At 61.7% G+C, this 56894-nt stretch carries 53 protein-coding genes and 1 pseudogene (1 of these 54 running past the window's edge); 25 read left to right on the top strand and 29 right to left on the bottom strand.

Features of this window, described 5'->3' with window-relative positions:
• A protein-coding gene (locus PYR71_RS12975; RefSeq protein ID WP_312862820.1) for an FxsA family protein crosses the window boundary here: on the bottom strand, window positions 1-136 show its beginning. It extends 371 nt beyond the left edge of the window; 136 of the gene's 507 nt are visible here — the first part of the coding sequence; the start codon lies at window positions 134-136; its stop codon lies off the left edge, out of view.
• A 131-nt stretch (window positions 137-267) separates the two neighbouring features.
• Between PYR71_RS12975 and PYR71_RS12970 the strand changes: the two genes are divergently transcribed.
• The 5 genes from PYR71_RS12970 to gyrB all read left to right on the top strand — a co-directional run bounded on the left by PYR71_RS12970 (window position 268) and on the right by gyrB (window position 5621).
• Window positions 268-972: a Tim44/TimA family putative adaptor protein gene (locus PYR71_RS12970; RefSeq protein WP_275619649.1), complete on the top strand. Its 705-nt coding sequence runs from the start codon at window positions 268-270 to the stop codon at window positions 970-972.
• Window positions 965-2107, top strand: coding sequence for a murein transglycosylase A (gene mltA / locus PYR71_RS12965; RefSeq protein WP_275619648.1), 1143 nt, complete (start codon window positions 965-967; stop codon window positions 2105-2107). The genes PYR71_RS12970 and mltA overlap by 8 nt, the downstream gene beginning before the upstream one ends.
• Complete coding sequence (locus PYR71_RS12960; RefSeq protein ID WP_275619647.1) at window positions 2107-2676, top strand: Smr/MutS family protein; 570 nt, start codon at window positions 2107-2109, stop codon at window positions 2674-2676. Before mltA ends, PYR71_RS12960 begins: the two co-directional genes overlap by 1 nt.
• Window positions 2673-3050: a helix-turn-helix domain-containing protein gene (locus tag PYR71_RS12955; RefSeq protein WP_275619646.1), complete on the top strand. Its 378-nt coding sequence runs from the start codon at window positions 2673-2675 to the stop codon at window positions 3048-3050. Before PYR71_RS12960 ends, PYR71_RS12955 begins: the two co-directional genes overlap by 4 nt.
• Window positions 3051-3185: 135 nt before the next feature.
• Window positions 3186-5621, top strand: coding sequence for a DNA topoisomerase (ATP-hydrolyzing) subunit B (gene gyrB / locus PYR71_RS12950; RefSeq protein WP_183919547.1), 2436 nt, complete (start codon window positions 3186-3188; stop codon window positions 5619-5621).
• A 68-nt stretch (window positions 5622-5689) separates the two neighbouring features.
• Here the strand turns inward: gyrB and PYR71_RS12945 are convergent, their stop codons facing one another.
• On the bottom strand, window positions 5690-6289 hold the full coding sequence (locus PYR71_RS12945) for a nitroreductase family protein (protein ID WP_275619645.1): 600 nt from the start codon (window positions 6287-6289) through the stop codon (window positions 5690-5692).
• 33 nt (window positions 6290-6322) lie between these two features.
• A complete protein-coding gene (locus tag PYR71_RS12940; RefSeq protein WP_275619644.1) occupies window positions 6323-6610 on the bottom strand; it encodes a DUF2218 domain-containing protein in 288 nt (95 codons plus the stop codon).
• A 125-nt stretch (window positions 6611-6735) separates the two neighbouring features.
• Between PYR71_RS12940 and PYR71_RS12935 the strand changes: the two are divergent.
• The 10 genes and pseudogenes from PYR71_RS12935 to PYR71_RS12890 all read left to right on the top strand — a co-directional run.
• Window positions 6736-6955 (top strand): annotated as a pseudogene (locus PYR71_RS12935) (glutathione S-transferase family protein); the annotation flags it as partial.
• 132 nt (window positions 6956-7087) lie between these two features.
• The gene (locus PYR71_RS12930) at window positions 7088-7930 is read left to right on the top strand and encodes a fumarylacetoacetate hydrolase family protein (protein WP_183919554.1); all 843 of its coding nucleotides are present in this window, start codon (window positions 7088-7090) and stop codon (window positions 7928-7930) included.
• A 203-nt stretch (window positions 7931-8133) separates the two neighbouring features.
• Window positions 8134-9414, top strand: a complete 1281-nt coding sequence (locus tag PYR71_RS12925) for a polyhydroxyalkanoate depolymerase (RefSeq protein ID WP_275619643.1) — start codon at window positions 8134-8136, stop codon at window positions 9412-9414.
• A gap of 143 nt (window positions 9415-9557) precedes the next feature.
• On the top strand, window positions 9558-9995 hold the full coding sequence (locus PYR71_RS12920) for a DUF2852 domain-containing protein (RefSeq protein WP_183919631.1): 438 nt from the start codon (window positions 9558-9560) through the stop codon (window positions 9993-9995).
• Window positions 9996-10104: 109 nt separating this feature from the next.
• Window positions 10105-10866 carry a M48 family metallopeptidase gene (locus PYR71_RS12915; RefSeq protein ID WP_275619642.1) on the top strand — a complete coding sequence of 254 codons (762 nt, stop codon included), beginning with the start codon at window positions 10105-10107 and terminating at the stop codon, window positions 10864-10866.
• Between the two features lie 75 nt (window positions 10867-10941).
• Entirely contained in the window at window positions 10942-11610 is a 669-nt protein-coding gene (locus tag PYR71_RS12910) for a phosphoribosylanthranilate isomerase (protein WP_275619641.1), read from the top strand.
• Window positions 11611-11612: 2 nt separating this feature from the next.
• Window positions 11613-12833, top strand: coding sequence for a tryptophan synthase subunit beta (trpB, locus tag PYR71_RS12905; RefSeq protein ID WP_275619640.1), 1221 nt, complete (start codon window positions 11613-11615; stop codon window positions 12831-12833).
• Between the two features lie 3 nt (window positions 12834-12836).
• The gene (trpA, locus tag PYR71_RS12900; protein WP_275619639.1) at window positions 12837-13676 is read left to right on the top strand and encodes a tryptophan synthase subunit alpha; all 840 of its coding nucleotides are present in this window, start codon (window positions 12837-12839) and stop codon (window positions 13674-13676) included.
• A gap of 39 nt (window positions 13677-13715) precedes the next feature.
• Window positions 13716-14621, top strand: coding sequence for an acetyl-CoA carboxylase, carboxyltransferase subunit beta (gene accD, locus PYR71_RS12895; RefSeq protein ID WP_183919566.1), 906 nt, complete (start codon window positions 13716-13718; stop codon window positions 14619-14621).
• A 26-nt stretch (window positions 14622-14647) separates the two neighbouring features.
• Window positions 14648-16000 (top strand): bifunctional folylpolyglutamate synthase/dihydrofolate synthase, encoded by a 1353-nt coding sequence (locus PYR71_RS12890; RefSeq protein WP_183919568.1) that lies wholly within the window; start codon window positions 14648-14650, stop codon window positions 15998-16000.
• 68 nt (window positions 16001-16068) lie between these two features.
• Here PYR71_RS12890 and trxA read toward each other — a convergent pair whose 3' ends face one another.
• The 12 genes from trxA to PYR71_RS12830 form a co-directional block, all read right to left on the bottom strand.
• The gene (gene trxA, locus PYR71_RS12885; RefSeq protein ID WP_008528748.1) at window positions 16069-16389 is read right to left on the bottom strand and encodes a thioredoxin; all 321 of its coding nucleotides are present in this window, start codon (window positions 16387-16389) and stop codon (window positions 16069-16071) included.
• 75 nt (window positions 16390-16464) lie between these two features.
• Window positions 16465-20016, bottom strand: a complete 3552-nt coding sequence (gene addA / locus PYR71_RS12880) for a double-strand break repair helicase AddA (RefSeq protein WP_275619638.1) — start codon at window positions 20014-20016, stop codon at window positions 16465-16467.
• Entirely contained in the window at window positions 20009-23203 is a 3195-nt protein-coding gene (gene addB / locus PYR71_RS12875) for a double-strand break repair protein AddB (RefSeq protein ID WP_275619637.1), read from the bottom strand. The genes addA and addB overlap by 8 nt, the downstream gene beginning before the upstream one ends.
• A gap of 3 nt (window positions 23204-23206) precedes the next feature.
• The gene (locus PYR71_RS12870; RefSeq protein WP_275619636.1) at window positions 23207-23938 is read right to left on the bottom strand and encodes a nucleotidyltransferase family protein; all 732 of its coding nucleotides are present in this window, start codon (window positions 23936-23938) and stop codon (window positions 23207-23209) included.
• Between the two features lie 13 nt (window positions 23939-23951).
• Window positions 23952-25463 carry a tRNA (adenosine(37)-N6)-threonylcarbamoyltransferase complex ATPase subunit type 1 TsaE gene (tsaE, locus tag PYR71_RS12865; RefSeq protein WP_275619635.1) on the bottom strand — a complete coding sequence of 504 codons (1512 nt, stop codon included), beginning with the start codon at window positions 25461-25463 and terminating at the stop codon, window positions 23952-23954.
• The gene (locus PYR71_RS12860) at window positions 25460-28036 is read right to left on the bottom strand and encodes a sensor histidine kinase (protein WP_275619634.1); all 2577 of its coding nucleotides are present in this window, start codon (window positions 28034-28036) and stop codon (window positions 25460-25462) included. Before PYR71_RS12860 ends, tsaE begins: the two co-directional genes overlap by 4 nt.
• A gap of 203 nt (window positions 28037-28239) precedes the next feature.
• Entirely contained in the window at window positions 28240-29640 is a 1401-nt protein-coding gene (ahcY, locus tag PYR71_RS12855) for an adenosylhomocysteinase (RefSeq protein WP_012482107.1), read from the bottom strand.
• Window positions 29641-29918: 278 nt separating this feature from the next.
• The gene (locus PYR71_RS12850; protein ID WP_003544133.1) at window positions 29919-30194 is read right to left on the bottom strand and encodes an HPr family phosphocarrier protein; all 276 of its coding nucleotides are present in this window, start codon (window positions 30192-30194) and stop codon (window positions 29919-29921) included.
• A gap of 9 nt (window positions 30195-30203) precedes the next feature.
• Complete coding sequence (locus tag PYR71_RS12845; protein WP_004672623.1) at window positions 30204-30605, bottom strand: PTS sugar transporter subunit IIA; 402 nt, start codon at window positions 30603-30605, stop codon at window positions 30204-30206.
• A gap of 150 nt (window positions 30606-30755) precedes the next feature.
• A complete protein-coding gene (locus tag PYR71_RS12840; protein ID WP_275619633.1) occupies window positions 30756-31205 on the bottom strand; it encodes an HPr kinase/phosphorylase in 450 nt (149 codons plus the stop codon).
• Complete coding sequence (locus tag PYR71_RS12835; protein ID WP_275619632.1) at window positions 31202-32992, bottom strand: sensor histidine kinase; 1791 nt, start codon at window positions 32990-32992, stop codon at window positions 31202-31204. The genes PYR71_RS12840 and PYR71_RS12835 overlap by 4 nt, the downstream gene beginning before the upstream one ends.
• 78 nt (window positions 32993-33070) lie before the next feature.
• Complete coding sequence (locus PYR71_RS12830) at window positions 33071-33808, bottom strand: response regulator transcription factor (RefSeq protein ID WP_190233656.1); 738 nt, start codon at window positions 33806-33808, stop codon at window positions 33071-33073.
• 338 nt (window positions 33809-34146) lie between these two features.
• On the opposite strand from PYR71_RS12830, the gene PYR71_RS12825 reads away from it, so the two are divergent.
• The 3 genes from PYR71_RS12825 to PYR71_RS12815 all read left to right on the top strand — a co-directional run bounded on the left by PYR71_RS12825 (window position 34147) and on the right by PYR71_RS12815 (window position 36917).
• Window positions 34147-35760 (top strand): phosphoenolpyruvate carboxykinase, encoded by a 1614-nt coding sequence (locus PYR71_RS12825; RefSeq protein WP_275619631.1) that lies wholly within the window; start codon window positions 34147-34149, stop codon window positions 35758-35760.
• 106 nt (window positions 35761-35866) lie between these two features.
• Window positions 35867-36304: an alternative ribosome rescue aminoacyl-tRNA hydrolase ArfB gene (gene arfB / locus PYR71_RS12820; protein WP_037142462.1), complete on the top strand. Its 438-nt coding sequence runs from the start codon at window positions 35867-35869 to the stop codon at window positions 36302-36304.
• Between the two features lies 1 nt (window position 36305).
• Window positions 36306-36917 carry an alpha-ketoglutarate-dependent dioxygenase AlkB gene (locus PYR71_RS12815; protein WP_275619630.1) on the top strand — a complete coding sequence of 204 codons (612 nt, stop codon included), beginning with the start codon at window positions 36306-36308 and terminating at the stop codon, window positions 36915-36917.
• A gap of 17 nt (window positions 36918-36934) precedes the next feature.
• Here PYR71_RS12815 and coaA read toward each other — a convergent pair whose 3' ends face one another.
• From coaA to hisB, 9 genes are read right to left on the bottom strand one after another with little or no spacing between them, the layout of a single operon-like run.
• Window positions 36935-37930 carry a type I pantothenate kinase gene (coaA, locus tag PYR71_RS12810; protein ID WP_097605764.1) on the bottom strand — a complete coding sequence of 332 codons (996 nt, stop codon included), beginning with the start codon at window positions 37928-37930 and terminating at the stop codon, window positions 36935-36937.
• Window positions 37927-38250: a phosphoribosyl-ATP diphosphatase gene (locus PYR71_RS12805; protein WP_064686306.1), complete on the bottom strand. Its 324-nt coding sequence runs from the start codon at window positions 38248-38250 to the stop codon at window positions 37927-37929. Before PYR71_RS12805 ends, coaA begins: the two co-directional genes overlap by 4 nt.
• A gap of 17 nt (window positions 38251-38267) precedes the next feature.
• Window positions 38268-39056, bottom strand: coding sequence for an imidazole glycerol phosphate synthase subunit HisF (gene hisF / locus PYR71_RS12800; RefSeq protein ID WP_183919596.1), 789 nt, complete (start codon window positions 39054-39056; stop codon window positions 38268-38270).
• On the bottom strand, window positions 39057-39803 hold the full coding sequence (gene hisA / locus PYR71_RS12795; RefSeq protein ID WP_275619629.1) for a 1-(5-phosphoribosyl)-5-[(5-phosphoribosylamino)methylideneamino]imidazole-4-carboxamide isomerase: 747 nt from the start codon (window positions 39801-39803) through the stop codon (window positions 39057-39059). It lies immediately after the preceding gene.
• Between the two features lie 6 nt (window positions 39804-39809).
• Window positions 39810-40367, bottom strand: a complete 558-nt coding sequence (locus PYR71_RS12790; protein ID WP_275619628.1) for a hypothetical protein — start codon at window positions 40365-40367, stop codon at window positions 39810-39812.
• A complete protein-coding gene (locus tag PYR71_RS12785) occupies window positions 40364-40546 on the bottom strand; it encodes a hypothetical protein (protein ID WP_275619627.1) in 183 nt (60 codons plus the stop codon). The genes PYR71_RS12790 and PYR71_RS12785 overlap by 4 nt, the downstream gene beginning before the upstream one ends.
• 52 nt (window positions 40547-40598) lie before the next feature.
• Window positions 40599-41249: an imidazole glycerol phosphate synthase subunit HisH gene (hisH, locus tag PYR71_RS12780; protein WP_275619626.1), complete on the bottom strand. Its 651-nt coding sequence runs from the start codon at window positions 41247-41249 to the stop codon at window positions 40599-40601.
• 2 nt (window positions 41250-41251) lie between these two features.
• Window positions 41252-41734 (bottom strand): DUF2628 domain-containing protein, encoded by a 483-nt coding sequence (locus tag PYR71_RS12775; RefSeq protein ID WP_275619625.1) that lies wholly within the window; start codon window positions 41732-41734, stop codon window positions 41252-41254.
• Between the two features lie 22 nt (window positions 41735-41756).
• Window positions 41757-42365, bottom strand: a complete 609-nt coding sequence (gene hisB / locus PYR71_RS12770; RefSeq protein WP_275619624.1) for an imidazoleglycerol-phosphate dehydratase HisB — start codon at window positions 42363-42365, stop codon at window positions 41757-41759.
• A 175-nt stretch (window positions 42366-42540) separates the two neighbouring features.
• Between hisB and hslV the strand changes: the two genes are divergently transcribed.
• The 6 genes from hslV to PYR71_RS12740 all read left to right on the top strand — a co-directional run bounded on the left by hslV (window position 42541) and on the right by PYR71_RS12740 (window position 49724).
• Entirely contained in the window at window positions 42541-43068 is a 528-nt protein-coding gene (gene hslV / locus PYR71_RS12765; RefSeq protein ID WP_097605760.1) for an ATP-dependent protease subunit HslV, read from the top strand.
• Window positions 43055-43567: a GNAT family N-acetyltransferase gene (locus tag PYR71_RS12760; protein WP_275619623.1), complete on the top strand. Its 513-nt coding sequence runs from the start codon at window positions 43055-43057 to the stop codon at window positions 43565-43567. Before hslV ends, PYR71_RS12760 begins: the two co-directional genes overlap by 14 nt.
• Window positions 43564-44871 carry an ATP-dependent protease ATPase subunit HslU gene (hslU, locus tag PYR71_RS12755; protein ID WP_183919610.1) on the top strand — a complete coding sequence of 436 codons (1308 nt, stop codon included), beginning with the start codon at window positions 43564-43566 and terminating at the stop codon, window positions 44869-44871. The genes PYR71_RS12760 and hslU overlap by 4 nt, the downstream gene beginning before the upstream one ends.
• Window positions 44872-45059: 188 nt before the next feature.
• A complete protein-coding gene (locus tag PYR71_RS12750; RefSeq protein WP_275619622.1) occupies window positions 45060-46007 on the top strand; it encodes a DUF1402 family protein in 948 nt (315 codons plus the stop codon).
• Between the two features lie 47 nt (window positions 46008-46054).
• Window positions 46055-47467 (top strand): cytochrome P450, encoded by a 1413-nt coding sequence (locus PYR71_RS12745; protein ID WP_183919613.1) that lies wholly within the window; start codon window positions 46055-46057, stop codon window positions 47465-47467.
• Between the two features lie 85 nt (window positions 47468-47552).
• Window positions 47553-49724: a malate synthase G gene (locus tag PYR71_RS12740; protein WP_275619621.1), complete on the top strand. Its 2172-nt coding sequence runs from the start codon at window positions 47553-47555 to the stop codon at window positions 49722-49724.
• A gap of 76 nt (window positions 49725-49800) precedes the next feature.
• Here PYR71_RS12740 and PYR71_RS12735 read toward each other — a convergent pair whose 3' ends face one another.
• Window positions 49801-50484, bottom strand: a complete 684-nt coding sequence (locus PYR71_RS12735) for a L,D-transpeptidase (RefSeq protein ID WP_275619620.1) — start codon at window positions 50482-50484, stop codon at window positions 49801-49803.
• Window positions 50485-50663: 179 nt separating this feature from the next.
• Here PYR71_RS12735 and PYR71_RS12730 point away from each other — a divergent pair, with 179 nt between their 5' ends.
• On the top strand, window positions 50664-51158 hold the full coding sequence (locus tag PYR71_RS12730) for an MmcB family DNA repair protein (RefSeq protein ID WP_010029986.1): 495 nt from the start codon (window positions 50664-50666) through the stop codon (window positions 51156-51158).
• 11 nt (window positions 51159-51169) lie between these two features.
• Here the strand turns inward: PYR71_RS12730 and PYR71_RS12725 are convergent, their stop codons facing one another.
• The 4 genes from PYR71_RS12725 to lhpI form a co-directional block, all read right to left on the bottom strand.
• Complete coding sequence (locus tag PYR71_RS12725; protein WP_097584093.1) at window positions 51170-51748, bottom strand: ActR/PrrA/RegA family redox response regulator transcription factor; 579 nt, start codon at window positions 51746-51748, stop codon at window positions 51170-51172.
• A 70-nt stretch (window positions 51749-51818) separates the two neighbouring features.
• On the bottom strand, window positions 51819-53129 hold the full coding sequence (locus PYR71_RS12720; protein ID WP_275619619.1) for an ActS/PrrB/RegB family redox-sensitive histidine kinase: 1311 nt from the start codon (window positions 53127-53129) through the stop codon (window positions 51819-51821).
• A gap of 24 nt (window positions 53130-53153) precedes the next feature.
• Entirely contained in the window at window positions 53154-55619 is a 2466-nt protein-coding gene (gene hrpB / locus PYR71_RS12715; protein WP_275619618.1) for an ATP-dependent helicase HrpB, read from the bottom strand.
• Window positions 55616-56563, bottom strand: a complete 948-nt coding sequence (gene lhpI / locus PYR71_RS12710; RefSeq protein ID WP_275619617.1) for a bifunctional Delta(1)-pyrroline-2-carboxylate/Delta(1)-piperideine-2-carboxylate reductase — start codon at window positions 56561-56563, stop codon at window positions 55616-55618. The genes hrpB and lhpI overlap by 4 nt, the downstream gene beginning before the upstream one ends.
• Window positions 56564-56894 lie beyond the last annotated feature (331 nt).

The following is a 56894-nucleotide window of genomic DNA, read 5'->3' as shown; positions in this document are numbered from 1 at the left end:
CCACGCCGAAAACAAAGCTCGCTACGACGAGCGCAAGTGTCAGCGCCAAGCCGAGCGCCCGGCCGACGACGACGAAACCGGCAATTTCGCCAAGCGGCAGCAACAGAATGAAAGCCGGCAGGATTGAAAAACGCATGGTCGTCATGTCCCGGACTGGCCGGTCTCCTCTTGGCGCCGGCGAAGATGCCAGCCATCATTTGAATCATCTGTATAGGCGGACTATATGGGAGTACAAATCAGAGATGTTAACGGCGGTAGCGATACGATATGAGTTCGAACGACTTCATCACATTATTCTTCCTGGTGGCGGCGGTGCTGATTTTCTTTCAGCTCCGCTCCGTACTCGGCCGCCGCACGGGAAACGAGAAGCCGCCGCGCGATCTCTATACGCCGCGGGACGCGGCGCCTGCTGAAGCTGCCGATGCCGGCAAGGTCGTGACGCTGCCGCGGCGTGATGCGACGGCCGAGGATGAGGATCGCTTCTCCGCCATCGACGCCGTTGCCGCACCTGGAACGCCGCTCAACGAATCGCTGCGCGCCTTGAACAAGGCCGATCCCTCCTTCAGTCCAAAGGAGTTTCTGAACGGCGCCCGCATGGCCTATGAGATGATCGTGATGGCCTATGCCGACGGCGACCGGAAAACGCTGAAGAACCTGCTGTCCCGCGAAGTCTATGACGGCTTCGATGCGGCGATTGGCGAGCGCGAAGCCCGCGGTGAGAAAGTGAAGTCCACCTTCGTTGGCATCGACAAGGCCGAAATCACCCATGCCGAGACGAAGGGCAGCGAAGCGCAGATCACCGTGCGCATCGTCAGCCAGCTGATATCGGCCACTTACGACAAGGCGGATGCGCTGATAGAAGGCGATGCCGAGAACGTCGCCGAGGTCAATGACTTCTGGACCTTCGCCCGCGATACCCGCTCGCGCGATCCGAACTGGAAACTTGTGGCGACCGAATCGGAACATGAGTGACCACGCATCGGACTTCGTCCTGCAGGCTATAAGCTTCGACACTTTGGAAGGCTGGAAGGATGATGATCCCTCCGGCCTTTTTGAAGTCATGCGATGCTGTCGGCGCCAGATCACCGATGTCAAACCTTACCGCGCCGGCTCGCTCGGCCTGAGCTCGGAGGATTTGCTTCCGCTTCTGATCGCCGCCGAAGATTTCACACCGTCCTCTCCTGCATCGGCACGCGGCTTTTTCGAAACACACTGCCGGCCATTCCTGATCCGCCGCAAGGACGGCAATCCTGGCTTCGTCACTGCCTTCTATGAGCCCGAGATCGAGGTGTCAGAAAGGCCGGATGACGTTTTTCGTTTTCCCTTCTATCGCCGTCCGGACGATCTCATCGATCTCGACGATGGCAATCGCCCGGCCGAACTGGACGACGCCTATGCCTTCGGCCGCCGCCATGATGACGGCCGCATCGGCGCCTATCCGGATCGCCGCGCGATCGACCAGGGTTTCCTCGAAGGCCGCGGCCTTGAAATCGCCTGGGCGAAGTCGAAGGTTGATGTCTTCTTCGTCCATGTGCAGGGCGCCGCCCGGCTGCGCTACAGAAATGGCCGGATCGGGCGCATCACCTACGCAGCAAAGGCCGGCCATCCCTTCTCGGCGATCGGCAAACTGCTGATCGAGTGCGGAGAAATCGACCGAGCCGAGATTTCGATGCAGTCGATCCGCGCCTGGCTGGCGCGCAATCCCGAGCGGGTGGATGAAGTGCTATGGCATAACCGCTCCTATATTTTCTTCCGGGAAGCGCCCTCGCGGGCTATCTGCTTGCGAACCGCCGATCCTGAGGTCGGTCCGATCGCCGCCGCCAAGGTGCCGCTCCTCGCCGGCCGCTCGCTGGCCGTCGACCGGCTGATCCATACCTTCGGCTTTCCCTTTTTCATCCGCGCCGAAAGCCTCACCCATCTCGATCAAGGCAGACCTTTCCGCCGGCTGATGTTGGCGCTCGATACCGGCTCGGCGATCGTCGGGCCGGTTCGCGGCGATATCTTCACCGGCTCGGGGTATATGGCGGGAGAAAGTGCGGGCACCGTCCGCAACGACGCCGATTTTGCCATCCTCATTCCCAATGCCGCCGCCGGACGATTCGACTGATGGTTAGGGATCGCAAGCTCAGCGCCGATGAAAGGATCCTCTGGGGCAAGGTTGCCCGCAGCACGCGGCCGATGCCCGGCAAGGCAGGTGAGCTGAGCGAACTCGATACCTTTCTTGCCGAGACGGAAGCGGCGGCCGAACGGGAGAAGGCCGAAAAGCAGCGGCCTGCCTCATTCACGCCGGAACAGCCGGCAACGCCGTCGGCGTCGAAACGGCCGGCTGGGGTGCATCATCCGCTGGAAAAGCCGGTCAAGCGCAAGATCGCCAAGGGCCGGCTGGCGCTGGAAGCGCGCATCGACCTGCACGGCTTGGTGCAAAGCGAGGCCCATGTAATCCTTCTCGATTTTCTGATCCGCGCCCATGAGCGCGGCGTGCGCCACGTGCTTGTCATCACCGGCAAGGGCAGTTCGATGGGCAGCGCCGGTGCGCTGAAGCGAGCCGTGCCGCTCTGGTTCTCGAAGCCGGAATTCCGTTACCTGATTTCTTCCTATGAGCCGGCCGCACAGCATCATGGCGGCGAGGGCGCGCTCTATATTCGCCTGGCGCGGCGGCATGGGGAACGGCCATGACTCCCTTCGGCGAGGCGGTTCGCCGGCTGAGGGCGCGCAAGGGCGTCTCGCAGAAGGAGATGGCGGAAGCGCTGAACGTCTCCCCCGCCTACCTCTCGGCGCTCGAGCATGGCAAGCGCGGTCTGCCGACATTCGATCTGCTGCAGCGCATCGCCGGCTATTTCAACATCATCTGGGACGAGGCCGAGGAACTGTTCCTGCTCGCCCGTTCTTCCGACCCGCGGGTCGTCATCGACACCTCGGGCCTGCCGCCGGAATATACCGAATTTGCCAACCGGCTGGCCCGGCGGATCCGCGAGCTTGACAGCGCCGAGATCACCCGGTTATCGGCTCTTCTCGAAAATGGCGGCAAAGGCGACGGAAAAGCGTCATAATCCCCTGTTTTATGGCTTGCTCAGGGGACTTGCCATTGGGAACCGGGCTCAAAAAACCTATATACGAGGGTGAAGAAAGCCGGTGATTCGCAAGGCGCGCCGCCGCTTTACGACAACAGGGAAAATCTCGACAGAATGAGCGATACATCCGCGACGGAAAACGGCGTAAGCACCGAATATGGCGCAGATTCCATCAAGGTCCTGAAGGGCCTCGATGCCGTGCGCAAACGCCCCGGCATGTATATCGGCGATACCGACGACGGATCCGGCCTGCATCACATGGTCTATGAAGTCGTTGACAACGCGATCGACGAAGCGCTGGCCGGCCATGCCGACATCGTCACCGTCAGCCTCAATCCGGATGGTTCGGTGACGGTGACCGATAACGGCCGCGGCATCCCGACCGACATCCACACCGGCGAAGGCGTGTCGGCCGCCGAAGTGATCATGACGCAGCTGCATGCCGGCGGTAAATTCGACCAGAATTCCTACAAGGTCTCCGGCGGTCTGCACGGCGTCGGCGTTTCCGTCGTCAATGCGCTTTCCGTCTGGCTGAAGCTGAAGATCCGCCGCCATGGCAAGATCCATGAAATGAGCTTCACCCATGGCGTCGCCGATGCGCCGCTGAAAGTCACGGGCGACGCCCCGGATGTGACCGGCACGGAAGTGAGCTTCATGCCGAGCAGCGAAACCTTCACCATGACGGAATTCGACTACGGCACGCTGGAGCATCGCCTGCGCGAACTCGCCTTCCTGAATTCCGGCGTGCGGATCCTGCTGAGCGACAAGCGTCATTCCGATATCAAGCAGGAAGAGATGCGCTATGATGGCGGCCTCGAGGCCTTCGTCGCCTATCTCGATCGCGCCAAGAAGCCGCTCGTCGACAAGCCGGTCGCCATCCGCGGCGAAAAGGACGGCATCACCGTCGAAGTGGCGATGTGGTGGAACGACAGCTATCACGAGAACGTGCTCTGCTTCACCAACAATATTCCCCAGCGCGACGGCGGCACGCACATGGCCGGCTTCCGTGCGGCCTTGACGCGCCAGGTGGTTTCCTATGCCGACAATTCCGGCATCACCAAAAAGGAAAAGGTGACGCTGCAGGGCGAAGATTGCCGCGAAGGTCTGACGGCGGTCCTGTCGGTCAAGGTGCCTGATCCGAAATTCTCCTCGCAGACGAAGGACAAGCTCGTTTCCTCGGAAGTCCGTCCGGTTGTCGAAAGTCTGGTCAACGAGGCGCTGAGCACCTGGTTCGAAGAGCATCCGAGTGAAGCCAAGATCCTCGTCGGCAAGGTCGTCGAGGCGGCAGCGGCGCGCGAAGCGGCCCGCAAGGCCCGCGAATTGACCCGCCGCAAGGGTGCCCTCGATATCGCCTCGCTGCCCGGCAAGCTTGCCGACTGCTCCGAGCGCGATCCGGCAAAATCCGAAGTTTTCCTGGTCGAGGGTGATTCCGCCGGCGGCTCGGCCAAGCAGGGCCGCTCGCGCGAAAACCAGGCGATCCTGCCGCTGCGCGGCAAGATCCTCAACGTCGAGCGCGCCCGTTTCGACAAGATGCTGTCGAGCCAGGAAATCGGCACGCTGATCACGGCACTCGGAACCGGCATTGGCAAGGACGAATTCAACGCCGAAAAACTGCGTTATCACAAGATCATCATCATGACGGACGCCGACGTCGACGGCGCCCATATCCGCACCCTTCTGCTCACCTTCTTCTTCCGCCAGATGCCGGAGCTGATCGAGCGCGGCCACCTCTACATCGCCCAGCCGCCGCTCTATAAGGTCGCGCGGGGCAAGTCGGTGCAGTATCTGAAGGATGAGAAGGCGCTCGAGGAATATCTGATCGCCCAGGGTCTGGAAGATGCGGCGCTGAGGCTCGGCAGCGGCGAGGTCCGTACCGGCCAGGATCTGCGCGAGGTCATCCTTGATGCGCTGCGGATGCGCACTCTGCTCGACAATCTTCATTCGCGCTACAATCGCGCCGTCGTCGAACAGGCGGCAATTGCCGGCGCCCTCAACGCTGAACTCGTCAGTGACCAGGCGAGAGCCCAGGCATTGGCGAGCGAAGTCGCAAGCCGGCTCGACATCATCGCCGAGGAAACCGAGCGCGGCTGGCAGGGCGATCTGACCAGCGATGGCGGCCTGCGCCTCGAGCGAATGGTCCGCGGTGTCAAGGAAATCGTCGTGCTCGACATGGCGCTGATCGGCTCCTCGGACGCCCGGCACATCGATCAGCTGACGTCGCGTCTCAAGGAAATCTATCAGACGCCGCCGTCGTTGCATCGGCGCGAAGGCGACATCGAGATTTCGGGGCCGCGCGCCCTGCTTGACGCGATCTTCGCCAGCGGCCGAAAGGGCCTCACTATGCAGCGCTACAAGGGGCTTGGCGAAATGAACGCCGAACAGCTCTGGGAAACGACGCTTGATCCGAACGTCCGTTCGCTGCTGCAGGTCAAAGTCAACGACGCCACCGATGCCGACGGCCTCTTCGCCCGGCTGATGGGTGACGAAGTCGAACCGCGGCGCGAATTCATCCAGGACAACGCGCTGAGCGTCGCAAACCTGGATATCTGATCAATATTTTCTCAGCAAAAGGCCCCGCTGTCCTCGAACCGCGGGGCCTTTTGTTTGTCCGGTTTCGCTCAATTCGCGACGAAACGGCCGTTGAAGGCAACTTCGGAGAGCGGCTTGCGCTGGCTAGGGAATTCGCGCGCCTGGTTGCGTTCGGAGAGGACGCCTTTATCGGCCAGGCGGCCGATGGCGACACCCGCCTCGACCCTGTACCCATCGGGAATGCCGAAGGTCTTCATGATGTCTTCGTGTTTGATGCCGCCCATGCCATGGGCGTAGAAACCGGAGAGGCGCGCCTGCAGCGCCAAGTGACCCCATGCCGCGCCGGCATCAAAGGAATGCGTGTAGCTCGGCTTTTCCTCGCCGGAACCGGCAACTCCGGTGAAGCTGCGCGACACGACGAAGATCAGCGCTGACGCATTCTTCGCCCATTCCTGATTGGCATCGACGAGCAAAGCGACGAATTTCTCCCAATGTTCCGAACCTTTCAGGGCATAGACGAAGCGCCAGGGCTGCTGGTTCGAAGAAGACGGCGCCCAGTGGGCGGCGTCGAGCAGGCTGAGAAGCTGTGCCTCCTCGATGATTTCGCCGGTGAAGGCGCGCGGCGACCAGCGGTCGAGAAACATCGGATCGATCGGATATTGGGATTCGCGGCTATTGCTTTTCGTCATGCTTTTTCCTGGGGACATGAAATCGGGGTGAGGCTAGTCGGTCCAGACGATGTCGAGTTCCTCGCGGAAAGCGAAGCGCTTCAAATGATCGTTGATGACGCCCTGCATCCTTGCCTGCTGCGCGTGATCGGCAACGGAAAGCGTGAGAGTCAGGCCCGCGTCGTCGGCGGCAAAAGTCACCTCCGCCGTATCGCTGAACGGCACCCGGCCCTTGTGTGGATCGAAATCTACGCTGAACTTGTGGCTCCAGTGCTTGCAGAGCTGCTGCAGGTAGCGGCTTGCATGCTCGGTGCGCACCGTTGCCTTGGAGAGGTGGTGCATGTCAAACTCCGTCTCATCTTGGACTGCAGCAAAGTCATATTTCCTGCCTCGCCAGCTTGGCAAGCGTGTCGTCGTCGCAGTCGGGTGGGACGGACTGTCTTCATTACATAGATCCGAGGGCGCGCATGCTGGTAAATGGAAAATGGACGGAAGATTGGGGTCCCGTTCAGGCAAAAGACAAAAATGGTGGCTTCGTCAGACAGGTCGCCAGCATCCGAAACGGGGTGACGCCGGACTGCAGCGCGGCACCGACGGGCAAGGGCGGCTTCGAAGCCGAGCCCGACCGTTACCATCTCTATATCGCCTATATCGCCTTGGGCCTCGAAAGCATCGCTCCGACGAAGATCGTTCCACCCGGGCTCTGACCTGTCAGAAATTTTCTGAAGGCCGTACCACTTCCCGGCAAAGCCGTAATGACACCGATGAATAATTCGTTCATAGGTGATCGCAACTTCGTTTTTGATGAGGAGGAATTCCATGAAGCTGATGCGTGTTGGCGAAGCAGGTCGGGAAAAACCGGCACTTCTCGATGCCGATGGCAAAATCCGCGATCTCTCCGGTCATGTCGCCGATATCGGCGGCGAGGCAATCTCGCCGGCGGGCCTTGCAAAGATCGCCGCGATCGACCCCAACAGCCTTCCCGAACTCGGCGCCGGCCGCATCGGCGCCTGTGTTGCCGGCACCGGCAAATTCATCTGCATCGGCCTCAATTTCTCCGACCACGCCGCCGAAACCGGCGCCACGGTACCACCGGAACCGGTGATCTTCATGAAGGCGACGTCGGCCATAACAGGCCCGAACGACACCGTTCTTATCCCGCGCGGTTCGGAAAAAACCGATTGGGAAGTCGAGCTCGGCGTCGTCATCGGCAAGACCGCGAAATATGTCAGCGAAGCCGACGCGCTCGACTACGTCGCCGGTTACTGCGTATCGCACGACGTTTCCGAACGCGCCTTCCAGACGGAACGGGCGGGCCAGTGGACCAAGGGCAAATCGTGCGACACCTTCGGACCGATCGGCCCCTGGCTTGTTACCAAGGACGAGATTGCCGACCCGCAGAACCTCGGCATGTGGTTGAAAGTCAACGGCCAGACGATGCAGAACGGCTCCTCGAGGACGATGGTCTACGGCGTCGCCCACATTGTTTCCTATCTAAGCCAGTTCATGTCGTTGCATCCGGGCGACGTCATCTCGACAGGCACGCCGCCCGGTGTGGGCATGGGCATGAAGCCGCCGCGCTATCTTCGGGATGGCGATGTCGTAGAGCTCGGCATCGAAGGCCTCGGCAGCCAGAAGCAGAGCTTCGTCGCCGATCGTTAACGATGCTAACTGCGCTGAAGCTTAAGCTTTCAGTTTTATGGTGATGCCAGAGATCAACACTCTGGCATTTCCTGTGCAGGTTCGGCACGCCCATGTTGCTGCGCAACAAAAACCTGTTAGTCTGCGTTACGTGCCAGCGTGCGGAAAGACTCGATGTCTATCAATCGACGTCATCTTTTCGATAAAGAAAGGCGGCGCCTTGTATGTTTTATCAGCTTTATGAATTGAATCATGCTGCCATGGCACCGTTTCGCGCCGCGGCGGATATCATGCGTTTTGCCTATGCCAATCCGCTGAACCCATTTGCCCACACGCCGTTCGGCCGCACGATTGCGGCAAGCCTCGAAATGTTCGAGCGCACGACACGCCGCTACGGCAAGCCGGAATTTGGATTGAAGCAGACGACGGTCGGCGACCAGACGGTTTCCGTCCGTGAAGAGGTCGTCTGGTCGCGCTCCTTCTGCAATCTGCTTCATTTCGCGCGGAACGTTCCGCCCGGCCACGCCGGCGACCCCCGCATCCTGATCGTGGCGCCGATGTCCGGTCACTATGCGACGCTGCTGCGCGGCACGGTCGAGGCGCTGCTGCCGAGCGCCGATGTTTACATCACCGATTGGATCGACGCCCGTATGGTGCCGATGACGGAAGGCAGGTTCGATTTCGACGATTATGTCGACTACATCATCGAGATGCTGCATTTTCTCGGTCACGACACGCATGTGATCGCGGTCTGTCAGCCCTCCGTCCCGGTGCTGGTCGCAGTTGCGGTGATGGAGGAAGCCAACGATCCGCTCTCGCCATCCTCGATGACGCTGATGGGCGGCCCGATCGATACTCGCATCAATCCGACCGCCGTCAACAAGCTCGCCCAGGAACGATCGCTGCAGTGGTTTTCCGATAATGTGATCATGAATGTGCCCTGGCCGCAGCCGGGCTTCATGCGGCCTGTCTATCCGGGATTCCTGCAGCTTTCGGGCTTCATGTCGATGAATCTCGACCGGCACCTCGTCGCCCACAAGGAATTCTTCATGCACCTCGTGAAGAACGACGGCGAACCGGAAAAACATCGCGATTTCTACGACGAATATCTGGCAGTGATGGATTTGACGGCCGAATTCTACCTGCAGACAGTCGAGCAGGTCTTCATGAAGCATTCGCTCCCTAAGGGCGAATTGATGCATCGCGGCAAACGCGTCGATGCCGCGGCGATCCGCAACGTCGCGCTTCTGACTGTTGAAGGCGAGAATGACGACATCTCGGGCGTCGGCCAGACCAAGGCGGCGCAGACCATCTGCGTGAACATTCCCGAAGATATGCGCATGCATTACCTCCAGCCGGACGTCGGCCATTACGGTGTTTTCAATGGCTCGCGTTTCCGCCGCGAGATCGCGCCGCGCATCGTCAATTTTGTCCGCCAGCATTCGCGTGCCGCGGTCAAGCGCCGCCCGTTGCCGCGCGTCATCAAGGGCGGCCGGACGGCGTAAATCAGGGCAAACTGAATTAGAAAAATGGATTCAACGGCTTGTCCGATTTCGCGGGCAATCGTCTTGAAGCCTGCTATTACGGTAACCACATCGATTTCAGCGTCCGGCATCTTGCCGGGCGCAGAACGCGAGGATACCGCACGATGAACCAGTCAGCATTGCTTCGACCGGATTGGACTCCGGCTACCATTGCCCTGATGATTCTCGGCTTCATGGTTTTCTGGCCTCTGGGTCTGGCCATGCTTGCCTACATCATCTTCGGCGAGCGTCTGCGCGGCTTCAAGCGCGACGTAAACCAGGCGACCGACGGCTTCTTTGCCTCCTGCCGCCGTTCGCATGGCCATCACCGCCCGCATTTCTCGACCGGCAACGTCGCCTTCGACGACTGGCGTAAGGCCGAACTCGACCGGATCGAGGAAGAGCGCCGCAAGCTGGACGAAATGCGCAAGGAATTCGATGAGTATCTGCGTGAACTCCGCCGCGCCAAGGACCAGGAAGAGTTCGACCGTTTCATGCGTGACCGCAAGAATGCCAAGCGCGACGATAACGGCGGCCCGGTCGCGGAATTTCAGACGCCGTGAGCAGTTGAGTGATGAAGCGATGACCGGCATCTTGACCGATGCCGGTTTTTCCATGTCTGCCCGCCGGGCAATCGTTTAGATTCGCCGGCGAATCGTATAGAAAACACCCATGTTTCCGCTTCTGAAAACACGGCCAAAGGCGCGCAAGCCGGCTCCGCCCGAAATGCGGACGCTTGATGTCGCCGGCCGGCTGATGCCTCTCACCATTAAGCATCATGAACAGGCGACGCGCATTACGCTGCGCATCGAGCCGGGCGGCCGGGCCTTGAAGATGACGGTTCCGAAAGGGCTTGCACCGCGCGAGGTGAATGCCTTCCTTGATCGTCACCAGGGCTGGCTGCTCACTAAGCTCGCCAAATTCTCGACCGATGGCGGCCTGCGCGATGGCGGCAAGATCCTCTTGCGCGGGGTTGCCCATCGGATCGAGCATTCCGGCAGCCTGCGCGGATTGACGGAGGTGGTCTCCGCGGCGGGGGATGAGCCGGTCCTGCGCGTCAGCGGCATGCCGGAGCATCTGGGACGGCGTCTTGCGGCCTTTCTCAAGAAGGAGGCGCGCACCGATCTCGAGAAACTCGCGGCGATGCATGCCGCAACCATCCGGGCGCCGATCCGCTCGATCGCGCTGAAGGATACCCGCAGCCGCTGGGGTTCCTGCTCGTCGGAGGGAAATTTGAGTTTTTCCTGGCGGATCGTCATGGCGCCGCCTGCGGTGATCGATTATCTTGCCGCTCATGAGGTTGCCCACCTCAAGGAAATGAACCACGGTCCGCACTTCTGGGCCCTTTGCCGCAAGCTTTGTCCCGGCATGGAGGAGGCGAAAGCCTGGCTGAAGCGGCATGGCAGCCAGCTGCACGCCATTGATTTTGATTAGCCGAAAGCCCCGCTAAATACAGCTTTGCATGCAAATTGGCTCGACTCTTTCCGCATTTCGTGTCACTTCGCTGCCATGAAACCGGATATCAAAATCTGTGGCTTGAAGACGCCGGAAGCTGTCGATCGCGCGCTGAAACGCGGTGCGACCCATATCGGTTTTATCTTCTTCGAAAAAAGCCCGCGCTACATCGAGCCGGACCTCGCGGCAAAACTTGCCGAGCCGGCGCGTGGCAAGGCGAAGATCGTCGCCGTCGTCGTCGATCCCACCAACGACGAGCTGGACGAGATCGTCTCGCTGCTGAAGCCGGATATCCTGCAGCTCCATGGCAGCGAAAGCCCCGAACATGTGCTGACCATAAAGGCGCTCTATGGCCTGCCAGTCATGAAGGTCTTTTCGGTGCGCACGGCCGACGATCTGAAGCGGGTCGAGGCCTATATCGGCATCGCCGACCGTTTCCTGTTCGATGCGAAAGCGCCGAAGGGTTCCGAACTGCCGGGTGGTAATGGTATTTCCTTCGACTGGAGCCTTCTCGGTTGGATCGACGAGAGCATCGACTACATGCTTTCCGGCGGCCTGAACAAGAACAATGTCGCGGATGCGCTGGCAAGCACCAAGGCGCGTGGTATCGACGTCTCCTCGGGTGTCGAAACCGAGCCCGGCGTGAAAAGCGTTGCATTGATCGATGAATTTTTCGACGCGGTCGAAAAGGCGGATGCGCCTGTCATGGCCCCAGGGAGTTGAGAGTGAACGAGACGCCTAAACCGAATTCCTTCCGTTCCGGCCCCGATGAAGATGGCCGCTTCGGCATTTTTGGCGGTCGTTTCGTTGCCGAAACATTGATGCCGTTGATCCTCGACCTGCAGGACGAGTGGAACAAGGCGAAGACCGATCCGGTCTTTCAGGCCGAATTGAAGCATCTCGGCGCGCACTACATCGGCCGCCCGAGCCCGCTTTATTTTGCCGAACGGCTGACGGCCGAACTCGGCGGCGCGAAGATTTACTTCAAGCGCGAGGAGCTAAACCACACCGGTTCGCACAAGATCAACAATTGCATCGGCCAGATCCTGCTCGCCAAGCGAATGGGCAAGACGCGGATCATCGCCGAGACCGGCGCCGGCCAGCACGGTGTCGCCTCCGCCACCGTTGCCGCCCGCTTCGGCCTTCCCTGCGTCGTCTATATGGGCGCCACCGACGTCGAACGTCAGGCGCCGAACGTTTTTCGCATGAAGCTGCTCGGCGCCGAAGTCAAACCGGTGACTGCCGGCAGCGGTACGCTGAAGGACGCCATGAACGAGGCGCTCAGAGATTGGGTGACCAATGTCGAGGACACCTATTATCTGATCGGCACGGCGGCCGGTCCGCACCCCTATCCGGAGATGGTCCGCGATTTCCAGTCGGTGATCGGCACGGAAGCAAAAGACCAGATGCTGGCAGCCGAAGGCCGCCTTCCCGATCTCGTCGTCGCGGCCGTCGGCGGCGGTTCGAACGCCATCGGCATCTTCCACCCCTTCCTCGACGATTCCTCCGTCAAGATCGTCGGCGTCGAAGCCGGGGGCAGGGGCCTGCAGGGGGACGAACATTGCGCGTCGATCACCGCCGGTTCGCCCGGCGTGCTGCACGGCAACCGCACCTATCTGCTGCAGGACGGCGACGGACAGATCAAGGAAGGCCATTCGATTTCGGCCGGTCTCGATTATCCCGGCATCGGTCCGGAACATTCCTGGCTCAGTGATATCGGCCGTGTCGACTATGTGCCAATTATGGATCACGAGGCGCTCGAAGCCTTCCAGACCTTGACCCGCCTTGAAGGCATCATCCCGGCGCTCGAGGCCGCGCATGCGATTGCCGAAGTGATCAAGCGCGCGCCGACGATGGGCAAAGACGAGATCATCCTGATGAATCTCTCCGGCCGCGGCGACAAGGATATCTTCACCGTCGGCAAGATTCTGGGAATGGGACTGTAAGACATGACCGCACGCATGGACAAACGCTTCGCCGAGCTGAGGGCCGAGGGCCGTCCGGCGCTCGTAACCTATTTCATGGGCGGCGATCCTGATTACGACACCTCTCTCGGCATCATGAAGGCACTGCCGGAGGCAGGGTCCGACATCATCGAACTCGGGATGCCCTTTTCCGATCCGATGGCCGACGGCCCGGCGATCCAGCTAGCCGGTCAGCGTGCGCTGAAAGGCGGCCAGACGCTGAAGAAGACGCTGCAGCTGGCGGCCGATTTCCGGAAGACCGACGATGCGACGCCGATCGTGATGATGGGCTATTACAATCCGATCTACATCTACGGCGTCGAAAAGTTCCTCGATGATGCGCTCGCCGCCGGCATCGACGGCTTGATCGTCGTCGACCTGCCGCCCGAGATGGATGACGAACTCTGCATTCCGGCGATCCGCAAGGGCATCAATTTCATCCGCCTGGCAACACCGACCACCGACGAGAAGCGCCTGCCTGCCGTGCTGAAAAACACCTCGGGCTTCGTCTACTATGTCTCGATGAACGGCATCACCGGCTCAGCGCTGCCCGATCCGTCGCTGGTTTCCGGCGCTGTCCAGCGCATCAAGCAGCATACCGCGCTGCCCGTTTGCGTCGGCTTCGGCGTCAAGACGGCGGAACATGCCAAAGTCATCGGCGGCTCGGCCGACGGCGTCGTCGTCGGCACCGCCATCGTCAATCAGGTCGCCACCAGCTTGACCAAGGACGGCAAGGCGACCGCCGATACCGTTCAGGCGGTCGCAACGCTGGTGCGCGGCCTCTCATCGGGAACCCGTTCGGCGCGCCTTGTTGCTGCCGAATAGTTTTCCCACATTGGCACTCGTCAATCAGGAGTATTCGAGTTGAACTGGATCACTAACTACGTTCGCCCGCGGATCAATTCCATGCTGGGCCGTCGCGAAGTGCCGGAGAACCTCTGGATCAAGTGCCCGGAAACGGGCGAGATGGTTTTTCACAAGGACCTGGAATCCAACAAATGGGTCATTCCGGCGTCCGGCTATCACATGAAGATGCCGGCCAAGGCCCGGCTAGCCGATCTCTTCGACAACGGCGAATACGAATCGCTGCCGCAGCCGAAGGTCGCCCAGGATCCGCTGAAGTTCCGCGATTCCAAGAAATATATCGATCGCCTGCGCGACAGCCGGTTGAAGACCGAACAGGAGGACACGATCCTCGCCGGTCTCGGCAAGGTGCGGGGGCTGAAGCTCGTCGCCGTCGTGCACGAGTTCAACTTTATCGGCGGCTCGCTCGGCATTGCCGCCGGCGAGGCGATCGTCAAGGCGTTCGAACGTGCGACCTCGGAAAAGTGCCCGCTGGTTATGTTCCCCGCCTCCGGCGGCGCGCGCATGCAGGAAGGCATTCTCTCCCTTATGCAGCTGCCGCGCACGACGGTTGCCGTCGACTTGCTAAAGGAATCCGGCCAGCCCTATGTCGTCGTGCTGACCAACCCGACGACCGGTGGCGTAACTGCCTCCTATGCCATGCTCGGTGATATTCATCTGGCCGAGCCCGGCGCCGAAATCGGCTTTGCCGGCAAGCGCGTCATTGAGCAGACGCTGCGCGAAAAGCTGCCGGAGGGCTTCCAGACCTCCGAATATCTGCTGGAACATGGTATGGTCGACATGGTCGTCAAGCGTCACGATATTCCGGAAACTCTGGCGCGCATGCTGAAGATCCTGACGAAAAAGCCCGTCTCGGCGGCCAATGACGTGAATGGCAGCGCCATCGCCCTGGCGGCGAGCGCCTGATAACCGACAAGCAGGCGGGTGCCGAATTGATACCCAGAGGCCAAACCGCGGTGAGTGAGGCAGCGCAAGAGATAGAGAAGCTCATGGGATTGCATCCCAAGGGGTTCGATCTGTCCCTCGATCGCATCACCCGTCTTCTCGATGTGCTCGGCAACCCGCACAGGAAACTGCCACCGGTGATCCACGTCGCCGGCACCAATGGCAAGGGTTCGGTCACTGCTTTCTGCCGTGCCCTGCTCGAGGCCGGCGGCTACAGCGCCCATGTTCACACCTCGCCGCATCTCGTCAATTGGCACGAGCGTTATCGCATCGGTGTGGCCGGCGGACGGGGGCAGCTCGTCGATGATGCCGTGTTTGCAGATGCCGTACGTCGTGTTGCCGAGGCCAATGCCGGCCAGCACATTACCGTCTTCGAAATCCTGACGGCGGTTACCTTCATTCTGTTTTCCGAACAGCCGGCCGACGCGGCGATCATCGAAGTCGGTCTCGGCGGCCGCTTCGATGCCACCAATGTCATTTCCGATCCGGCCGTCTCGGTGATCATGCCGATCTCACTCGATCACCAGCCCTATCTCGGCGACAGGGTCGAGCTGATCGCAGCCGAAAAGGCCGGCATCATGAAGCCGGGATTGCCTGTGGTCATCGGCCACCAGGAATATGATGCTGCGCTCGAGGTGCTGATGTCGACGGCCGAGCGGCTGCATTGCCCGAGCGCCGTTTTCGGGCAGGATTTCATGGCGCACGAGGAATATGGCCGGCTCGTCTATCAGGACGAATACGGCCTTGCCGACCTGCCGCTGCCGCGCCTTCCCGGCCGGCACCAATATGCCAATGCCGCTGCCGCCATTCGCGCCGTCAAGGCCGCGGGCTTCACCGTCACCGAGACGATGATGGAGAAGGCGATGAATACGGTCGAATGGCCGGGCCGGTTGCAGCGCCTCAGCGATGGCCGCCTGCTGCAGCATGCGCCGGCCGGCGCCGAAATCTGGGTCGATGGTGGGCACAATCCCGGTGCCGGCGAAGTGATCGCCGAAGCCATGGCCAATTTCGAGGAACGCCAGTCTCGGCCGCTGTTCCTGATCATCGGCATGATCAACACCAAGGACCCGGTCGGCTATTTCAAGGCCTTCGCCGGGCTGGTCGAGAAGGTTTTCTGCGTGCCGATCCGGGGCAGCGATGCGATGATCGATCCGGTGATCTTGTCGAATGCTGCCTATGATGCCGGTTTGGTTGCCGAACCGATGTCGACGGTCGGCGAGGCGCTCGAAGCTATAAAGGCCGTTACCGATCCGCAGGCGTTGCCGCCGCGCATCCTCGTCGGCGGTTCCCTCTACCTTGTCGGCGACGTACTTTCCGACAACGGCACGCCGCCGAAATGAGCGCTGCCCATTGAAAAAGCCCGGTCGAAGCCGGGCTTTTCATCAATCTGACAATCGGAATATATCAATCAAGCGGCGTTCGAAATCCAGTTCGAAAGCGCGGTCTTCGGCTTGGCGCCGACCGAGATATCAGCGACTTCGCCGCCTTTGAAGATTGCAAGCGTCGGAATGGAGCGCACGCCGAACTGCGCGGCAAGCTCAGGATTCTCGTCGATATTCAGCTTGGCCACCTTGACCTTGCCTTCCATCTCGACGGCGATTTCCTCGAGGCTCGGAGCAATCATTTTGCACGGTCCGCACCATTCAGCCCAGAAATCGACGACGACGGGTTCTGCGGATTCCAGAACTTCCGACTGGAAGTTATTGATATCGACTTTCACGGTAGCCATGGGCTGCTCCTTTGGAGGAATTGGGTGTTGAACCACATGTGATGGTGCGGTGCCGAATTTTCAATGTCCGGTATTTCACTTTGTCTTGAGTCCTGCAAGCGCCAAACCGAGCGCCTTTTCGCTCAGCGTGTAGAGCGAGGCATTCTCGGTATACACAAGCATGCAGTCGATGCGCTTGCCGGGATAGAGCGGCGCCAGGATCTCGCGATAGATGGCCAGCTGTGCCCGGTGCGCGAAGGGGATGGCCTCCTCGGCCGCCGGCGGCACCCGATTGGTTTTGTAATCGAGAATGACGACGCGATCGGCAAGCACGGCCAGCCGGTCGATGCGGCCGGAAACGGCATAGCGTCTGCCGTCGAGCATCAATGTCCCCATGATCGAGACCTCAGGCCGGGCCTGCTCCCCGAGGACGGGCTGCAAGTCCTTCTCGTCCAGTAGTTTCAGAACCGAATCGACCAGCTTGCGCCGTTCGGCCTCCCCCCAGAAACGGGCAGCCCGTTCGCCGTAACGCTGCGCCGCACCGGGCCGCTCCTCCGGCGGAATATCGGGAAGCGCTTGCAGCATGCGATGCAGCAGCCTGCCTTTCTCCAGCGAGCGATCGCTGCGTTGCTTCTCGGAAAAGAGCGGCGAAGCGACAACCAGGCCTCCTTCATCTTCGTCGATGATCGTCCCGGCGCCGGAAGGGCTGAGGGGCCGGGGCAGTTCCGTCTGTGGCGGCAATGGTCGCAACAGGCCCTCCGGCAGGCTGATTTCGTCGTCGCGCGCCTCGCTGCGGTTGATGCGCTCGAAGCTCCGCTCCACCCGCGGCACGCGCCATCGGATGCCGGGCCATTCCCCGTCGGGGTCGGAGAAGCTGGCCGCCTCCACATGCGGATGGCCTTCGCTGAGTGCGGTGGAAATCATCATGTGCCAGCTGTCGTTGTTGGCGCGCACCCCGCGATAACCGCAGACGACCAGCCGGTCGGCGGCCCGCGTCATGGCGACATAGAGCAGCCGGCGATACTCCTCTTCGGCCAGTATCTGGATTCGCGCAGCATCGTTCTGTGTCAGCGAATTGGCGAGGTCGGCGACGGGAACCCAGGCAGGCATCGGCGGTTCGTCCGGGTCGTTTTCGATCAGGCGGAGCTTCGGCAGATGCGTATGCGTGAAGGCTTTGGAGCCGCCGTCGACCAGGAAAACGATCGGTGCTTCGAGACCCTTTGAGGCATGCACGGTCATGATCCTGACCTCGTTGCGTCCCTTGTCCTGCTCGCGTTTCACTTCGGGTGCTTCGAGCTCGAGCGTCGAGACGAAGGATTGCAGCCCGGGAAGGCCGGAGCTCTCATGGTCGAGGGTAAAGGTCAGGAATTCGTCGAGGATATCGCTGACTTCGGTGCCGAGGCGGGCAAGAAACTGCCGCCGTCCACCGTGGCTGCCCAGCAGGCGTGCATAGAAATCATGCACCGGCAGGATTTTCGATTGTCGGAGGAACAGTTCCAGTTTCTCGACCGCCGCGCGGAAACGCTCGTTACCGTCGGCGGCAAATTTCTTGAGATGGCTCCAGACGCTCTCATTGTCGCCACGCAGCGCCGCGGCTGCAAAGATGTCCTCCTCGGAGAGATCGAAAAGCGGGCTCTTGAGCACGGCGGCGAGCGAAAGGTCGTCTTGCGGCAGAAGCAGGAAGCGGCCAAGTGCCAGCAGATCCTGCACGGCGATATGGCTGGTCAGCACCAGCCTGTCGGCGCCGGCGACGGGAATGTCACCGCGACGTTTCAAGGCGCGGGTCAACGCATTGACGAAGGCGTCGCGCTTGCGCACCAGCACCAGGATATCGCCGGCCTCGATCAGCCGCTCCTTGCCTTTGTCGATGATCGTCTCGCGGCCGACGAGTGCGCCGATCGAATGGGCGATCCGCCGCGCCAGGATAGCGGCCGGCGCGCTTTCCGGCGTCGCATCGAAGGGCGCCGTCCAATCCTCTTCCTTCACCACCGCTTCCGGCGCGACCATTTCCCAGAGATCGACGGCGCCGGGATGTCCGATGCGGCTGGAACGATGCACGACCGGCTCACCGACGGCGCTGAGGCCGCGCGCATTGTCGGATGTCCTGAAGATCTCGTCGACGGCCTCGAGCACGTCGGCGGTCGAGCGGAAGGAGAGCGGCAACCGCACGGAAGAGAAGCTCTGCCCGCTGTCGGAGACACGCCGCCGCGTCCTGTCGCTCTCTTCGGAAAAACGCTCCGGCCGCGCCCCCTGAAAGGAATAGATCGACTGTTTCTCGTCGCCGACGGCAAACAGCGTGCGCACGATCGGCCGAGCGCTCTCGCCGGAAAAGAAATCCTCGGCGAGAGATTGGATGACGCTCCATTGGATCGGACTGGTATCTTGCGCCTCGTCGACGAGGATATGATCGATACCCCGGTCGAGCTTGTAATGGATCCAGGGACCGACGCCGCTCTTCGTCAACAGGTCGGCGGTGCGGGTGATCAGGTCCTCGAAATCGAGTTGGCTGCGCTGTTTCTTCAGTTCCTCATAATCGCGGTTCAGCCGGTCGGCGAGCACGAGCGCGGCCCGCGTGGCGCCATGCATCCGCATCAGTTTCAGCCGGTCGCGGCTTGCCGCGACATGCGCGCGGGCGGCGGCGACGGCGTCCGTCAATTGCGGAGCTTCGGCAAGCATGGCCTTGACCAGGAACTGCGAGTCCGTTTTCGGCTCGCCCTTGGCCGTCAGGAAAATTTTCTCGAGCATCGCGGCACGTCTGGCTTGATCCGGCTCCCGGCCGGCGAGTCTAAGGCCATAGGCAACCTCCTGCGCCTTGGCGCCGCCCTTTTGGTCGGCCAGCGACAGATAAAGTTCCAGCGTGCCGCTCGAAAGTCCCGGCAGCGGCCAATATTGCGCCGCGATCCCTTTCTCGGTGTCATCGGCGGCGAGACCGAGCCTTTTGCGCAGGACCACGTCCACGCCGCCCTGCTGTTCGGCCGCGGCGGTGAAACGGCGGATGGCGTTGCGGTTGGCGACAATGTCGCCGAGCAGGTTCTCCAGGCCGGATTCGTCGCCGAGATTGAGCACGGCGGCGAAAGCCTCTGCAAGAGCGCTGCCTTCTTCCGGCGCGGTCGCCGTCAGCAGCGCCCGGCGCGCATCGGACAGCAGCGCCGCGGCGGCGCGATCGTCGAGAACGGAGAAATGCCCAGCGACATTGGCCTCCAGCGGGAACTGATGCAGCAGCGCCTCGCAAAAAGCGTGGATCGTCTGGATCTTTAAGCCCCCCGGCGTCTCCAGCGCCTTGGCGAACAGCCGCCGGGCCTCGGCCAGTTTTATCCGGTCGGGTACCGTACCTTCGATCTCAATGATCCGCCGGCTGAGATCGTCATCGTCAAGCACTACCCAGTCGGCCAGTCGTTCGAAGACGCGGTTCGACATTTCCGAAGCCGCGGCCTTGGTGTAGGTGAGGCAGAGAATGGCCGAAGGCCGGGCGCCGGCGAGCAGAAGCCGGATGACGCGCTGGGTCAGGACATGCGTCTTGCCGGAACCGGCATTGGCCGACACCCATGCCGAGCGCACCGGATCGGAGGCGATCGCCTGCTGGATGGTGGTCCAGCCGATCCAGGCCCCGGGATCGTCGCTATCAGGAAGGTCGCTCGCCTCACTCATCGCCGCCACCTTCCTCATTCTCGGCCGTTGACCATTCGGAGACGCGGGCGAGATGATCGTAGTCGCCGCCGAAATCAAATTGCTGTGCCGGAATGAGCCGCGAGGTAAAGCCCTTTTCGCCGGATTGCAGCAAGCTGACGAATTTGATCAGCTGGTCGACTGATTCCTCGGCAAGGTCGATCGCCGATTTCGCCTTGTCGCTGCGGGCGGCGTTTTCATTGTTGACCATATCGACCTGGAACCGGTTGCCGGGACGCAGGCGGACATAGAGCAGATCCTGCGGCGTGAGGCTGCCGGCATCGCGAAAGGCGCCGGCGCGCAAGGCGGCCGCTTCCAGCGCGAGCTGTGGATCGAGAAGCGCGCGTGCCTGTGCCGGCGAGGGGTTGTAACCGGTCTTGTAGTCGATGATATCGGCGGCGTTCGGCCCGGTAATGTCGATCCGGTCGGCGACGCCGTTGAGGCGGATATTGATCGCCTCCAGCTCCACGCCGCCGCGCACCTCCGTCAACGTTCGGCGAATGGCAGGCCGTCGTCCGGCCTCCCATTCCAGGAAGGCGCGCGCCACTTCGCGAAAGCGTGGCCGCCATACGGCATCGATATGAGGCGGCAGCTTTTCCATGTCGAACAGCTCGCTCAGAATCTGCTCCATCGCCGCTGCCGCCTCCGGCGTGCCGGCGACATGGGCCGCGCGGATGAACCGGTCGATAATCGTGTGATAAAGCGTACCGCGTTCGGCCGCTCCTGGGTCGCGATTGAACGCGTCCACCGGATCGAGCCGCAGGATGCGGCGGGCGTAGATGGCATAGGGATCGCGGCGCAGCCGCCCGACCTCGCTGAAGGAGTAGGATTTCGGCTGCAGCGTCAGCGGCGGTTTCGGCGAGGGCCGCTGCGCCGGCGCCTGGCTCTCTCCACGATCGATGAGACCGGCCCATTGCAGGAACCGGGTGCCGCGCCCCTTGAGTTCCGCTTCGAACGCCTCCCCGCCGAGCGCCAGCAGCCGCTGCAGCCAGCGCGAGGCGACCGTCGGCGTCGAACCCTGGCGCAGCGCCCTGGAATAGATCAGGTGACGGGTGCCGTTCGCCATCTCGAAATCATGCGCCAGCTGGCCGATGCGCCGCTCCGGCGGTTCAAGCCCGATCTCCGTCTTCATCATCCGCGGAATGAAGGGATTGTTGGCGCTCTGCCCGGGCCATGAGCCCTCGTTCAGCCCGCCGAGGATCAGTGTATCGACGCTCTGCAGCCGGGCTTCCAGCGTGCCGAAGATGAACAGCCTGGGGTGGCTCAGCGCCCGAGGCTTCACCGCATGGCCGGCGGCGAGCGCGGCCATGATGTCGATCCATTGCGGCCCGTCCGCCTCCATCTGCCCGTCCGTGTCGATGACTTCGCCGAGAAGCGAGGCAAGCGCGTCCCCCGCCTCGTTCGACCAGAGATCGGCAAGATTGCCCTGCGGATCGGCCGCGACCGCTTCGAGAGCGCGACCGGTTCGCTCGGCCCATTCGGACAGCGTGAAGCTCGCCGTCTTGCCGCGCTCCTCCGGCCGGTGCCGGAAGAGCGCAGCGGCGAGAGGCTCGGTGGCCCGGGTAATCCGGCGGGCAAGCTCGTATGCGGCCTCGGCGGCGTCGGCGGGAAGCGCCTTTCGCCATTGCGGTGCGTGCCGGTCCAGGGCCTGTTCGGCAAGCTGATGGGTCAGCAGCACCTCGAGCGCGCTGATATCCACCTCCGTCACGCCGCCGCGCAGCGCCAGCAGCTCGAGCGCCTCGGTGGCGGAAATCAGGATGTCGCGTTCAAGGCCGAAGCGGGCCAGGGGGTGTTTGAGCAGAGCGACGGTCGCGACCGGATCGCCCGGCCGCAGTGCCGCCTCCAGCAGCAATTGCAGAAGCGTGCCTTGCGGCGTGGCCGAAAGCGGCGTGCCGGCCGAATCGTCGGCGAGGATGCCGAAGCGGGAAAGCTCCGCCATCACCCGACGGGCGAGGTTGCGGTCCGGCGTGATCAGGGCTGCCCGGCTCTCGCCGTCCTGCCCCGGCCGTTCCAGCGCCAGTCTGAGCGCGACGGCAATCGCGGTTGCTTCCTCGCGCTCATTGGCGGCTTCGATCAGCGCAACGTTGTTGAAGGCCGAAGTCAGGGCTCCCGCGGGCAGCTCGCTCTTCCATGTGCCCCAGTCGCTGGTCGCCTCTGCCGGGGCAAGCGCCCGGGACAGGATTTCGGCGCGCCGGTCAAGATCGGCCTCCGGTCTGTCAAGGGTGCTGACATCGGCCCGTGTCAGCCTCAGCCTCTTCAGCAGCGACGACAGCCCGTATTGCGGATGGCTCCGGCTGGCGGGATTGGCATGCTGGCCCGGCGCCGGTTCCGGCGCGACCATCTGCCAATGTCCTTCGGGCATGGCGAGATCGAGGCCTGGAAGCACGATCACGCCTTCGGGCAGATCGGCGACGGCGGCAATCAAATCGGCGGTTGCCGGTACCGAACCCGTCGAGCCGGCGATGATGACCGGCCCGCCAGGCTTTGCCGCCGAAATCCGGGCCGCTTCGGCCCTGAGAATGGCGTTTCTGTGCCGCGCCAGCGACGATTTGCCCAGTTCGGAAAGTCGCGCCGGCCAGAAGGCGCTGGCGATCTGCAGAAACTCCGCGGTCAGTTGCCACCAGGCGGCATAGTCGCCGGTATCGAGCTTCGACAGTTCCGACCAGTCGAGATCCTCGGTTTCGATGGAATCGATCAGCTCGGCTAGGTTGCGGGCAAGCCAGATCGCGTCCGCCGGGCTTGCCGGCGCAACCAGCGGCGAGTCCGAATGAATATGGCGGACAATCTCCGGCAGTTTGTTGCGCCAGGCAAGGATCAGGCGCGCCAGTTCGAGCAGCCGCGCAGTATTCGACAGCGGCTGGGCGAGGTCGATCGTCGCCGGCAGTGCCTCGTCGAAATAGCCGCTGTCATCGTCGGTTTCGCCGAGGGGGCGGATGACCGGCAGGATCGCCGACCGGCCGCCAAGGAGATCGACGAATTCCGAGCGCAGCACACGCACGGCACGCCGGGTCGGCAGGTAGATGGTTACTCTGGCGAGCGACAGCGGGTCGTCGGCGTCATGCCGAAAGAGCGGCGTCAACCGGCCGTCGCAGAGTGTCGTCGCGAGGGTTTTCAGGAAGGGAAGGCCCGCCGGGATCGTCAGGATTCGTGGCTGGTGCCGCTCCCTCATGGTTCACGCGAACGCCCGCAACCTGCGGATCGTTTCCTCCGCCTCGTCGATCGCCTCCGGCGTTCCGACAGTCAGCCAGTGCCCATCGAGCACCAGGCCGAAAAGCCGGTCTCGTGCGATCGCCTTGTCGAAATAGATATTCAGATTGAAGGCATCCTGTGGCGCATCGTCGAACAGCGACGGGTTCATGGCGATCGCGCCAGCATAGACAACGGGATTGGATGGATCGTCGCGGTAACGCCTCAGCCGGCCGTCGGCCGCGAGGCTGAAGTCGTTCTTGCCGTTGTGACCTGTGGTATCTTCGATGCCGACACAAAGCAGCGCCATGTCCATCTGATCGGCATCGAAAAATCCGGCTAAGCGCTGCAGGTTCGTCGGCCGTCCCGGCTGCTCGCCGATCCAGAAGAGGTCGGCATTCATGACGAAGATATCGTCTCGATCCAACAGCCTCAGTCCCTTCGCCAGCCCGCCGCCGGAATTCATCAGCCCGTCCCGCTCGTCGGATATGATGATCTCGAGGCCGCGATAATTGCCGAGATGATCGATCATCTGGTCGGCATGGTGGTGAACGTTGACGACGGCCCGTTCGACGCCGGCCGCCACCAGCGCGTCCAGCGCATAATCGATCATGGCCTTGCCGTCGATCTTCACCAGCGGCTTCGGGATCGTGTCGGTGATCGGGCGCATGCGGGTTCCGAGACCCGCTGCCAATACCATGGCTTGTCTGATGGTCATCTTGATCCGGAATTTATGATTCGCTTTGGCCTATTCCAGCCCTTGCGCACCAATCGCGCAAGGGGGCAAGCGTCTCATGCTCGAGCGCGACGTTGAGATAGGCGAGCGTCCGCGGCATATGCTTGAGATAGCCGGGCTTGCCGTCCCGCTGCAGCAGCCGCACCCAGAGACCGGCAAGCTTGCAGTTGCGTTGCGCCGACATGATCGCCCAGGCCTTCATGAATCCGGCTTCGTCGAAACCGCCCTGCGCATGGCGAAGGGTGAGATAATCGTTCATCAGCTGCCGGAAGAGTTCCGGCTCGATCGTCACGCGTGCGTCCTGGACGATCGAGGCAAGATCATAGGCCGTGGGGCCGATCATGGCATCCTGGAAATCGATCAGGCCGATCCGTTTGACGCCGGACTCCCAGGGCCGCCAGATGATATTCGGCGAGTGGAAATCGCGCAGCAGCACGTTCTTTTCCGCCGCAGCGAGTTCATCGATCAGCGCGTCCCAGATCGCCAGATAGTCCTTGCGCTCTGCGTCCGAGGGTGCGGAGCCGCGCTTCCAAGCGATGTGCCAGTCGAGCACAAGCTGCACTTCCATCTTCATCGCCGTGCGATCGAAGTCGGGAATGTGATGCGTGTGCGCGGCGGAAACGGGGATATCCTGCGGAAACTGCATGGAATGAAGATGGGCAAGGCAGGCGACGCTTTGCCGGTAACGCTCGGCGATCGGCCGGCCGGCGTCATCGAGCACGCCTTCGGTGCCGAGATCTTCGATCAGCAGGATGCCCTGCTCATAGTCGACCTTGTAGATCTCCGGCGCTGCAAACCCCCGTTCGCGCAGTGCATCGGCAATCGCAACGAAGGGATAGGCGTTCTGTGCCAGATGCGCGACCTTGGGATATGGCTTGCCGTCGTAGACCGGCGGCCCCTCGGGATGCGGGCGCCAGTCCATCAGGATTTTTCGCGGAGCGGCATCCGGATAGATCGCTTCATAGGCGCGCAGCGACGCATCGCCTGTCAGGAAGCGGCGTTTGGCGTCGGGATAGCCGGCCCCGTCGAGGAAATCGCGGATCGCGAAGACCCGGCGGATGCGCTGGGCCTGCTGGCCGGCGGCTTCGATCGTTGCCCGGCGGCCGCTGCCCTCATGCACCAGCGTCAGGGCGATGCGCTCTGCCGGCAATTCGCTGTCAGCCATCTCCGGCCATTCGACGAGGCAGATGCCGTTCTCCAGCGCCTCGTCGAAGCCGAGCTCCGTCAATTCGCTGGCGTCGCCGAGCCGATAGAGGTCGAAGTGCGAAACCGGGATTCGCAGGTCGTAGGATTGCACCAGCGTGAAGGTCGGGCTCGGGACCTCAAGCCCATCGTCATCGGCCATGGCACGCAGAATCGCCCGGGCGAGCGACGATTTGCCGGCACCGAGATCACCGGAAAGGACGAGGCAATCGCCGGCCTTCAAGGCGAGCGCCAAGTCTTCGCCGAGGCGAATGGTGGCCGCCTCGTCCTCCAGGAAAAGCGAGATCGTATCGGTCGTCGTCATTCGGCAGCGGCGGAATGGGGGATATCGACCGAGGGGATACGGCAGACGACCGTCGTGCCCTTGCCCGGCTCACTGTCGATCGTCACGTCGCCGTGATGCAGGCTGACGAAACTGTCAACGATCGAAAGACCGAGGCCGGCACCGCCGCGTTTTCCACTTTTAGCGCCCGTCGCGAACCGGTCGAACACGGTCGCGATCATGTCGGGCGAGATGCCGGGGCCGCGATCGCGGACGGAGAAGACGAAATCCGTGCCTTCGCGTTGGCATTCCAGCGAAATTGAGCTGCCCTCCGGCGAGAAATTCGCCGCGTTGGAGAGAAGCTTGAGCAGGATCTGCTTCAGCCGCTGCGGATCGGCGACGATCGAGCCGAGATAGGCAGGCGCGGTAATTTCGAGCGCCACGCCGCTTTCCTGCAGCCGATCGGCGATCTGCATCGAGACGTCGTCGAGCAGGTCGTTGAGATCGATTTCCGCATAGTTGAGGCGCATGATCCCGGCATCGACGGTCGCAAGGTCGAGAATATCGTTGACGAGCGTCAGCAGAACCGAGGACGAGGTGGAGATATGGTCGATATATTCGGCCTGCCGCTCGTTCAGCGGCCCCACACCCTGCGTGCGGAGCAGGTCGGTGAAGCCGATGATGTTGGTCAGCGGCGAGCGCAATTCATAGGAAACGTGCTGAACGAAGTCGTTCTTCAACTCGTCCGCCTTGCGCAGCGCCTCGTTCTTTTCGGTCAGCGCCCGCTCGGCCCGCACGCTGTCCGTCATATTGACGAAGGTCAGCATGGTCTGCGCGTTCGGCAGCGGGATGACGGCGTAGTCGAGCACGAGGCCGGAGAACAGTTCGAGCGTCCCCTGGCCCGAGCGGCGCTCGTCGTCGAAGCTGGTGATCAGTTCCGTGAAGGTCTTCCAGCCGTCCGGGCGGTCATAGGAGGGGGCGCAGGCCTCGCCGAGCGCCCGGATATGGGTGCCGGGCTTTGCCTCGGCTTCGGTGATCCCCCAGAGCGCTCGGAAGGCGGGGTTGGACAGGCGGATGCGTCCATCCGGGCCGAACACAGCCACACCTTCGGAAAGGTGGTCGATCGTTTCGCCCTGCACCTTGACCAGCGTGTTGTAGCGCATTTCGAGATCGACCTGTTCCGTCAGATTTTCGAAGACCCAGGTGGCGCCGCCCTGCGGATGGGCGGTGGCGAAGACGCGCAGCGTCTGACCGTTGGGCAGGTGCCAGAGGTCCGATTGCGTATTGAGCGCGCGATAGACCGAAAGTGCCGCTTCCTTCCAGCTTTTCCAGCTGAGCTGGTCCGGCAGCTTCTTGGCCGCCCGCAGGCGCTCGAGCAGTTCGCTATTGTCTGGCCGGCCTTCGAGAAAGGCGATATCGAGCTCCCAGAGCGCCACGAAGGCCTGGTTGTAGAATTGCAGCCGGCGCTCGCCGTCGAAGATGGCGACGGGCGTGGCGAGATGGTCGAGCGTCTCGGCATGGCTCTTCAGCGTCCGGTCCAGCTCGGCGCGCACCGCCTCGATATCGGACACGTCGATTGCGATCCCGGCCGAGCCACCGGGAAGCGTGACGTCGACGACATCGAAGAATGTACGGTTGCCATGGACGACCGTCGAGATCGTGTCGTGGAACGGCGATTCCGGCGTCGTCGTCGCGCGGATGCGTTCGCGCGCTACGGTCGTCAGCATTTCGCGGCCTTCATTGATCGCCTGCTGCGGCGAGCGCGCCTCGACCGCGTCGCCATAGGCCTGGTTGACCCAGGTCAGGCGACCCGCCGGATCGCGTTGCCAGGCCGGCATGTCGATCGCGTCGAGCATGGTCTGGAAGGCCGAGATCGAGGTCATCAGCCGGTCGCGCTCGATCCTGAGTTCGGCAAGCTCGGCGCGCAGATTATTGAGCGCGACAAAGCGGACGAACGCGCGTCCGCCGGACACCCGGCCCTGGGCCTCGAGGACCTCGTCGCGGATGGTCTCGACCACCATGTCGAAGCTCTGCGCCTCGTCGCGCAGCCGGTCGATCGCCTTTTCCAGGTCAGAGGCTGAGCGTGATTTCAGCCAGAGGCCGAAGGCCAGGAATTCGCCATCCTGCGGCGCGCCGGTCTCCGGCGGAAGCTGGCCGAGCAATTCAGGACGGGCATTGCCGTCCCAGATGACGATCCGCCGGTTCTTATCGGCGATCAGGGCCTGATATTGTGAAATGCGTTGCTGGGCGTCTGAGAGCGCCGAGCGGATTTCCCGGCTCTCGTTTTCCAGATTGCCGCGCTGGCGCACCAGCCAGAGCGTCGAAAGCAGTGCCGCCGATATGACGCCGATGACGACGGAAACGCCGATGACCTGCGAGGAGGTGAAGAGGTGAGCCGAGGCTGCCGCTTGTTGCTCGCCCTGGGCCAGAACCGGCCGCGCCAGCGCGGCAAGCGCCGTGCCGGCCGCGCAGGTTTTCAAGAAGCGCACCAATGATCCATGCTCTTGCTTTGCGGCCTCGTGTGCCGTTGCAGATTTATGGTCTTGGCCCGCACGGCGATGGGCGCGAGCGCCGTCGTCCGCCTGACCGGGCAGGCTGTTTTTCAATTCCGACATCCGCGGTATGTCTCCGTCCTTCAATGTGCCGCATTACGACAAGACATCCCATTTTCGGAGCGGTCGGACGGGGTCCGGCGCCACGAATCAAGTCTTAAAACAATACTTCGGAAGGGAATCTGCGGGAAGGGAGCGGCCAAAAAATAAGCCGCGGCATTTGTCAATGCCGCGGCTTCTACATCTTGTGGATATCGATGATAAGATCAATATCTGTAGTGGTCGGACTTGAACGGGCCCTTCGGCGAGACGCCGATATAGGCAGCCTGCTCCTCGCTAAGCTGAGTAAGCTTCACACCGAGCTTGTCGAGATGCAGGCGCGCGACCTTTTCATCGAGGTGCTTCGGCAGAATGTAGACCTTGTTCTCGTACTGGCCGGGCTTGGTAAAGAGCTCGATCTGGGCCAGCGTTTGGTTGGTGAAGGAAGCCGACATGACGAAGGACGGATGGCCCGTCGCATTGCCGAGGTTGAGCAGGCGGCCTTCGGAGAGAAGGATGATGCGGTTGCCCTTTGGGAACTCGATCAGGTCGACCTGCGGCTTGACGTTGGTCCACTTGAGGTTCCGCAGCGCGGCGACTTCGATTTCGTTGTCGAAGTGGCCGATATTGCCGACGATCGCCATATCCTTCATCTCACGCATATGGTCGATGCGGATGACGTCCTTGTTGCCGGTCGTGGTGATGAAGATGTCGGCCGAGGAAACGACGTCCTCGAGCAGGACGACTTCATAGCCGTCCATCGCCGCCTGCAGGGCGCAGATCGGATCGGCTTCGGTGACCTTGACGCGGGCGCCGGCGCCGGAGAGCGAAGCGGCAGAACCCTTGCCGACGTCACCATAACCGCAGACGACGGCGACCTTGCCGGCCATCATCACGTCGGTGCCGCGGCGAATGCCGTCGACGAGTGATTCCTTGCAGCCGTACTTGTTGTCGAACTTCGACTTGGTGACGGAATCGTTGACGTTGATCGCCGGGAAGGGCAGCAGGCCCTTCTGGCTAAGCTGGTACAGACGGTTGACGCCGGTCGTGGTTTCTTCGGTAACGCCCTTGATCGCATCGCGCTGCTTGGTGAACCAGCCCGGCGAAGCGGCAAGGCGCTTCTTGATCTGTGCGAAGAGGATTTCCTCTTCCTCAGAATGCGGATGGGACAATACGTCCTCGCCGGCTTCGGCGCGGGCGCCGAGCAGGATATACATGGTGGCATCGCCGCCGTCATCGAGGATCATGTTGGAAAGGCCGCCATCGGCCCACTGGAAGATCTTGTCGGTGTAAACCCAATAGTCCTCGAGCGACTCGCCCTTGATGGCGAAAACGGGAACACCGGCAGCGGCGATCGCGGCAGCGGCATGGTCCTGCGTCGAGAAGATGTTGCACGAGGCCCAGCGGACTTCGGCGCCGAGGGCCACTAGCGTTTCGATGAGCACGGCCGTCTGGATGGTCATGTGCAGCGAACCGGTGATGCGCGCGCCCTTCAGCGGCTTTGCATCGCCGAATTCGGCGCGGCAGGACATCAACCCCGGCATTTCGGTTTCGGCGATCGTAATTTCCTTGCGGCCAAAATCCGCAAGCCCGATATCGGCGACGACATAATCTTTTTCAGTGCTCATAGAGGTCTCCAGGCTGAAAAACGTCTCAAAAATTGGCGCAGGCGGAAAGATGACCGCGCGACGGATAGGCCGCGTGCCGATGCATATCGCCCGGATATGTGCAGCAGTTCCGGGATCGCGAGATGCACAACACCAAAGAGCCAAACCGCATCGCATGAACCAGTGTTCGATGCGACACGCTTCAGCGCACGGCATGTCCGCCGTTTAGCAGGCTTCTGGTGGGAAGGCAATAAGCATATAAAGAAGTCTTTATATGTTTATATGAGCTCGGCCTATGCTCACATCTCTTCGCCGAACCGGTTTTGGATCAACTGGTCCAAGGCCTCCAGCGCTTCCTCGGCCTGGCTGCCGCTCGCCGAGACCACGACGCTGGAGCCCGGGCTTGCCGCAAGCATCATCAGGCCCATGATCGACGTGCCGCCGACCGTCATTCCGTCCTTGGAGACGGTGATGGCGGCATCGAAGGTCTCGACCATCTGAACGAACTTGGCCGAAGCGCGTGCGTGAAGGCCGCGCTTGTTGATGATGAGGAGTTCCCGGGAAAGCGATGTCATGAAGCGCCGTTATTTTCCGCTGAGCACACGGCTCGCGACATTGATATATTTCCGCCCGGCTTCGGAAGCCTCGACCAGCGCCTTCTCCATGTTGTTCTCGCCGCGCACCCCTGCGAGCTTGATCAGCATCGGCAGGTTGACGCCGGCGATAACTTCGGTATGGCCGCTGCTCATGACTGATATGGCGAGGTTGGACGGCGTGCCGCCGAACATGTCGGTCAGGATGACGACGCCATGGCCATCATCGGCGCCGGAAACGGCTTGCAGAATGTCCTGTCGTCTCTGGTCCATGTCGTCTTCGGGGCCAATACAGACCGTCTCGATGAATTTCTGAGGACCGACGACGTGCTCGACAGCATGACGAAACTCTTCAGCCAGCTTGCCATGAGTGACAAGCACAAGTCCGATCATGATATTACTGCTCCCATATACGCAAACGATGGCTGAGATATCGCAATGCAGCAATTACGTCCACCGGTGGGGGCACATCTTGGCGATGAAAAGCCGAAGTGCAAGATAAAAATGCAAACATATAAGGCAGATTGATCAATCGGGAAGCCTTCAATCCCCGATATCAGGCGCTTTCGCTATTAGGACTGCCAGCGGTGACGGCACACCTGTGAGCAACCGCAACGCGGGAAGCGAAAAACCGGCGGCAAGGCTGACGATTTCGCCCTCGGGGGGGACGCGGTTTCCGCCGGAAGCACTGCCCGGAAGCACGGCATAATGCATGGCCGCCTGAGGGATATGGTCCAGCCGGACGATGCCGGTGCCGCGCAGTTCGATCAGCCCGGCGATCGATGGCGGGCAGGTGGCGATTACCGTGCCTGCCTCTTCTGACAGAAGCACCTGATCGTCGGCAACCAGCGCCGTGAACAGACCGAGACGCCGAGCCTCGGTCATGCAGGTGAAAGCCAGCATCGATTTCCCCCAGCCGGAGGGCCCGCTGAACAGGAGTCCCGTCCTGCCCACGACGATCGCTGTCGCATGGATGTTGGGAGCCTCGCTCATGCTGCGGCATCGAGAGGCAGGGCGAGGATGAAGCGCGCGCCGAGTATGCGCCCGCTATCGCCCTCGGTGATGTTTTCCGCCCTCAGCGAACCGCCATGGGCTTCGGCGATCTGCCGGCTGATCGAAAGGCCAAGGCCGGAATTCTGGCCAAAACCTTCCGATTCCGGCCGGTCCGTATAGAAGCGCTCGAAGATGCGGTCAATATTCTCCGCCTGGATGCCGGGACCGTTGTCCTCGATGGTGGTGACGCAGCGCGACCGTGTGCGCATCAGTCGCACGGTGATCTTGCCGCCCTTCTCAGGCACGAAGGATCGGGCATTTTCGATCAGGTTCGTTATGATCTGGCCGATGCGCAGGTCGTGGCCGTTGACGACGAAGCGCGTCTTGATGTTCGGCTTGCGCTCGATCGCATATTCGATCTCCACCTGCTTCTTGCTGCCCCTGATCTGGCGGGACACTTCGATTAGGTCGCGCAGCAGCACTTCCATGTCGACGGAGCCGGCATCGACGCGTGCGAGTTCGGCATCGAGACGCGAGGCATCGGAAATATCGCTGATCAAGCGGTCGAGACGGCGCACGTCGTGCTGGATGACATCCAGCAGTCGTTTCTTAGAATCCTCGGATTTGGCGAGCGGCAGCGTTTCGACGGCACTGCGCAGCGAGGTCAGCGGGTTCTTGAGTTCGTGGCTGACATCGGCCGCAAAGCTCTCGATCGCATCGATGCGGTCGTAAAGCGCCGTCGTCATCTCGCGCAAGGCGATGGAAAGATTGCCGATTTCATCCTGGCGGGCGGAGAAGTCGGGGATCTGCTCGCGTGTTTTGGCGCCGCGGCGCACCCGGATGGCCGCTGCCGAAAGACGGCGCAGCGGATTAGCGATGGTCGACGACAGCACCAGCGAAAGCAGCACGTTGACAAGCGTCGCCACGCCGAAGACCCGCATGATGGCAAGCCGTTCGGCATGCACGATATTGTCGATGTCGCCGGCCTGCGTCGATAAGAGCAGCACGCCAAGCACGGCGCGGAAGCGCTGAATCGGCACGGCGACGGAAACGATGAGTTCGCCCTTCTCCGTGGTGCGCACGACCGCGCCGCGCACGCCAGTCAGCGCGTTCATCACCTCGGGATAGATCGAACCGTCTCCGCCCGGTGCTTCCTTATAGAGCGGCAGATTGCCGGGCTGCAGCGCCTTGTTGAACAGGGTCGCGAACCAATCGCTCCAGGTCTGCTTCTCTTCCTCGACCGGCGGCAGGTCGAAGCGCAGCACCTGGCCACGCGAATAAAGGTGACGCGAATCGAGCAGCAGATTGGCGTCGGCATCGAAGATCCGGGCGCGCGTGCGCGTTGGAGAGATCAGCCGGCGCAGGACGGGGGCGACCTTCTCGGGATCGATCGGAAACTCCAGGTCCTCGTCGTTCGGCACCGGGGTGATGCTCTGGCCGGCCTGCAGTTCGAGCAGCTTCTGCGGATCGATGGTGATCGAATTCGTATCGACCGATGCGGAGGCCGAAACGGCCCCCGCGATGATTTCACCCTGCGTCAACAGGCTTTCTGCGCGGGCGTCGATCAGGCCTTCGCGAAACTGGTTGAGGTAGAGGATGCCGCCGACGAGCACCAGCAGCGCGACGAGATTGAAGAAGACGATGCGCCGCGTCAGGCTCGAAAAGACGGCATTGCCGAAGATGCGGCGAATCAGCGTGAAGGGATGCGACCAACGGCGGCCGCGGACGCGACGGGTGCTCACGCCCTCCGCATCGTCCAGATCCCTTTCCTGCACCAATTGTGCCAATGACAGGCCCTTTCGAAGGGCGGGGCCGGATAACCGGCCCGCAACCCTCAACTATGTCTCGCGCTGCGCCGTCGAGGCTCAGGCTGCTTCGCGGAATCGGTATCCCACTCCGTAGAGCGTTTCAATCATATCAAAATCAGTATCGACCATCTTGAATTTCTTGCGCAGCCGCTTGATGTGGCTGTCGATCGTCCGGTCGTCGACATAAACCTGTTCATCATAGGCGGCATCCATCAGCGCGTCGCGGCTCTTGACGACGCCCGGACGCTGGGCCAGCGAATGCAGGATCAGGAACTCGGTCACCGTCAGCGTCACCGCTTCGCCCTTCCAGGTGCAGGTATGCCGCTCCTGGTCCATGACCAGCTGGCCACGCTCCAGCGAACGGGCCTGCTGCACGGCCCCAGCCTTCGGCGTGCCGCTCGGGCTCGTGCCGCCAGCGGCCGCGGCTTCGCGGCTCGAAGCGCGACGCAGGACGGCGCGCACACGCTCCACCAGCAGGCGCTGCGAGAAAGGTTTGGTGATGAAATCGTCGGCGCCCATCTTCAGGCCGAACAGCTCGTCGATCTCCTCATCCTTGGAGGTGAGGAAGATGACGGGGATATCCGATTTCTGCCGCAAGCGGCGCAACAGCTCCATTCCGTCCATGCGCGGCATCTTGATATCGAAGATCGCCAGCTGCGGCGGTCGCGCCAGAAGGCCGTCGAGCGCCGAGGCACCGTCCGTATAGGTCTCGACCTTATATCCTTCGGCCTCCAGTGCGATCGACACCGAGGTGAGGATGTTGCGGTCGTCGTCAACGAGCGCGATTGTCGGCATGGTGTTGGTCTCCGTCATCAGTGCGCAATCTCCCGGATTTTCGTCGTCCCCAGGCGGTCTCAATGACCGGATGCGCTTATGGAGGATAAAGGTGGAACAAATTGTGGCAAAGATAAAGGGAGGATTGTCGTAAAATTTCCCCACAATCGTAAGTGGCGCGACAAACTGTTGCAACGCGACCTCTTCAAACGATTTAAAATACCATCAAGAAATTTAAATCGATTAATTATTTGATATTGCTGAACTTTCTCAGTTTTAGTCTCTTGTGTTTTAAAATTTCTACCCTTATTTTCGCAGTCAGTTTTAACGGCAACGCGCCTGAGCGAAGGGAAGTAGCCATGGAAAAGTTCGGAGTTCATAACCCGGCAACGGAGCTTGCAACGGTTGGATTGGGCGGCGCAGCCAGCGTTCGCTATAACTTTTCTGCCGCAGCGCTCTATGAAGAGTCCATCCGCCGGGGTGAAGCCGAACTGACCGCTCAGGGCGCGCTCAGAGCTCTCACCGGTCAGCATACGGGCCGCTCGCCGCGCGACAAGTTCGTCGTTCGTGACGCCAATACCGATAGCCAAATCTGGTGGGACAACAACAAACCGCTCTCGCCGGACCATTTCGCGCTGCTGCGCGACGACATGCTGGCGCATGCACTGGGCAAGGATCTGTTCGCCCAGGATCTCGTCGGCGGTGCCGAGGAAGGCCATGCCCTGCCGACCCGCGTCATCACCGAATTCGCCTGGCATTCGCTGTTCATCCGCAATCTGCTGATCCGCCCCGAGGCGGCGGCGCTGCCGACCTTCGTGCCCAAGTTGACGATCATCGATCTGCCGAGCTTCAAGGCCGATCCGGCGCGCCACGGCTGCCGTTCGGAAACGGTGATCGCCTGCGATCTCACCAACGGTCTCGTTCTCATCGGTGGCACCTCCTATGCCGGCGAAATGAAGAAGTCAGTCTTCACCGTGCTCAACTACCTGCTGCCGGCCAAGGGTGTCATGCCGATGCACTGCTCGGCCAATGTCGGTCCGGACGGTGACGCGGCGGTCTTCTTTGGTCTTTCCGGCACCGGCAAGACGACGCTTTCGGCCGATCCGGCCCGCACGCTGATCGGTGACGACGAACATGGCTGGAGCGAGAACGGCATCTTCAACTTCGAAGGCGGCTGCTACGCCAAGACCATCCGGCTCTCGGCCGAGGCAGAGCCGGAAATCTATGCGACAACCCAGCGCTTCGGCACCGTGCTCGAAAACGTCGTCCTCAACGAACGGCGTGAGCCCGATTTCGACGACGGTTCGCTGACTGAAAATACCCGATGCGCCTACCCGATGCATTTCATCCCGAATGCCTCGGAAACCGGCCGGGCCGGGCATCCGAAGACGATCATCATGCTGACCGCCGACGCCTTCGGCGTCATGCCGCCGATCGCGCGCCTGACGCCCGATCAGGCGATGTATCACTTCCTCTCCGGCTACACCGCCAAGGTGGCCGGCACCGAAAAGGGTGTCGTCGAGCCGGAAGCGACCTTCTCCACCTGCTTCGGCGCGCCCTTCATGCCGCGTCATCCGGCCGAATACGGCAATCTGCTCAAGGAACTGATCGGCCGCCACGGCGTCGAGTGCTGGCTCGTTAACACCGGCTGGACCGGCGGCGCCTATGGCACTGGTAAGCGCATGCCGATCAAGGCGACGCGCGCCCTTCTCGCTGGCGCCCTCAGCGGCAAACTCGGCCAGATCGAATTCCGCACGGATGCGAATTTCGGCTTCGCCGTGCCGGTTTCCGTAGACGGTGTCGACGGCGGCATTCTCGATCCGCGCTCGACCTGGGCCGACAAGGCGGCCTATGACGCCCAGGCCGAAAAGCTGGTCTCGATGTTCATCGCCAACTTTGCTAAGTTCGAGGATCACGTTGACGGCGGCGTCCGCGATGCGGCACCCGGCAGCGTCAAGGTTGCGGCCGAATAAACCAATAAGTCTTTGACTCACGTGAAACCCGGCATCGAAAGATTACCGGGTTTTGCTTGTGAGGCCGATATTTTCAATTGGCGGCCGATATGAGATAGAACGCCGCATGGCCAGCGACGCGCTCTACATCGATGACAGGATCACCATATCAGGATGGGAGCTGACGGAGCAGTTCGTTCTGGCGGGCGGCCCCGGCGGTCAGAACGTCAACAAGGTTTCGACGGCGGTTCAGCTGTTTTTCAACGTCGCGAATTCGCCCTCCCTCAATGACCGCGTCAAGGCCAATGCGATCAGGCTTGCCGGCCGGCGGCTGTCGAAGGACGGCGTGCTGATGATCGAGGCAAGCCGCTTTCGCAGCCAGGATCGCAACCGTGAGGACGCGCGCGAACGGCTGAAGGAGCTGATTCTGGAGGCTGCCAAGCCGCCGCCGCCGCCGCGCAAGAAGACCAAGCCGACCAAAGGTTCGGTCGAGCGCCGTCTGAAGGAAAAATCTGGCCGCTCGGAAGTCAAGAAAATGCGCGGCCGTCCCGGTGGCGGCGACTGACATGCCCGAACTCTCGAACGGCGTCCGCCATCTGCCTGAATATCTCGACCGGTCGCGTCAGGAAGCGCTGGTCGAGGTGATCCGTGCCGTGGTCGCCGAGGCGCCGCTTTTCGTGCCCGTCATGCCAGGCACCGGCAAGCCGATGTCGGTGCGCATGACCAATTGCGGGCCGCTTGGCTGGGTGACTGACAAGGAGAACGGCTATCGCTACCAGCCGACGCATCCTGTCACCGGCAAGCCCTGGCCTGATATCCCGCAGTCGTTGCTCGAGATCTGGAATGACGTGCCGGGTTATGAAAAACCGCCGGAAGCCTGCCTCGTCAACTTTTATTCCGACGACGCGCGCATGGGCCTGCACCAGGATAAGGACGAGCGCAATCTGCAGGCGCCTGTCGTCTCGATCTCGCTCGGCAACAGCTGCCTCTTTCGCGTCGGCGGATTGAGCCGCAACGATCGCACGCTGTCTTTCAAACTGTCGAGCGGCGATCTGGTCGTATTGGGCGGCGAGGGAAGGCTGTGTTTCCACGGCGTCGACCGGATTCATCCGGCAACATCGACGCTGTTGAAGAATGGCGGCCGCATCAATCTAACGCTGCGCCGCGTCAATCCCTGAGACTGATAGATCGACTGCTACAATTTTCGCAGCGCCACCTGTTCGATCAGGTGATCCTTGCCCTTTTTGAGGATGAGATCGGCGCGTGGCCGTGTCGGCAGGATGTTCTGGCGCAGGTTCTTTAGGTTGATATTCGTCCACAGATCTGCGGCGATATCGAGAGCTTCCGCATCGCTAATCGAGGCATAGCGATGGAAGTAAGAGTTCGGATCGCGGAAGGCGGTCTCCCGTAGCCGCATGAAGCGCGTGACGTACCAGTTATGAATCTGGTCTTCCGCGGCATCAATATAGATCGAGAAGTCGAAGAAGTCAGACACCATCGGCACGATCTTGCCGTCGGCCGGCAGGTCGCGCGATTGCAGCACATTGATGCCTTCGAAGATCAGGATGTCGGGCCGGTCGACGATTTTGTACTCGTCCGGGAGCACGTCATAAACGAGATGCGAATAGCAGGGTGCCTGCACGTCCGGTCGGCCGGCCTTGATCGCCGAGAGGAAGCGCAGGATCGCGGCCGTGTCGTAGCTTTCCGGAAAACCCTTGCGCTGCATCAGCTTTTCCCGCTGCAGCACGGCGTTTGGATGCAGAAAGCCGTCGGTCGTGATGAGATCGACCTTCGGACTGGAGGGCCAGCGCCCCAGCAGTTCCTTGAGGATACGGGCGGTGGTCGATTTTCCCACCGCGACCGAGCCGGCGATGCCGATGACGAAGGGCGTTTTCGTCACGTCGGAGAGGCTCAGGAAGCGGTTGCGCTGTTCGAACAGCATTTGCGAGGATTCGACATGCGCTGACAGCAGCCGCGACAGCGACAGATAGATGCGCCTGACCTCGTCGAGATCGATCGGGTCGCCCATCGAACGCAGCCGCTTGACCTCGTCGCTGGTCAGCGTCAGCGGCGTGTCGGCGCGGAACTTCGCCCATTGTTCGGAAGAGAAGAAGTGGTACGGCGAATAGGATTCGGACTGGAAGTGATCCAATGTTTCCGGCACCCCAATGATCTCAGTCGCGATACTCATGAACTCTGCCGATTGGCCTTTTCCTTGAGACCGGACTGCGCGGTTCTGCGCTCGAGTTCGGCCATGACATTCTCTAACGGTATTTCAGCAATCTTCAATACGACCAATAGGTGATAGAGCACGTCGGCGGCTTCATAGGTCAGATTGTCACGATCGCCGGTCGCCGCCGCCATGACGGCTTCGATCGCCTCCTCGCCAAGCTTCTTTGCCGCTTTCGGCTGGCCGCCGGCCACGAGTTTCGCCGTCCAGGACTGCTCCGGCGAGGCCTTCGATCGCTCTTCAACAATCCTTTCGAGATCGGAAAGGGAAAATCCGCTCATATATCCGCTTTCAAGCCTCAGTCGAGACGCATGTCGATGCCGCACTTCGACATATAGTGTTTCGCCTCGCTGACGGAATAGGTGCCGAAGTGGAAGATCGAGGCGGCGAGAACGGCATTGGCGTGACCTTCCTTCACCCCGGCGACGAGGTCGTCGAGGTCGCCGACACCACCTGAGGCAATGACGGGCACGCGAACGGCGTCGGCGATCGCCCGGGTCAGTTCCAGGTCGTAGCCGACCTTGGTGCCGTCGCGGTCCATCGACGTGACCAGAAGCTCGCCGGCGCCGCGCGCCACCATCTTCTGGGCGAATTCGACGGCGTCGATGCCGGTCGCATTGCGGCCGCCATGCGTATAGATTTCCCAGGCACTGAGATTGTCCCCGCCGACCGCCTGCGTGAGCCTGCGCTTGGCGTCGATCGAGACGACGATGCACTGGTCGCCGAACTTGTCTGCCGCCTCGGCGACGAAGTCGGGATTGCTGACCGCAGCCGAGTTGATCGAAACCTTGTCGGCGCCGCACAGCAGCAGCCTGCGGATATCGGCGATGGTACGCACCCCGCCGCCGACCGTCAGCGGCATGAAGCACTGGTCGGCCGTGCGCGACACGACATCGAAGATCGTTTCGCGATTGTCCGATGAAGCGGTAATGTCGAGGAAGCAGAGTTCGTCGGCGCCGGCCTCATCATAGGCTTTCGCCGCTTCGACGGGATCGCCGGCATCGACGAGATTTAGGAAGTTGACGCCCTTGACGACGCGGCCGTCCTTCACGTCGAGGCAGGGGATGACACGGGCCTTGAGGGTCATTTAAGCGGTCTCCTTGGCTCTGCTGGCCTTGATCAGCGCCAGCGCTTGCCTGGGGTCGATACGGCCGTCATAAAGAGCCCGGCCCGAAATCGCGCCTTCGAGTTTCTGTGCATCGGGTTCCAGCATGCGTCTGACGTCGTCGAGCGAGGCAAGACCGCCGGAGGCGATGACGGGAATGGAGACGGCACCGGCAAGTTCCAGCGTAGAAGCCCAGTTGATGCCGGCAAGGATGCCGTCGCGGTCGATATCGGTGTAGATGATCGCGGCGACGCCCGCGCCTTCGAATTTTTGGGCGAGCTCGACGACGCCGAGTTCCGAAGCCTCAGCCCAGCCTTCTACGGCTACCTTGCCGCCCTTGGCGTCGATGCCGACGGCGACGTGACCGGGAAATTTCCGGCAGGCCTCAATGACCAGATCAGGATTTCTGACCGCCACCGTGCCGAGAATGACGCGCCGCAGCCCGCGCGCGAGCCAGGCCTCGATATGATCGAGCGTGCGGATGCCGCCGCCGAGCTGCACCGGATTCTTCGTCGCCTTTAGGATCGCTTCGACGGCGTCGCCATTCGCCGAATGTCCCGCAAAGGCGCCGTCGAGATCGACCACGTGCAGCCATTCGAAACCCTGGTCTTCGAAGGATTTCGCCTGGGCGGCTGGATCGGTGTTGTAGACCGTCGCCTGCTGCATGTCGCCGAGCTTCAGGCGGACGCATTGGCCGCCCTTCAGATCGATCGCGGGAAAAAGGATCATGTCGTCTTACGTCCCTAAAGTGGTCGATACCATCAGCGCATTCCACGCATCTACGATATCCGAGCGGAAAAAGACAGCGGCAATGGTGGCCGCGCCGAAAAGCAGAAGCAGCAGCAGGGTGACGGTCAAGCCAGCGCGAACCTGGCGCCAGAAGCCGAGGCGCCGCTTCATCGATTTCTCGATGTCGCGCACCTCCCGCAGCGCCTGGCTGTTGACGGCGGCGAGCCGGATTTCCGGCTCCATCGCCTCCACATAAGTTTCGGCATAACTTGCAAGGATCTGCGAGGCGCGGTCGCGCAGCGTATTGCGCAGGTCGGTCGAGAGATAATTGCCCGAGACGGCGGCAAGCTCTGCCTCGTTGGGCGAACGGCCGGCATTGCGCTTGCGGTAGCTGAGCACGAAATCGCGCTTCTGCCGCTCGTAGAGGGCGTAGGCAAGCAGGCCGATCAGATCGTCCTCGCCTTCGATATAAAATTCCAGCACGGCTTCAGTGATGTCGCCGGCGTTGATGCCGTTGGCGCGCAGCTGGGAATTCTCGTTGCCGGCAAGGAATTCATGGATCATCGGTCCAGCCTTTCTGTCAACGCCTTGGCCGCATTGGAAAGCGCTCTCCTGTGAATGGCCTCATCGACACGGCGAATGATCGTTCCATCGGGAAGCCGGATGTCCGAGAAGGGCGGCAGGTCTTCTCTGGAGGGTCTTAGCGTATAGAACACCTTGCCTGATTTCCGCGAAGCCGGCATCGAGCGCACTCCTGTTCCGTATTTCCCATAAAGGGAAAATAAGGCGGCGGTATTACGGGTTCCAGCGCAGGAAATTGGCGATCAGGGCGAGGCCGAGCTTCTGGCTCTTTTCCGGGTGAAACTGAGCGCCCACCATGTTGTCGCGCCCGACGAAAGCCGTCATCGGCCCACCGTAATCGACCGTCGCAATAACGTCGTCGGCATTTTCGGCGGCGAGATGGTAGGAATGCACGAAATAGGCGTGCAAGCCCCCGGAGCCCGTTGGAATGCCGTCGAAGAGCGGATGTTCGCGCTTCAGGTCGAGCGTATTCCAGCCGATCTGTGGAATTTTCAGCGCGGGATCGTAAGGTGTCATCTCGATGACGTCACCGGGGATCCAGCCGAAACCGCGCGTCACTGTCTTCTCAAGTCCGCGCGAGGACATGAGCTGCATGCCGACGCAGATGCCGAGGAACGGCCGCGCCCTCTTTTCGACAGCCTCAACCAGCACATCGGCCATGCCGGGCACGGCATCGAGGCCGCGCCGGCAATCGGCATAGGCGCCGACGCCCGGAAGCACGATGCGATCGGCGGCGGCAACGTTTTCCGCTTTGTCGGTGAGATCGATCTGCGCATCGATGCCCGCCTCGCGCGCGGCCCGCTCGAAAGCCTTGGTGGCCGAGCGCAGATTGCCGGAACCATAGTCGATAATTGCGACGCGCATCGTCAGCGTCCTCCATCAAATCCAAAGAGACCAAGCGATGTAGCCTGGCCATGCGGGCTGTTCGGTCGGGTCTTGTTCTCCCAGCCCGGCACGGTGGCTTCAGTATCGGCCTGGACCGCCTTGTCGGAAAAGTAGACGTCTTCGGCAATGCCCGTCGTATCGGCTGCAATGAGTGCGTCTTCAGTCCAGCCGTGGCCGGCGAGATTGCGAATACGGAGGTTCTGGCCCTCGAGGCCGACCAGCAGGTTCACGCCCAGCGTGATTGCCGCTCCCGCCGGCCAGAGACCCGGTTCGTCCATCAGCGCGCCGCCGATTGCCTGCAACAGAAAGGCCGCCGCCGCGTATAGCCACAGCCGATGGACCAGCAGCCAGACCCATGGAAACAGAAAACCGAGCCATGTGAAGCCGTCGCGGATCACCCGCGTCTCGTCAAGGTTAGTGCCTGCGCTGCCGGGCGGCGTCAGGAAAATATAGCTGGACGTCATTGTCGCCGCTCCCTTGAGAGGCTCAGACGAGCGTGCCCTTCGTTGAGGGAACACGGCCCGCCTGTCTCGGATCGATCTCTGTCGCCGTGCGCAATGCGCGGGCGACGGCCTTGAAGCATGTCTCGGCAATATGGTGGTTGTTGGCGCCATAATGGTTGAGAATATGCAAGGTGATGCCGGCATTCTGGGCGAGCGCCTGGAAGAATTCGCGGACGAGTTCGGTGTCGAAGGTGCCGATCTTCGGCGCGTTGAAGGCGACGTTCCAGACGAGGAACGGTCGGCCGGAAAGATCGACCGCCGCTTTGGTCATCGTCTCGTCCATGGCAAGATCGATCGAGGCATAGCGGGTGATGCCGCGCCGGTCGCCGAGCGCTTTGGAGATCGCCTGGCCGATCGCAATGCCGGTATCCTCGACCGTATGATGATCGTCGATGTGCAGATCGCCCTTCGATTCGATCTCCATGTCGATGAGGGAATGCCGCGAAAGCTGGTCGAGCATATGGTCGAAGAAGCCGACGCCGGTCGAAATCTTCGATTTGCCAGTGCCGTCGAGATTGACGGAAACGGAAATCGAGGTCTCGTTCGTCCTGCGGGAAACGCTGCCCGTACGGCTTGCTGCGGTCTCGGCCATTTGGCCCTCCATCGGAATAAGGCCGTTCCTTATCAGGCGCATCGGCAAATATCCAGAAGCCGGGGAAGAGAAAAGCCGGCCCATTTGCAATCGGCTCCGGCCTGCTTACATAGGGCTCAACAAGGCCGATGTACGGTCAAGGTAAAAGCCCGCGTCATGGGCAGACAGGTGTTTTATGACAACGATCATTACTGTTCGAAAAGGCGGCAAGGTGGTGATGGCGGGTGACGGCCAGGTGAGCCTCGGCCAGACCGTGATGAAGGGCAATGCCCGCAAGGTGCGCCGCATCGGCAAGGGCGAAGTGATCGCCGGTTTTGCCGGCGCCACCGCCGATGCCTTCACCCTGCTCGAGAGGCTTGAAAAGAAGCTGGAGCAATATCCCGGCCAGCTGATGCGCGCTGCTGTCGAGCTCGCCAAGGACTGGCGCACTGACAAATACCTGCGTAATCTCGAAGCCATGATGCTCGTCGCCGACAAGTCGATTACGCTCGCGATCACCGGCAACGGCGACGTGCTGGAGCCGGAACACGGCACGACGGCGATCGGTTCGGGCGGCAATTTTGCCCTCGCGGCTGCCCTGGCACTCATGGATACCGACAAATCGGCCGAAGAGATCGCCCGCCGCGCTCTCGATATCGCGGCCGACATCTGCGTCTACACGAACCATAATGTCGTAATGGAAGTGCTGGATGCCGAAGGCTGAACCCTATGCCTTCCGGCCGCTTGCCGTGGCTGATCTGCCGCTCCTTGCCAAATGGCTGGAAAGCCAACATGTCAGGCGCTGGTGGCGCGATCCGGCCGAGGCGCTGGCTTCAATGGAAGAGCATATCGATACGGCCTCCGTCTCTTGCTTCATGGTCACCCTGAATGGAAAGGAATTCGCCTTTATCCAGGCCGCCAATCTCGACGACGAGGACGATGAAGCGCTCGCCGGCCAGCCGAAGGGCACCTACGGCATCGACCAGTTCATCGGCACAGAGGAACTCGTTGGCAAAGGTCACGGACCGGCCTTTATGATAGGATTCTGCGATATGCTCTTTGCAAAGGGGGCGCAGCGGATCCTCGTCGATCCGCATCCTGACAATGTTTTCGCAATCAGAGCCTATACCAAGGCGGGCTTTCAAGGACTTGGCGAAACAACGACTAATTACGGCCGGGCGCTGTTGATGGCCCTGGACCGCCAGGAGAATGATACGCAATGACCACCTTTTCCCCCCGCGAGATCGTTTCCGAACTCGATCGCTACATCATCGGCCAGCATGACGCCAAACGTGCCGTTGCGATTGCGCTGCGCAATCGCTGGCGCCGCCAGCAGCTCGACCCGAGCCTGCGCGACGAAGTCATGCCGAAGAACATCCTGATGATCGGCCCGACCGGTGTCGGCAAGACGGAGATCTCCCGCCGCCTGGCAAAACTCGCCGGCGCGCCCTTCATCAAGGTGGAGGCGACAAAGTTCACCGAGGTCGGCTATGTCGGCCGCGATGTCGAGCAGATTATCCGCGACCTGGTCGAGGTCGGCATCGGCCTGGTGCGCGAAAAGAAGCGGGCCGAGGTTCAGGCCAAGGCGCATGTGAGCGCAGAGGAGCGTGTCCTCGATGCGCTGGTCGGCACCACGGCTTCGCCCGCCACCCGCGAAAACTTCCGCAAGAAGCTGAGGGACGGCGAACTCGACGACAAGGAAATCGACATCGAAGTGGCCGATACCGGTTCCGGCATGGGCGGCTTCGAGATCCCCGGCATGCCGGGCGCCAATATCGGCGTGCTCAATCTGTCGGAAATGTTCGGCAAGGCCATGGGCGGGCGCACCAAGAAGGTCCGCACGACGGTCAAGGCCTCCTATACCGACCTGATCCGCGACGAGTCCGACAAACTGATCGACAATGAGGTGATCCAGCGCGAGGCCGTTCGTTCGACCGAGAATGACGGTATCGTCTTCCTCGACGAAATCGACAAGATCGCAGCCCGCGACGGCGGCATGGGCGCCGGCGTTTCGCGCGAAGGCGTGCAGCGCGATCTGCTGCCGCTCGTCGAAGGCACGACCGTCTCGACCAAATACGGGCCTGTGAAGACCGATCATATCCTTTTCATCGCCTCCGGCGCCTTCCATGTCTCCAAGCCTTCGGATCTGCTGCCGGAACTGCAGGGCCGTCTGCCGATTCGCGTCGAGTTGCGTCCGCTGAACAAGGAGGATTTCCGCCGGATCCTGACCGAGACGGAGGCGAGCCTCATCCGCCAGTATCGCGCGCTGATGGAAACCGAAAGCCTGAGCCTGGATTTCAGCGACGACGCGATCGACGCGCTGGCCGATGTCGCGGTGCATTTGAACTCCTCCGTCGAGAATATCGGCGCGCGCCGCCTGCAGACGGTGATGGAGCGGGTGCTGGACGATATTTCCTACAACGCCCCGGATCGCGGCGGCACGGCCATCACCATCGACGCCGCCTATGTGCGCGAACATGTCGGCGATCTCGCGCAGAATACCGATCTCTCGCGCTTCATCCTGTGATCTCGGCGCACCGCTTCGTCTCTTTGCCGGCGTGAATGCCGCATTGTGACGAACTCCACTCTCGACAGCGGGCCTTTTACTTTCTAGTGAAGGCCCGTTTTGTTTTCCGCTCCGGCTTTATTCGGCCAAGATTCTGGTCCAGTCAGCCGCATCGCAAGCAGGACGATGAATGGACGGGATAGCGGATCGTGCGACGCCTTTTGACAAGCCTTTTGATTGCCGCTGCCCTGGTGAAATCGGCGCCGGCCTTCGCAATGCAGACGGTTCCGGCGGGCAACCGTCACGTCGAGCAGCCCGATATTCCGGGTGCTTCCGTTCGCCGCACCAAGGGCACGAAGAGCAGCTTCGATCTGAAATACGAAAAGGTCCATGAGCTTCTGGCGACCGATCGGGAGCTGATGGCGAAAATCCGCAAGGTCTCCACCGCTTACGGCATCAATCCCATCCATGTCGTCGGCGCCATCGTCGGCGAGCACACCTATAATGTCGATGCCTATGACCGGCTGCAGGCCTATTACGTCAAGGCCGCGTCCTATGCCGGAGAAAGCTTCCGCTTCGCCTATGACGGCGAAAACGTTGATGATTTCGTGGCGCGGCCGCAATTTGCTCAGTGCAAGGGCAAGAGCGATTCCTACACGCTCTGGTCCTGCCGGGAAGATGTCTGGGAAAGCGATTTCCGCGGCAAGACGGTCGGCGGCCAGAGCTTCCCCAATAACCGCTTCAGCGCGGTCTTCTTCCAGCCCTTTTATGCCGGCCAGACTTTCGGCCTTGGCCAGGTCAATCCTCTGACGGCGCTGATGCTCTCGGATCTCGTCAGTCGCGTGTCGGGTTATCCGAAGCTGAACGAGAAGAATGCCGGCGCCGTCTACCGGGCGATCATGGACCCCGATATCTCGCTCGCCTTCGTCGCCGCTTCCATCCGCAGGTCGATCGACGACTATAAAGAGATTGCCGGCATGGATATCTCGGGCAATCCCGGCCTGACGGCGACTCTTTATAATGTCGGCAATTCGCGCCAGCGCGCCGCGGCACTCGCTGCGAAAAACCGGTCTTCCGTTACGACCGTTTGGCCCGAAGAGAATTATTACGGCTGGCTGATCAACGACAAGCTGGACGAACTCAAGGGCCTGCTCTAGCTTCAAGCCTGACGGGAAGCGTTGATCTTCCCCGAAAGGCTTTTCCGATGGACATGCGCCCTGATCCCTTCGTTCCGCCGGCGCCGCTGCCGCGCACCGTGCCGCCGAGCCGGCTTGAGATCATCCGCATCATCCTGCGCAATCCGCTCGAACTGTGGGGCGAGCCGTCCTACACGCTGCCCTGGATCAAGACGAGTTTCTTCGGTCAGCACACCCTGATCGTCAACGATCCCGGCCTGATCAAGCATGTGCTGGTCGACAATGCAACGAACTATCGCATGTCTGACATTCGCCAGCTGGTGCTGCGGCCGATCCTGCGGGATGGCCTGTTGACGGCCGAAGGCCAGGTCTGGAAACGGTCGCGAAAGGCGGTCGCGCCCGTCTTCACACCGCGCCATGCCAAAGGTTTCGCCGGCCAGATGCTGCGGCAATCCGAAGAATACGTCCGCAAATACGAGGGCGCCGTTCCGGCTGGCCAGATCTTCGACATCGCCGCCGACATGACCGATCTCACCTTTGCGATTCTTGCCGAAACGCTTTTCTCCGGCGAAATCGTCTCCTCCAGCGGCCATTTTGCTGACGACGTCAACGAACTTCTCCACCGCATGGGCCGCGTCGATCCGATGGATCTGTTGCGCGCGCCCTCCTGGGTGCCGCGGCTCACCCGCATCGGCGGCCAGAAGGTACTGGAGAAATTCAGGGCGATCGTGCGCGATACCATGGACATGCGGCTTGCGAAGATGAGGGCTGACCGCGCCACAGCACCGGACGATTTTCTGACGCTGCTTCTCGAGCAGACCGGTCCCGACGGCCTGACCAAGGAGGAGATCGAGGACAATATCCTGACCTTCATCGGCGCCGGCCACGAGACGACTGCGCGGGCGCTCGCCTGGACGCTTTATTGCGTCGCTAACAGCCCGCATATTCGTGAAGCCATGGAGGCGGAGATCGATAGTATTCTGGCTACCGACGCCGAGCCGGTCGAATGGCTGGATCTCATGCCGGTGACGCGGGCAGCGTTCGAGGAGGCGCTCAGGCTTTATCCGCCCGCACCCTCGATCAATCGCGCCGCGATCGCCGATGACGTCTGGACCAATGCGAAGGGCGAAAAGGTCGAGATCCCGGCCGACATCACCGTGCTCATCATGCCCTGGACACTGCATCGTCACGAACTCTATTGGGACAGGCCACGCGCCTATATGCCGGAACGCTTCTTTCCTGAAAATCGCGGCAGCATCGGCCGTTTCCAGTTCCTGCCGTTCGGCGCCGGCCCGCGCGTCTGCATCGGTGCGACTTTCGCGTTGCAGGAGGCGGTGATCGCGCTTGCCGTCATGATGCACCGCTTTCGCTTCGACCAGACGGAAGCGACCAACCCCTGGCCGGTGCAGAAGCTGACGACGCAGCCGCAGAACGGACTGCCGATGGGCGTGACGCCGCGCATAATTTCCCGTGCGGCATAAATCTTTCGAATTATTGCGGAATTGACTGTGAATGAAAGCCGGGCAAAGTGGCAGCATTCAAAGTCGTTGCCAGGGAGAATGTCGCATGAGCCGCGTTGATAAGAACGGTCTTGCCGTCGAATCCGTCCTTCATGATTTCCTCGTCCAGGAAGTTCTGCCCGGTCTGGCGATCGATGCGGACAAGTTCTTTGCCGATTTTTCGGCGATCGTCCATGATCTCGCCCCCAGGAATCGGGCGCTGTTGAAGAAGCGCGACGAGCTGCAGCTCAAGATCGACGACTGGTATCGCCAACATGGCGCTCCGACCGATATGGATGAGTACCAGTCCTTTCTGCGCGCAATCGGTTATCTCCTACCCGAGGGGTCGGACTTCCAGGTTTCGACCCAGAATGTCGATCCCGAGATCGCCACGATCGCCGGTCCGCAGCTCGTCGTTCCCGTCATGAACGCGCGTTATGCTCTCAACGCCGCCAATGCCCGCTGGGGTTCGCTCTATGATGCGCTCTACGGCACGGATGCCATCCCCGAGAGCGACGGCGCCGAAAAGGGCAGGGGATACAACCCGAAGCGCGGCGAGAAGGTCATCGCCTGGGTGCGCGATTTCCTCGATACATCAGTGCCGCTGCAGGACAGCCACTGGAAGGATGTCGCAAGCTTCGCCGTCAGGGATAGAGCGCTCATCATCCGATCGACCGATGGCGAGCAGGCAGTGCTGAGGGACGGTGGGCATTTTGCCGGCTATCGCGGCGATGCCGCCGCTCCGACGCATCTTCTCCTGAAGAACAATGGCATCCACATCGAGATCGTCATCGATGCGGCAACGGCGATCGGCAAGACCGATCCGGCCCATATTTCCGATGTCTGGCTGGAATCGGCGATCACCACGATCATGGACTGCGAGGATTCGATTGCCGCCGTTGACGCCGAGGACAAGGTCGTCGTCTACCGCAACTGGCTCGGCCTGATGAAGGGCGATCTGCAGGAAGAGGTCGCAAAAGGCGGCGCGAGCTTCATCCGCAAGCTCAACCCGGATCTGGACTATATAGGTCCGGATGGGACCGCCTTCGAGCTGCATCGTCGCTCGCTGATGCTGGTGCGCAATGTCGGCCACCTGATGACCAATCCTGCCATTCTCGACCGCGATGGCAACGAAGTGCCTGAGGGCATCATGGATGCCGTTATCACCGGCCTGATCGCGCTTTACGATATCGGCCCGGCGGGCCGGAAGAAGAATTCCCGCACCGGCTCCATGTATGTGGTCAAGCCGAAAATGAATGGACCGGAAGAAGTCGCCTTTGCCGCCGAGATCTTCTCGCGGGTCGAAGATGCGCTTGGGCTGGTGCGCAACACCATCAAGATGGGCATCATGGACGAGGAGCGCCGCACCACGGTCAATCTCAAGGAATGCATCCGCGCCGCCCGCGAGCGTGTCGTGTTCATCAATACCGGCTTCTTGGATCGCACCGGTGACGAGATTCACACCTCGATGGAAGCCGGCCCGATGATTCGCAAGGGCGACATGCGTCAGGCCGCCTGGATATCGGCCTATGAGAACTGGAATGTCGACATCGGCCTCGAATGCGGCCTTTCAGGCCACGCGCAGATCGGCAAGGGCATGTGGGCGATGCCGGATCTGATGGCGGCGATGCTGGAGCAGAAGATCGCCCATCCCAAGGCCGGCGCCAACACTGCCTGGGTCCCGTCGCCGACGGCCGCGACCCTGCATGCCACCCACTATCACCGTGTCAATGTCGCCAAGATTCAGCAGGGACTGAAGGACCGCGCCCGCGCCAAACTATCCGACATTCTCTCGGTGCCGGTCGCGGTGCGGCCGAACTGGTCTCAGGAGGAGATCCAGCGCGAACTCGACAACAATGCCCAGGGCATCCTCGGCTATGTCGTGCGCTGGGTCGATCAGGGTGTCGGTTGCTCGAAGGTGCCCGATATCAACAATGTCGGCCTGATGGAGGATCGCGCCACTTTGCGCATTTCGGCCCAGCACATGGCGAACTGGCTGCATCACCAGGTGGTCAGCGAAGCTCAGATCGTCGAAACGATGAAGCGCATGGCCGCCGTCGTCGACCGGCAGAACGAGCAGGACCCGGCCTATCAGCCTATGGCCGGTAATTTCGACGGGTCGATCGCTTTCCAGGCCGCCCTCGAGCTCGTGTTGAAGGGCAGGGAGCAGCCGAACGGCTATACCGAGCCGGTGCTTCACCGCCGCCGCCTCGAGCTGAAGGCAAAGCGGGCCGGTTGAGAGGACAGTTGAGAAATGAAAAGGCCGCCGGAACGACAGTTCGGCGGCCTTTTTTATACCGAATTCGGTCTCTAGCTTACTGAATGACGATGACCTTGGAAGTGCCCTTGCCGGGACGGACGCGGCTGTAGAGGTCGATGACGTCCTGGTTCATCAGGCGAATACAGCCCGAGGAAGCGGCAGTGCCGATCGAAGCCCATTCCGGCGTGCCGTGCAAACGGAACAGCGTGTCCTTGCCATCCTCGTTGAAGAGATACATGGCGCGCGCGCCGAGTGGATTGGTGAGGCCGGGGCCCATGCCGTCTTCAACATATTTGGCGACATCAGGGCGGCGTTCAGCCATTTCCTTCGGCGGGTGCCAGGTCGGCCATTCCTGTTTCCAGGCGACGTAGGCGGTGCCGGCCCATGCAAAGCCCTGCTTGCCGACGCCGATGCCATAACGCATCGCCTTGCCGTTGGCGAGGATGTAATAGAGGAAGCGCTCGCGCGTGTTGACGATGATCGTTCCCGGACGCTCGGTGGTCTGGTAGCTGACGACCTGGCGGCGGAACTGCGGCTTGACCCGATCGATCGGGATCGCCGGTAGGGAGTATCCGGCATCCTTCGTCACGCCATAGGCGTCATTGAAGATTTGGGCCGTCTGGACCGTCGGGCCAGCGCCCTTGTCGTCGACGGAGGCGCTGTCGGAGCTCGTGGAGCAACCGGCCAGCGCGAGCGTCGTCAGCAGGCCAAATACAGGGAATGCATTGCGGAAGCGCATAGATGACTCTTGAAGTTTTGCGGCAGGGAGAACGGTCTTTCGACCATCGTTGATTATGGTTTATTTTCGATTAACTTGCGCTTTGCAAGGCTGCTGCGGCGCGGCGAATTCGTCCGCCGCGCAAATTAAAAGCGCATGGTTTTTTTGCAACAACCTGCACAGCCCCACGATGGTTATCCATGACGATTTTGAGCGTTTACAATAACAATCCGTTAATCGATGGCCGGCAATCGGACAGGGCCATGATGGTGCGGAGGGGCACGCAGATATTGCTGCATGAAATGCGCCACGCGGTGCTGCCCGAACTGCCGCTGGCGAGCGGGCGCCGCGCCGATCTGATCACGCTTTCGGAAAAGGGCGAGGTCTGGATCATCGAGATCAAGACCTCGATCGAAGATTTCCGGGTCGATCGCAAATGGCCGGAATACAGGCTGCATTGCGACCGCCTGTTCTTTGCCACGCATCAAGATGTGCCGCTCGACATCTTTCCTGAGGAATGCGGGCTTTTCCTCTCGGATGGCTATGGTGCCCACATGATTCGCGAGGCGCCGGAACATCGTATGGCGCCCGCCACCCGCAAATCCGTCACACTCAATTTCTCGCGTGCCGCCGCGCAAAGGCTGATGATGGCCGAATGGGCGAACGGAAAACCCTTCACCGTCGACGACGTCTGAGGGATGCCTCCCTATTTCGGGGCGCGTTTGGCGAGAATGCGCTGCAGCGTCCGCCGGTGCATGTTGAGCCGGCGCGCCGTTTCCGAGACATTGCGCTCGCACATTTCATAAACCCGCTGAATGTGTTCCCAGCGCACGCGATCGGCCGACATCGGATTTTCAGGGAGTTCGGCCTTTTCGCCCGGCCGCTGCGTCAGCGCCGAAAAGACGTCGTCGGCATCTGCGGGTTTTGCCAGATAGTCGACGGCTCCGAGCTTCACGGCCGTCACCGCCGTCGCGATATTGCCGTAGCCGGTGAGCACGATGATTCGCGTGTCGTCGCGCCGCTGGCGGATCGCTTCGATGACATCGAGCCCGTTGCCGTCGCCGAGCCGGAGATCGACCACTGCATATTTCGGCGGCCTGCCTTTCGATTTCGCAACGCCTTCCGCCACGGACTCAGCCGTTTCCACCTGAAAGCCGCGGGTCTCCATCGCCCGTGCGAGACGGCGCAGGAACGGCCCGTCGTCGTCGACGATCAGCAGGCTGGCGTCGGGCCCGATATGGTCTTCATCCGATGCGGCCAAATTTCCATGATTCTGTTCTGTCATCGTCTCAGGTCCCGGCGCTTGAACGCCCGATCTTGTTCAACCGTTTCTCGTTCTACTTATGCCGATAAACTCATTTTGTCGAATTTGCGTCGAGCAGCATTCGCGGCCATTCGATGCGGATGCGCGCGCCGGCTCTCTCCGGCTCGCGGTTCTCGAAAATCAGCGATGCGCCGGAGCGCTCCAGCAGCGTCTTGGCGATGAATAGTCCAAGCCCGAGGCCCCCGGCCGTATCTTCCTTCTGCCGTCTGGTCACATAGGGCTCGCCGATTCGGGTCAGGATGTCGGGCGAATAACCGTTGCCGTCGTCCTCGATGACGATCAGCACCTTGTCGTGATCGTGCTCGACGGTGATTGTCACTTTCTCCCTGGCATAGTCGACGGCATTCTCAATGAGGTTGCCGAGTCCGTACATGATCCCGGCATTGCGATCGGTGACCGGCTCGCTCTTGCGCGGGCTTTTTTCGATCAGCTCGAGCGCGATGCCGAATTCCCGGTGCGGCGCAACGATCTCCTCGATCATCGAGGAAAGCGGCAGCCGGCGCATATGCGCCTCGTTTTCGGAAGACAGCGTCGTCAGCCGCCGCAGGATGTCACGGCAGCGTTCGCTCTGGCTGCGCAGCAGCATGACGTCCTCGCGGAACCGATCGTCATCCTTCAGTTCCCGCTCCATTTCCTTGGCAACGACGCTGATCGTCGCAAGCGGCGTGCCGAGTTCGTGGGCGGCGGCCGCCGCCAGCCCGTCGAGCTGTGAAAGGTGTTTTTCCCGCTGCAGCACCAGTTCGGTCGCGGCCAGCGCATCGGCAAGCTGGCTCGCCTCCATCGAAACGCGGTAGGCGTAGAAAGCGGCAAATGCCATTGTGGAGGCGATAGAGCACCAGACGCCGAACTGCATGACATTGTGCACGTTGATCTCGACCCCGTCGAACCAGGGCAGCGGAAAAGGCGAAAAGGCAAGTACCGTGATGCAGACCATCGCAATGCCGATCAGTGCGGTGCTGTAGCGGATTGGCTGCGAGGCAAAGGAGATGATGACAGGCACGCAGACGAGGGCAGCGAAGGGATTGGCAAGACCGCCGGTGATGAAGAGCAGCGCGCAGAGCTGCAAAAGATCGAAGCCGAGCAGCGCAAAGGCGGCCGGCGGTTCCAGCCGATGCGTCGGCGGGTAGCGGATCGTTAAATAGAAATTCACCCAGGCAAGAGCGGCAATCAGTGAAGAGCTGGCGATCAGCGGCAAGGGAAATTTCAGCCAAAAGGCGACGATGAAAACCGTCAGCGCTTGCCCGCCGACGGCAAGCCAGCGCAGCCGCACCAGCGTCTGCAGGCGCAGTCTCCGGCTGCTGTGTCGATCCTCCATCGTATGGCTTACTGGCTTGTCGATCATTCCGCAGGGTTCCTTGGGTCGCCCTCATGTACCACGCGGCTTTGCCCGTGTCGTCGGTAATGCCTCTTCCGGCCGCTCCGGCCAGGGATGGCGTGGGTAGCGCCCCCGCATCTCGGCGCGCACGTCCTTCCATGAGCCGGCCCAGAAGCCCGGCAAGTCGCGTGTCGTCTGGATCGGCCGGTGCGCCGGCGACGTCAGTTCCAGCAGCAGCGGCAAACGGCCTCCGGCAATCGCCGGGTGCTGCTTGAGCCCGAACAGCTCCTGCACACGGATCGTCAGCACCGGCTCTTCGCCTTCATATTGAATCGGATGCCGTTGGCCGGTCGGCGCCTCGAAATGCGTCGGGGCAAGCCGGCTGAGATCACGCTGCAAGTCGTGCGGAACCAGTGACATCAGCCCGGTGGAGAGCCCGCCCGGCGATATGTCCGAGAGGCCGCGGGCGTCGCTCTGAAACGGCGCGAACCATTCGTCCATTCGGCAAAGTAGCGCGGCGTCGCCGACATCCGGCCAGGGGTCGCCGATCGTCCTGTGAAGGAACCCGATCCGCTCGCGAAGCTGAATGGCTTCCTTCGAGAAAGCAAGCTGATCGAGCCCGAGTTCGCGTACGCCTTGCATCAGCGCCTCGGTCACGGCTGTCCCGGAAGGGCGCGGTAGGGGCGTCTCGTCGAAGATGATCGCGCCGAGCCGGGTCGCGCGCCGCGCCCGTGTCTGCCGGCTCTGCCGGTCGAAGAATACCTGGTCGTCGGTTCTGATTTCGCCGGGCAGCTCGGCCTCGATATCGCCGCGCGTCACCTCGGCGGCCGCCAGAACCCGCGCCTGCGCCGCCCGGCCGGTGAGATCGGCGATGACAAGCATCCGGCTGCCGGCGAGCCTCTCGGTTTCCGGCACTTCCGCGCCCCGTCCGTTGGCCATCACGAATCGTCCGCGTCCGCCGCGCTGAAGCGCTATTCTGTCAGGGAAGGCGTGCAGCAGCAGCTGCCCCGCTAGCGCCGGCGCCGCTGCCTCAACTCTGTCGAGGCCGTTCGCCAGCCGCCCTGCCAGCCGCCGCGAGGCCTCCGCCCTTTCGCCGCGCTCGGCCTTGAAACGCCGCAGCCGCTCCTCGATATCGAGGCTCGTTCCGCCGATCCCCTGTTCGGTCAGCAGCACCGCGATTAATGCCGCGTCCCGGGCATGCCCCGATTCGCCCGCCGACACGACCATCGCGGCAAGCCGTGGCGGCAGGGCGAGATCGCGCATAACCTTGCCGCGCGCGGTCAGCATTCCGTCCTTGTCGAGCGCGCCGAGCTGAGCAAGCAGCGTCCGTGCTTCCTTCAGCGTGGTTTCCGGCGGCTGATCGACAAAGGCGAGCGATGCCGGGTCCTGAACGCCCCAGTGCGCGAGATCGAGCACCAGCCCGGAAAGATCGCTCGAAAGGATCTGCGGCGGCGTGAAGGCCGGTAGCGCCGCCGTCTGTCCCTGGTGCCACAGCCTAACCGCGATGCCCGGTTCCGTTCGCCCGGCGCGGCCGGCTCGCTGATCGGCCGAAGCCCGCGACACGCGCACCGTCTCGAGACGGGTGATTCCGGTCGATGCCTCGAACACCGGCAGACGCTGCAACCCGCCGTCGATGACGATCCTCACGCCGTCGATGGTGATCGAGGTTTCGGCGATCGATGTCGCAAGCACGATCTTGCGCTGACCGGCGGCGGCGGCCCGGATCGCGGCGTCCTGTTCCTTCTGGCCAAGGTTGCCGTAAAGCGGCGCAATCAGCGTTTCGGGGCCGAATCGTCCCTGCAGCCGCTCTGCGGTCCGCGTGATTTCCGCCTGGCCCGGCAGGAAAGCAAGGATCGAACCGGTTTCGCTGGCATGCGCGTCGACAATCGCCCGCGTCACGGCATCTTCGATGCGTTCGCCGCCCGGCCGATCCTGATAACGGATATCGATGGGAAAGCTGCGTCCCAAGCTTTCGATGACAGGCGGATCTTCCAGCAGGGCGGCCACACGTTCGATGTCGAGCGTCGCCGACATCACCAGGATGCGCAAATCCTCGCGCAGGGCCGATTGAACGTCGAGCGCCAGCGCCAGCCCGAAATCGGCATCGAGCGAACGCTCGTGGAATTCGTCGAAGATCACGGTCGAGACGCCGGAGAGTTCGGGATCATCGAGGACCATCCGGGCAAAAACCCCTTCCGTCACGACCTCGATCCGTGTCGCCGCCGATATCCTGTTGTCGAGGCGCATGCGGTAGCCGACCGTGCCGCCGACCTGTTGACCGATCAACGACGCCATCCGGCTTGCAGCCGCCCGCGCCGCCAGCCGCCGCGGTTCCAGCAGGATGATCCTGCCGTCGCCGCGCCAGGCTTGCTTGAGCAGGTAAAGCGGCACCAGGGTCGTTTTGCCGGCGCCGGGCGGTGCCGAAAGAACCGCGCGCTTCTGCTCGGCTAGCGCCGCGCCGATAGCCGGCAGGACATGTGAAACCGGAAGTTCCGGCAATGAAGGACTGATAGTCACTTTCGGCCCGTCACCGTTTCATACGCAAGAATCGCGCCGGCGAGATCTTCCAGCGCCGCGCCGACGGATTTGAACAGCGTGATTTCGGTCTGATCGCTTCGCCCGCCATGGGCGCCACTGACAAGTTCCGCAAGCTCCGCTCTTATGTCGCTTTCCCTCAGCACGCCGCTTTTCAGCGGCTGGACGATATCGCCCGCCTCGCTGATGGCGCCGGCGCGGGTATCGACATACACGCTGGCGCGGCGGATCGCCGCGTCATCGCTTTCGCGCATGCTCGGCTTGAAGGCGCCGACAAGATCGAGATGAGCGCCGGGTTTCAGCCATTCGCCTGAGATCAGCGGCTCGTTGGAAAGCGTCGCGCAGGAGATGATATCGGCCTTTCGCGCTGCGGCTTCCGCATTCGCCACCGCCTCGGCATTCAGCCCGAGCGCTCGTGCCTCGGCGGCGATCTTTTCCGCAGCCTGTCCGTTGCGACCCCAGACCTGGTATTTCTTGATCGGCCGGATCGTGCCATGCGCGAGCATCAGATTGAGCGACAGCCGGCCGGTGCCGCAGACAAGCATCTCCTCGGCGTCGGCGCGGGCGAGATAGCGGGCTGCCAGCGCCGATGCCGCCGCCGTTCGTCGTGCGGTCAGCTCACCGCCGTCGATTGCAGCCAGCATCTCGCCGGTGGCGCCGGACGAAAGAAGATAGGTTCCGAAGATCGCCGGCAGACCGGGCCGCATATTGCCGGGAAAGACGGAGACCGTCTTCACCCCAGCATAACGCCCGGGAACCCAGGCCGGCATCAGAAGCAACGTGGCGCTCTCCTCGTTCGGCACTTCCATTTCATGATGATGGCGCACCGGCATGACGCAGTCGCTGTCGAACATGTCGGCGATCGCCGCGATCAGTTCCGGCCAGGGCAAGGCCGCGCGCGTTTGTTCTTCATCGAGGACAAGCATTCTTCGCTCCGCTGGATCATCATCGCTGCCAAATTAGCGAGCGTGCCGCGCCATAGGCAAGTGCCCTGGAATTTCGCGTCCGGCTTCCCATATAGGATCTTGTCTTTCTTGCCGAATGTCCTTGCCTGAGGATTCGGCAAAAACGAATCTCAAAACCGCCCCATCGGACGGCGGATTTGCTCGTTTTCGGAAACAACAGACAAAAGCCCTTCGTTTTCAACCCGTTACAAAAATGTCAAAAAACTTTTGGTATGGCTGTTGACTTGGAAAAGGGGTTGGTTCTATAAGCCCACTCACTGAACGAGGGCGGCGGCGCTGCTGGCGACGAAGT

The organism is Rhizobium mulingense (assembly GCF_029194105.1).
GTDB lineage: Bacteria > Pseudomonadota > Alphaproteobacteria > Rhizobiales > Rhizobiaceae > Rhizobium > Rhizobium mulingense.
This window is presented reverse-complemented; position numbering and strand designations above follow the sequence as displayed.

Bases quoted from the DNA above. Each gene is read 5' to 3' on its own strand.
- PYR71_RS12970 (WP_275619649.1), top strand. From the start codon at position 268: ATGAGTTCGAACGACTTCATCACATTATTCTTCCTGGTGGCGGCGGTG.
- mltA (WP_275619648.1), top strand. From the start codon at position 965: ATGAGTGACCACGCATCGGACTTCGTCCTGCAGGCTATAAGCTTCGAC.
- PYR71_RS12960 (WP_275619647.1), top strand. From the start codon at position 2,107: ATGGTTAGGGATCGCAAGCTCAGCGCCGATGAAAGGATCCTCTGGGGC.
- PYR71_RS12955 (WP_275619646.1), top strand. From the start codon at position 2,673: ATGACTCCCTTCGGCGAGGCGGTTCGCCGGCTGAGGGCGCGCAAGGGC.
- gyrB (WP_183919547.1), top strand. From the start codon at position 3,186: ATGAGCGATACATCCGCGACGGAAAACGGCGTAAGCACCGAATATGGC.
- PYR71_RS12945 (WP_275619645.1), bottom strand. From the start codon at position 6,289: ATGACGAAAAGCAATAGCCGCGAATCCCAATATCCGATCGATCCGATG.
- PYR71_RS12940 (WP_275619644.1), bottom strand. From the start codon at position 6,610: ATGCACCACCTCTCCAAGGCAACGGTGCGCACCGAGCATGCAAGCCGC.
- PYR71_RS12930 (WP_183919554.1), top strand. From the start codon at position 7,088: ATGAAGCTGATGCGTGTTGGCGAAGCAGGTCGGGAAAAACCGGCACTT.
- PYR71_RS12925 (WP_275619643.1), top strand. From the start codon at position 8,134: ATGTTTTATCAGCTTTATGAATTGAATCATGCTGCCATGGCACCGTTT.
- PYR71_RS12920 (WP_183919631.1), top strand. From the start codon at position 9,558: ATGAACCAGTCAGCATTGCTTCGACCGGATTGGACTCCGGCTACCATT.
- PYR71_RS12915 (WP_275619642.1), top strand. From the start codon at position 10,105: ATGTTTCCGCTTCTGAAAACACGGCCAAAGGCGCGCAAGCCGGCTCCG.
- PYR71_RS12910 (WP_275619641.1), top strand. From the start codon at position 10,942: ATGAAACCGGATATCAAAATCTGTGGCTTGAAGACGCCGGAAGCTGTC.
- trpA (WP_275619639.1), top strand. From the start codon at position 12,837: ATGACCGCACGCATGGACAAACGCTTCGCCGAGCTGAGGGCCGAGGGC.
- trxA (WP_008528748.1), bottom strand. From the start codon at position 16,389: ATGGCTACCGTGAAAGTCGATATCAATAACTTCCAGTCGGAAGTTCTG.
- addA (WP_275619638.1), bottom strand. From the start codon at position 20,016: ATGAGTGAGGCGAGCGACCTTCCTGATAGCGACGATCCCGGGGCCTGG.
- addB (WP_275619637.1), bottom strand. From the start codon at position 23,203: ATGAGGGAGCGGCACCAGCCACGAATCCTGACGATCCCGGCGGGCCTT.
- PYR71_RS12870 (WP_275619636.1), bottom strand. From the start codon at position 23,938: ATGACCATCAGACAAGCCATGGTATTGGCAGCGGGTCTCGGAACCCGC.
- tsaE (WP_275619635.1), bottom strand. From the start codon at position 25,463: ATGACGACGACCGATACGATCTCGCTTTTCCTGGAGGACGAGGCGGCC.
- PYR71_RS12860 (WP_275619634.1), bottom strand. From the start codon at position 28,036: ATGTCGGAATTGAAAAACAGCCTGCCCGGTCAGGCGGACGACGGCGCT.
- ahcY (WP_012482107.1), bottom strand. From the start codon at position 29,640: ATGAGCACTGAAAAAGATTATGTCGTCGCCGATATCGGGCTTGCGGAT.
- PYR71_RS12850 (WP_003544133.1), bottom strand. From the start codon at position 30,194: ATGACATCGCTTTCCCGGGAACTCCTCATCATCAACAAGCGCGGCCTT.
- PYR71_RS12845 (WP_004672623.1), bottom strand. From the start codon at position 30,605: ATGATCGGACTTGTGCTTGTCACTCATGGCAAGCTGGCTGAAGAGTTT.
- PYR71_RS12840 (WP_275619633.1), bottom strand. From the start codon at position 31,205: ATGAGCGAGGCTCCCAACATCCATGCGACAGCGATCGTCGTGGGCAGG.
- PYR71_RS12830 (WP_190233656.1), bottom strand. From the start codon at position 33,808: ATGCCGACAATCGCGCTCGTTGACGACGACCGCAACATCCTCACCTCG.
- PYR71_RS12825 (WP_275619631.1), top strand. From the start codon at position 34,147: ATGGAAAAGTTCGGAGTTCATAACCCGGCAACGGAGCTTGCAACGGTT.
- arfB (WP_037142462.1), top strand. From the start codon at position 35,867: ATGGCCAGCGACGCGCTCTACATCGATGACAGGATCACCATATCAGGA.
- PYR71_RS12815 (WP_275619630.1), top strand. From the start codon at position 36,306: ATGCCCGAACTCTCGAACGGCGTCCGCCATCTGCCTGAATATCTCGAC.
- coaA (WP_097605764.1), bottom strand. From the start codon at position 37,930: ATGAGTATCGCGACTGAGATCATTGGGGTGCCGGAAACATTGGATCAC.
- PYR71_RS12805 (WP_064686306.1), bottom strand. From the start codon at position 38,250: ATGAGCGGATTTTCCCTTTCCGATCTCGAAAGGATTGTTGAAGAGCGA.
- hisF (WP_183919596.1), bottom strand. From the start codon at position 39,056: ATGACCCTCAAGGCCCGTGTCATCCCCTGCCTCGACGTGAAGGACGGC.
- hisA (WP_275619629.1), bottom strand. From the start codon at position 39,803: ATGATCCTTTTTCCCGCGATCGATCTGAAGGGCGGCCAATGCGTCCGC.
- PYR71_RS12790 (WP_275619628.1), bottom strand. From the start codon at position 40,367: ATGATCCATGAATTCCTTGCCGGCAACGAGAATTCCCAGCTGCGCGCC.
- PYR71_RS12785 (WP_275619627.1), bottom strand. From the start codon at position 40,546: ATGCCGGCTTCGCGGAAATCAGGCAAGGTGTTCTATACGCTAAGACCC.
- hisH (WP_275619626.1), bottom strand. From the start codon at position 41,249: ATGCGCGTCGCAATTATCGACTATGGTTCCGGCAATCTGCGCTCGGCC.
- PYR71_RS12775 (WP_275619625.1), bottom strand. From the start codon at position 41,734: ATGACGTCCAGCTATATTTTCCTGACGCCGCCCGGCAGCGCAGGCACT.
- hisB (WP_275619624.1), bottom strand. From the start codon at position 42,365: ATGGCCGAGACCGCAGCAAGCCGTACGGGCAGCGTTTCCCGCAGGACG.
- hslV (WP_097605760.1), top strand. From the start codon at position 42,541: ATGACAACGATCATTACTGTTCGAAAAGGCGGCAAGGTGGTGATGGCG.
- PYR71_RS12760 (WP_275619623.1), top strand. From the start codon at position 43,055: ATGCCGAAGGCTGAACCCTATGCCTTCCGGCCGCTTGCCGTGGCTGAT.
- hslU (WP_183919610.1), top strand. From the start codon at position 43,564: ATGACCACCTTTTCCCCCCGCGAGATCGTTTCCGAACTCGATCGCTAC.
- PYR71_RS12745 (WP_183919613.1), top strand. From the start codon at position 46,055: ATGGACATGCGCCCTGATCCCTTCGTTCCGCCGGCGCCGCTGCCGCGC.
- PYR71_RS12740 (WP_275619621.1), top strand. From the start codon at position 47,553: ATGAGCCGCGTTGATAAGAACGGTCTTGCCGTCGAATCCGTCCTTCAT.
- PYR71_RS12735 (WP_275619620.1), bottom strand. From the start codon at position 50,484: ATGCGCTTCCGCAATGCATTCCCTGTATTTGGCCTGCTGACGACGCTC.
- PYR71_RS12730 (WP_010029986.1), top strand. From the start codon at position 50,664: ATGACGATTTTGAGCGTTTACAATAACAATCCGTTAATCGATGGCCGG.
- PYR71_RS12725 (WP_097584093.1), bottom strand. From the start codon at position 51,748: ATGACAGAACAGAATCATGGAAATTTGGCCGCATCGGATGAAGACCAT.
- PYR71_RS12720 (WP_275619619.1), bottom strand. From the start codon at position 53,129: ATGATCGACAAGCCAGTAAGCCATACGATGGAGGATCGACACAGCAGC.
- lhpI (WP_275619617.1), bottom strand. From the start codon at position 56,563: ATGCTTGTCCTCGATGAAGAACAAACGCGCGCGGCCTTGCCCTGGCCG.